The sequence below is a fragment of the Streptomyces sp. NPDC013157 genome, from assembly GCF_042899865.1.
Lineage (GTDB): Bacteria > Actinomycetota > Actinomycetes > Streptomycetales > Streptomycetaceae > Streptomyces.
The window spans coordinates 1-57,671 of record NZ_JBIBAK010000020.1 but is presented as its reverse complement, the minus strand read 5'-3'; the positions used below and the strand labels follow the sequence as shown (position 1 = coordinate 57,671).

The 57,671-nt window shown below is 73.2% G+C and carries 43 protein-coding genes and 1 riboswitch (1 of these 44 running past the window's edge); of the genes, 11 read left to right on the top strand and 32 right to left on the bottom strand.

Annotated elements, in window-relative coordinates:
• The 12 genes from ACFY6U_RS42775 to ACFY6U_RS42720 all read right to left on the bottom strand — a co-directional run.
• Positions 1-1,127 carry the 5' portion of an MFS transporter gene (locus tag ACFY6U_RS42775; protein ID WP_390047221.1) on the bottom strand. It extends 175 nt beyond the left edge of the window, so the window shows 1,127 of its 1,302 coding nt (coding positions 1-1,127); the start codon lies at positions 1,125-1,127; the stop codon falls past the left edge of the window.
• The gene (locus ACFY6U_RS42770; protein WP_390047219.1) at positions 1,124-2,194 is read right to left on the bottom strand and encodes a GntG family PLP-dependent aldolase; all 1,071 of its coding nucleotides are present in this window, start codon (positions 2,192-2,194) and stop codon (positions 1,124-1,126) included. Before ACFY6U_RS42770 ends, ACFY6U_RS42775 begins: the two co-directional genes overlap by 4 nt.
• A 13-nt stretch (positions 2,195-2,207) precedes the next feature.
• Positions 2,208-3,683: a lyase family protein gene (locus tag ACFY6U_RS42765; RefSeq protein ID WP_390047217.1), complete on the bottom strand. Its 1,476-nt coding sequence runs from the start codon at positions 3,681-3,683 to the stop codon at positions 2,208-2,210.
• Positions 3,680-4,918 carry an ATP-grasp domain-containing protein gene (locus ACFY6U_RS42760; protein ID WP_390047215.1) on the bottom strand — a complete coding sequence of 413 codons (1,239 nt, stop codon included), beginning with the start codon at positions 4,916-4,918 and terminating at the stop codon, positions 3,680-3,682. Before ACFY6U_RS42760 ends, ACFY6U_RS42765 begins: the two co-directional genes overlap by 4 nt.
• Positions 4,915-5,991 (bottom strand): pyridoxal-phosphate dependent enzyme, encoded by a 1,077-nt coding sequence (locus ACFY6U_RS42755; protein WP_390047213.1) that lies wholly within the window; start codon positions 5,989-5,991, stop codon positions 4,915-4,917. The genes ACFY6U_RS42760 and ACFY6U_RS42755 overlap by 4 nt, the downstream gene beginning before the upstream one ends.
• Positions 5,992-6,005: 14 nt before the next feature.
• Positions 6,006-6,920, bottom strand: a complete 915-nt coding sequence (locus ACFY6U_RS42750) for a GHMP kinase (RefSeq protein ID WP_390047211.1) — start codon at positions 6,918-6,920, stop codon at positions 6,006-6,008.
• A gap of 52 nt (positions 6,921-6,972) precedes the next feature.
• On the bottom strand, positions 6,973-11,403 hold the full coding sequence (locus ACFY6U_RS42745) for an amino acid adenylation domain-containing protein (RefSeq protein ID WP_390047210.1): 4,431 nt from the start codon (positions 11,401-11,403) through the stop codon (positions 6,973-6,975).
• Positions 11,400-14,651, bottom strand: a complete 3,252-nt coding sequence (locus ACFY6U_RS42740; RefSeq protein WP_390047208.1) for an amino acid adenylation domain-containing protein — start codon at positions 14,649-14,651, stop codon at positions 11,400-11,402. The genes ACFY6U_RS42745 and ACFY6U_RS42740 overlap by 4 nt, the downstream gene beginning before the upstream one ends.
• A 6-nt stretch (positions 14,652-14,657) precedes the next feature.
• The gene (locus tag ACFY6U_RS42735) at positions 14,658-16,235 is read right to left on the bottom strand and encodes an amino acid adenylation domain-containing protein (protein WP_390047206.1); all 1,578 of its coding nucleotides are present in this window, start codon (positions 16,233-16,235) and stop codon (positions 14,658-14,660) included.
• Complete coding sequence (locus tag ACFY6U_RS42730) at positions 16,229-28,333, bottom strand: amino acid adenylation domain-containing protein (protein WP_390047204.1); 12,105 nt, start codon at positions 28,331-28,333, stop codon at positions 16,229-16,231. Before ACFY6U_RS42730 ends, ACFY6U_RS42735 begins: the two co-directional genes overlap by 7 nt.
• 10 nt (positions 28,334-28,343) lie before the next feature.
• A complete protein-coding gene (locus ACFY6U_RS42725; RefSeq protein ID WP_350782525.1) occupies positions 28,344-28,529 on the bottom strand; it encodes an MbtH family NRPS accessory protein in 186 nt (61 codons plus the stop codon).
• Between the two features lie 150 nt (positions 28,530-28,679).
• On the bottom strand, positions 28,680-28,940 hold the full coding sequence (locus tag ACFY6U_RS42720) for an acyl carrier protein (RefSeq protein WP_350782523.1): 261 nt from the start codon (positions 28,938-28,940) through the stop codon (positions 28,680-28,682).
• A gap of 487 nt (positions 28,941-29,427) precedes the next feature.
• On the opposite strand from ACFY6U_RS42720, the gene panD reads away from it, so the two are divergent.
• Positions 29,428-29,847 (top strand): aspartate 1-decarboxylase, encoded by a 420-nt coding sequence (panD, locus tag ACFY6U_RS42715; protein ID WP_390047201.1) that lies wholly within the window; start codon positions 29,428-29,430, stop codon positions 29,845-29,847.
• A 178-nt stretch (positions 29,848-30,025) separates the two neighbouring features.
• On the opposite strand, the gene mug is transcribed toward panD, so the two are convergent.
• From mug to ACFY6U_RS42665, 10 genes are all read right to left on the bottom strand, one after another.
• On the bottom strand, positions 30,026-30,514 hold the full coding sequence (gene mug / locus ACFY6U_RS42710) for a G/U mismatch-specific DNA glycosylase (protein WP_390047199.1): 489 nt from the start codon (positions 30,512-30,514) through the stop codon (positions 30,026-30,028).
• Between the two features lie 65 nt (positions 30,515-30,579).
• Complete coding sequence (purB, locus tag ACFY6U_RS42705; protein ID WP_390047197.1) at positions 30,580-32,025, bottom strand: adenylosuccinate lyase; 1,446 nt, start codon at positions 32,023-32,025, stop codon at positions 30,580-30,582.
• Positions 32,026-32,098: 73 nt separating this feature from the next.
• Positions 32,099-32,443: a DUF4326 domain-containing protein gene (locus ACFY6U_RS42700; RefSeq protein WP_390047195.1), complete on the bottom strand. Its 345-nt coding sequence runs from the start codon at positions 32,441-32,443 to the stop codon at positions 32,099-32,101.
• Between the two features lie 10 nt (positions 32,444-32,453).
• Positions 32,454-33,236, bottom strand: coding sequence for an SGNH/GDSL hydrolase family protein (locus tag ACFY6U_RS42695; RefSeq protein WP_390047193.1), 783 nt, complete (start codon positions 33,234-33,236; stop codon positions 32,454-32,456).
• 79 nt (positions 33,237-33,315) lie between these two features.
• Positions 33,316-34,329, bottom strand: coding sequence for a hemolysin family protein (locus tag ACFY6U_RS42690; protein ID WP_390047191.1), 1,014 nt, complete (start codon positions 34,327-34,329; stop codon positions 33,316-33,318).
• A complete protein-coding gene (locus tag ACFY6U_RS42685; protein ID WP_390047189.1) occupies positions 34,326-35,660 on the bottom strand; it encodes a hemolysin family protein in 1,335 nt (444 codons plus the stop codon). Before ACFY6U_RS42685 ends, ACFY6U_RS42690 begins: the two co-directional genes overlap by 4 nt.
• Before the next feature lie 154 nt (positions 35,661-35,814).
• On the bottom strand, positions 35,815-36,249 hold the full coding sequence (locus ACFY6U_RS42680; protein WP_390047187.1) for a GNAT family N-acetyltransferase: 435 nt from the start codon (positions 36,247-36,249) through the stop codon (positions 35,815-35,817).
• A 44-nt stretch (positions 36,250-36,293) separates the two neighbouring features.
• On the bottom strand, positions 36,294-37,148 hold the full coding sequence (locus ACFY6U_RS42675; protein WP_390047477.1) for a TIGR03621 family F420-dependent LLM class oxidoreductase: 855 nt from the start codon (positions 37,146-37,148) through the stop codon (positions 36,294-36,296).
• A 56-nt stretch (positions 37,149-37,204) separates the two neighbouring features.
• A complete protein-coding gene (locus ACFY6U_RS42670) occupies positions 37,205-39,772 on the bottom strand; it encodes an ABC transporter permease (RefSeq protein WP_390047185.1) in 2,568 nt (855 codons plus the stop codon).
• Positions 39,773-39,776: 4 nt separating this feature from the next.
• Positions 39,777-40,565, bottom strand: a complete 789-nt coding sequence (locus ACFY6U_RS42665; RefSeq protein ID WP_390047183.1) for an ABC transporter ATP-binding protein — start codon at positions 40,563-40,565, stop codon at positions 39,777-39,779.
• Positions 40,566-40,718: 153 nt separating this feature from the next.
• Between ACFY6U_RS42665 and ACFY6U_RS42660 the strand changes: the two genes are divergently transcribed.
• Together ACFY6U_RS42660 and ACFY6U_RS42655 are read left to right on the top strand one after the other, a co-directional pair.
• Entirely contained in the window at positions 40,719-40,970 is a 252-nt protein-coding gene (locus ACFY6U_RS42660) for a toxin-antitoxin system HicB family antitoxin (RefSeq protein ID WP_390047181.1), read from the top strand.
• Between the two features lie 4 nt (positions 40,971-40,974).
• Entirely contained in the window at positions 40,975-41,349 is a 375-nt protein-coding gene (locus ACFY6U_RS42655) for a fic family toxin-antitoxin system, toxin component (protein WP_390047179.1), read from the top strand.
• A gap of 21 nt (positions 41,350-41,370) precedes the next feature.
• Here ACFY6U_RS42655 and ACFY6U_RS42650 read toward each other — a convergent pair whose 3' ends face one another.
• Positions 41,371-42,054, bottom strand: coding sequence for a class I SAM-dependent methyltransferase (locus ACFY6U_RS42650; RefSeq protein WP_390047177.1), 684 nt, complete (start codon positions 42,052-42,054; stop codon positions 41,371-41,373).
• Between the two features lie 102 nt (positions 42,055-42,156).
• Positions 42,157-42,843, bottom strand: coding sequence for an esterase/lipase family protein (locus tag ACFY6U_RS42645; RefSeq protein WP_390047175.1), 687 nt, complete (start codon positions 42,841-42,843; stop codon positions 42,157-42,159).
• Positions 42,844-42,959: 116 nt separating this feature from the next.
• On the opposite strand from ACFY6U_RS42645, the gene ACFY6U_RS42640 reads away from it, so the two are divergent.
• A complete protein-coding gene (locus ACFY6U_RS42640) occupies positions 42,960-45,137 on the top strand; it encodes a LuxR C-terminal-related transcriptional regulator (RefSeq protein ID WP_390047173.1) in 2,178 nt (725 codons plus the stop codon).
• A 147-nt stretch (positions 45,138-45,284) separates the two neighbouring features.
• Here the strand turns inward: ACFY6U_RS42640 and bioD are convergent, their stop codons facing one another.
• The 3 genes from bioD to bioB are packed head-to-tail and all read right to left on the bottom strand — an operon-like array spanning position 45,285 to position 48,491.
• Complete coding sequence (gene bioD / locus ACFY6U_RS42635; RefSeq protein ID WP_390047475.1) at positions 45,285-46,001, bottom strand: dethiobiotin synthase; 717 nt, start codon at positions 45,999-46,001, stop codon at positions 45,285-45,287.
• 2 nt (positions 46,002-46,003) lie between these two features.
• Positions 46,004-47,290: an adenosylmethionine--8-amino-7-oxononanoate transaminase gene (locus ACFY6U_RS42630; RefSeq protein WP_390047171.1), complete on the bottom strand. Its 1,287-nt coding sequence runs from the start codon at positions 47,288-47,290 to the stop codon at positions 46,004-46,006.
• On the bottom strand, positions 47,283-48,491 hold the full coding sequence (gene bioB, locus ACFY6U_RS42625; RefSeq protein WP_390047169.1) for a biotin synthase BioB: 1,209 nt from the start codon (positions 48,489-48,491) through the stop codon (positions 47,283-47,285). Before bioB ends, ACFY6U_RS42630 begins: the two co-directional genes overlap by 8 nt.
• A 147-nt stretch (positions 48,492-48,638) precedes the next feature.
• On the opposite strand from bioB, the gene ACFY6U_RS42620 reads away from it, so the two are divergent.
• Positions 48,639-49,766 carry an 8-amino-7-oxononanoate synthase gene (locus tag ACFY6U_RS42620; RefSeq protein ID WP_390047167.1) on the top strand — a complete coding sequence of 376 codons (1,128 nt, stop codon included), beginning with the start codon at positions 48,639-48,641 and terminating at the stop codon, positions 49,764-49,766.
• 111 nt (positions 49,767-49,877) lie between these two features.
• On the opposite strand, the gene ACFY6U_RS42615 is transcribed toward ACFY6U_RS42620, so the two are convergent.
• Together ACFY6U_RS42615 and ACFY6U_RS42610 are read right to left on the bottom strand one after the other, a co-directional pair.
• Positions 49,878-50,105 (bottom strand): DUF397 domain-containing protein, encoded by a 228-nt coding sequence (locus ACFY6U_RS42615; RefSeq protein ID WP_351502114.1) that lies wholly within the window; start codon positions 50,103-50,105, stop codon positions 49,878-49,880.
• 9 nt (positions 50,106-50,114) lie between these two features.
• Positions 50,115-50,975: a helix-turn-helix transcriptional regulator gene (locus tag ACFY6U_RS42610; RefSeq protein ID WP_351502116.1), complete on the bottom strand. Its 861-nt coding sequence runs from the start codon at positions 50,973-50,975 to the stop codon at positions 50,115-50,117.
• A 212-nt stretch (positions 50,976-51,187) separates the two neighbouring features.
• On the opposite strand from ACFY6U_RS42610, the gene ACFY6U_RS42605 reads away from it, so the two are divergent.
• On the top strand, positions 51,188-51,646 hold the full coding sequence (locus ACFY6U_RS42605; RefSeq protein ID WP_390047474.1) for an ATP-binding protein: 459 nt from the start codon (positions 51,188-51,190) through the stop codon (positions 51,644-51,646).
• 33 nt (positions 51,647-51,679) lie between these two features.
• On the opposite strand, the gene ACFY6U_RS42600 is transcribed toward ACFY6U_RS42605, so the two are convergent.
• The 3 genes from ACFY6U_RS42600 to ACFY6U_RS42590 form a co-directional block, all read right to left on the bottom strand.
• On the bottom strand, positions 51,680-52,153 hold the full coding sequence (locus tag ACFY6U_RS42600; protein ID WP_351502118.1) for a C40 family peptidase: 474 nt from the start codon (positions 52,151-52,153) through the stop codon (positions 51,680-51,682).
• A 3-nt stretch (positions 52,154-52,156) separates the two neighbouring features.
• Positions 52,157-52,341: riboswitch (cyclic di-AMP (ydaO/yuaA leader) on the bottom strand.
• A 361-nt stretch (positions 52,342-52,702) separates the two neighbouring features.
• The gene (locus ACFY6U_RS42595; RefSeq protein ID WP_390047164.1) at positions 52,703-53,011 is read right to left on the bottom strand and encodes a hypothetical protein; all 309 of its coding nucleotides are present in this window, start codon (positions 53,009-53,011) and stop codon (positions 52,703-52,705) included.
• Between the two features lie 7 nt (positions 53,012-53,018).
• On the bottom strand, positions 53,019-53,654 hold the full coding sequence (locus ACFY6U_RS42590; RefSeq protein WP_390047162.1) for an ATP-dependent Clp protease proteolytic subunit: 636 nt from the start codon (positions 53,652-53,654) through the stop codon (positions 53,019-53,021).
• A 138-nt stretch (positions 53,655-53,792) separates the two neighbouring features.
• On the opposite strand from ACFY6U_RS42590, the gene ACFY6U_RS42585 reads away from it, so the two are divergent.
• The 5 genes from ACFY6U_RS42585 to ACFY6U_RS42565 all read left to right on the top strand — a co-directional run bounded on the left by ACFY6U_RS42585 (position 53,793) and on the right by ACFY6U_RS42565 (position 57,570).
• Positions 53,793-54,080 carry a type II toxin-antitoxin system Phd/YefM family antitoxin gene (locus ACFY6U_RS42585; protein ID WP_390047160.1) on the top strand — a complete coding sequence of 96 codons (288 nt, stop codon included), beginning with the start codon at positions 53,793-53,795 and terminating at the stop codon, positions 54,078-54,080.
• A gap of 453 nt (positions 54,081-54,533) precedes the next feature.
• Positions 54,534-54,836: an urease subunit gamma gene (locus tag ACFY6U_RS42580; protein WP_037782101.1), complete on the top strand. Its 303-nt coding sequence runs from the start codon at positions 54,534-54,536 to the stop codon at positions 54,834-54,836.
• Positions 54,837-54,851: 15 nt separating this feature from the next.
• Positions 54,852-55,163: an urease subunit beta gene (locus tag ACFY6U_RS42575; protein WP_351502126.1), complete on the top strand. Its 312-nt coding sequence runs from the start codon at positions 54,852-54,854 to the stop codon at positions 55,161-55,163.
• A complete protein-coding gene (locus ACFY6U_RS42570) occupies positions 55,156-56,877 on the top strand; it encodes an urease subunit alpha (protein ID WP_390047157.1) in 1,722 nt (573 codons plus the stop codon). Before ACFY6U_RS42575 ends, ACFY6U_RS42570 begins: the two co-directional genes overlap by 8 nt.
• 15 nt (positions 56,878-56,892) lie before the next feature.
• Positions 56,893-57,570 carry an urease accessory protein UreF gene (locus tag ACFY6U_RS42565; RefSeq protein WP_390047473.1) on the top strand — a complete coding sequence of 226 codons (678 nt, stop codon included), beginning with the start codon at positions 56,893-56,895 and terminating at the stop codon, positions 57,568-57,570.
• Positions 57,571-57,671: the final 101 nt, after the last annotated feature.

The following is a 57,671-nucleotide window of genomic DNA, read 5'->3' as shown; positions in this document are numbered from 1 at the left end:
AGCGCGCCCACGGTCATCGCGCCGAAACCGACGAAGCGCACCGAGGCGTTCACCCGGGCCAGCATCGCCTCGGGACACACCACCTGCCGGTAGCTGACCTGGGCGACGTTGTACACGACGACGCCGTACCCGGTGACGAGGAACCCGGCCAGGGCCGGGACGAGCAGCACCCCGCGCCCCGCGAGCGGCACCGGCAGCAGGGCCGGGAAGGTGACCAGCGGTACCAGCCACACCGCGCGGGCCTGGCCGACGCGGCGCACGACGCGGTACGCCGAGAGCGCCCCGAGCACCCCGCCCAGGCCCAGCACGCTCAGGACGGCCCCGACGGCGGACCCGGAGAGCCCGAGCACCCCGGTCAGGAAGAGGACCTGCACGGCGCTGAGCACCCCGGCGAAGAAGTTCGCGGTCGCCGTGCAGGCGGTGATGGCAAGCAGCGTGCGGCTGCGGACCAGGAACCGCAGTCCGGCGCGTATCTCGGCGGGCAGCCGCCGGTCGGTGCCGTCGGCGGGGTGCGGCGGGTCCGGCTCACGGACCCGGCGCAGCAGCAGGGTCGACGTCAGATAGCCGAGGGCCGTGGCCAGCACCGGCAGGGCGGGCCCGGCGAGCTGGGCGAACGCGCCGCCCACGCCGGGCCCGGTGATCTGGGCGAGGGACTGGCTGGACTGGAGACGGGCGTTGCCCTGGAGGAGACGGTCGCGGCCGACCAGGGCGGGGAGGTGGGACTGGTAGGCGACGTCGAACAGGACGGCGAGGACACCGCACAGCAGGGCCACGGCGATCAACTGGCCGACCGTGAGCAGGCCGGCCCACCAGGCCACCGGGATCGTGCAGAGCAGCAGCGCCCGGCCGGTGTTCGCGCGCCGCATCAGCAGCCGCTGCCGGGCCCGGGCCACCCACACCCCCGCCGGGAGCCCGATCAGCAGGTAGCCGGTGGTCTCCGCGGCGCTGAGCAGGCCCATCTCCAGCGGGGTCGCCGCCAGAGTGGTGGCGGCCAGCAGCGGCAGCAGCGCGTTGCCGACGTACGTGCCGAACTGGCTGACCGTCTCCGCCGCCCAGAACAACCGGAACGCGTGGTGATCGCGGAGCGCGGCGGACGGGGGCGCGGGCGCGGTGACCTGCTCGCTCACCACCGGGCCCCGGGCGCGGTGGCCATGACGTCCGCGAGCACCGTCACGGCCCGGTCGACGTCGGCGGCGGTGACCCCGGAGTGGGTGACCGCGCGGATGCGGCCCCGCCCCAGTTCCGCGAGGTGCACGCCGTGGGCGCGCGCCCCCTCGATGAGGGAGTCGGTGGTGTGGGCGGTGCGGTCGGTGTCCACGGTGAAGAACACCATGTTGGTGCGCGGGGGTTCGGCGTCCAGGCGCAGTCCGGGGATCCCGGCGAGACCGTCGGCGAGCCGGCGTGCGTGCGCGTGGTCGTCGGCGAGCCGGTCGATCATCCCGGTCAGGGCGACGATCCCGCACGCCGCGATCATGCCGGCCTGACGCATCCCCCCGCCGAGCATCTTGCGGTACCGGCGGGCGTCGGCGATGGACTCCTCGTCCCCGACGAGCATCGACCCGATCGGGGCGGACAGCCCCTTGGACAGGCAGAACTGGACGGTGTCCGCCGGGGCGGCGATGTCGGCGGCCGGCACACCGAGGGCGAGGGCCGCGTTGAACACGCGGGCCCCGTCCAGGTGCAGGGCAACGCCGTGCGCGCGGGCCAGGGCGCCGGCCGCCGTGAGGTAGCCGGTGTCGAGGGGGATCCCGCCGAGACGGTTGTTCGGCGTCTCCAGGCAGAGCACCGCGGGCAGCGCGAACTGCGGGTCCTCCCGGTCGACGTCGAAGGCGTCCGCCACCGCGGCCAGCGGCAGGGTGCCGTCCGCGGCGGCGGGGACCGGTTCGTAGACGAGGCCGCCGAACACCGAGGCGCCGCCCGCCTCGTAGACGTAGATGTCGGACTCGGCGCCGACGACGGCCTTGCCGCCGCGCGGGCTGTGGGTGAGCAGCGCGGCGAGGTTCGCCATCGTGCCGCTGGGCATCAGCACACCGGCCGCCTTGCCCAGCAGCTTCGCCGACAGCTCCTCCAGTTCCCGTACGGTCGGGTCCTCGCCGTAGACGTCGTCGCCGAGGCGGGCCGCCCTGGCGGCGTCGAGCATCTGGGGGGTGGGCAGGGTGAAGGTGTCACTGCGCAGTTCAACGACGTGGCTCATGGGTCGGGCTCCCTCACGGTCGGCGGATCAGGGCGGACACGGCGTCGCCGAGGCGGCGTTCGGCGGTCGCCCAGTGGGCGCGGCGGGCCTCCGCGGCGGCGGCGAGCCGGTCGAGCTCGGCGTCGGAGTCGTCGAGGGCCGCGGTCACGGACGCCGGGGCGGGGCCGCCTCCGGCGCCGGCCGCGGCGGCGATCGACGCCGGGTCCAGGGCGTCGAGCAGGGCCCGGGGCCGGTCGCCGAGGTGCGCGGCGGCGGTGTCCTCGAAGGTGCGGCCGGTCGCGAGGGCCATGGTGCTGATCTCGCCCACCGTGTGGTGCGCCGTGCGGAACGGCACCCCCGCCACCACCAGGCGCTCGGCCAGCGCGGTGGCCGCCGTGTGCCCGTCCGTCGCGCGCCGCAGCATGAGGCCGGGGTCGGGCTCCGCGCCCTCGAACATGAGCCGCAGCAGCACCACGGCGTCGGTGGTGGCCTCCAGAGCCGGCCACAGATGACCGACCGCCTCGGTGCCGACGGCGATGGCGTTGGTGTAGCGCGCCGTCGACATCGCCGCGGTCGCAGCGGTGAGCGCGCCGAGCGCGGCGGCCGCCTTGCCCTGGACGTTCTCCAGCAGGAACGGGTTGCGTTTCTGCGGCATCATCGAGCTGCTGCCGACCAGGTCGTCGGGCAGCAGGAGCAGGGGGTTCTCGGCGCTGGTCCAGGACTGCAGGTCGTGCGCGGTCCGGGTCAGGAGCACACCGAGGACGGTGCAGGCGGCGAGCAGCCGCAGCACCAGGTCCCGCGAGGCCACCGCGTGCAGGGAGTTGGTCAGGGGCGCGGTGAACCCCAGCAGTTCGGTGGTGCGCGCCGGGTCGACGGGCAGGGTGGTCCCCCCGGTGGCGCCCGCGCCGAGGGGGTTCTCGCCCAGTTCGCGTCCGGCGTGCTCCAAGTGGTCCATGTCCCGTACGAGAGCGGCGGCCACCCCGGCGAGGTAGTGGCCGTAGGTGATGGGGACGGCGGGCTGGTGGTGGGTGTACGCGGGCATGACGGTGGTGCGGAAGCGGCGGCCCCGCTCCACGAGGACCCGGCCCAGCGTGTCGGTCTCGGTCAGCAGCCGGTCGTAGGGGCGCCGCAACTGGAGCCTGAGGACGGTGGCGTTGAGGTCGTTGCGGGACCGGCCGCTGTGCAGGACGCCGCCGGTCTCCTCGCCCAGGGTGTCCACGAGGTAGCCCTCGTAGGCGAGGTAGCGGCCCCGGGGCGCGGGCAGATGGCGCAGGGGGGCGAAGTCGGCGGCGCGGAGTTCCTCGATGCCGGAGAGCAGCCGGGCGGCGGTCGCGCGCTCGATGACCCCCCGCTCGGTGAGCATGACCACGTGGGCGCGGTCCACCTCGCTGGTGGGCCTCAGTTCGGCGGCCACCGGGTCCGGAGGGACCCGGAGGTGCCGGTCGAAGAGGATGTCCGCCGCCGCCGGTGTCACGGCGGAGGACAGACGTCCGGTGACGGAGACGGTCATGCGGTGTCCTCCGGGGCGGTTCGGGCGCGCAGGGAGGTGCGCAGCAGGGTCAGGGCCGCGTCGGCGGCCCGTGCGGCGGTCGGGGCGTCGGGGGCGGTGGCGACGGCGTGGCCGACCCGGTCGCGGTGGTCGTGCCGCGGTGCGAGCGGCACGTCCCTGGTCCCGGTGAGGACCGTGGCCGTGACGTGGGGCGGCGGATCGTCGAGGGCGGCGGGCGGCTCGCCGAGCACGGAGGGTTCGTCGACCACGAGGAAGCGGAGACTGGAGTGGTGCGCGGAGCGGGCCGCCAGGTCGGGGCGGTGGCCCAGGGCCGCCCCGACCTGGGCGCCGACCAGGTCGATGCCGAGGGCGGTCCGCACCAGCTCGGGGATCATGCCGCCCGCGAGCCGCGGGTTGACCTCGATGACCACGGGGCCCCGGGCGGCCAGGCGCAGTTCGACGTGGGCCGCGCCGTGCCCGAGGCCGAGCGCCTCGACCGCGGCCACGGCCGTGTCGGCCAGCGACCGTGCCGTGGCGTCCGGCACCGGAGCGGGGACGTCGTGCCCGGTCTCGACGAAGTAGGGGGCGGCGCCGAGGTGTTTGCCCACGACGGTGACGGGGGTGCGCCCGAACACCTCGACCGAGAACTCCGGGCCGTCCACGTACTCCTCGACGAGGAGACCGGGCACGGTCGGGATGCCGCGCTCGTTGTGGGTGCGGGCCAGCAGGAGGGCGGCGTGCTCGGCGGCCTCCGCGAGACTGCCGCACAGCCGCACCCCGGTGCTGCCGGACCCGTCGGCGGGCTTGAGGACCGCCGGCAGTCCGGTGTGCCGTACGGCGGAGAGGGCCGCGTCGGCGTCGGTCACCAGGGTCTGGGCGGCCACCGGCACGCCCCGCGCGGCGAGCGCGGCCCGCTGACGGCCCTTGTGCCGGCAGCGGATCACCGCCTGCGGGTCGGGTCCCGGCAGGCCGAGAGCGCGCGCGGCCTCGGCGGCGACGGGGACGAAGTAGTCGGAACTGGTGGTCACCCCGGCCGGGGGACCCGCGTCGAGCGAGGCGATCGCGTCGAGGACCGAGTCGGCGCTCGACGTGTCGGCCTCGACCACGGCGATCTCCTCGGCGCGGGCGTAGCCGTAGCGGGCCGGGTCCTCGGCGAGCAGCACCGGCCGGACCCCGAGATCCCGGGCGCGCCGGGCGAACAGGGGGCCGGTGCCGGAGGTGTTGGACTCCACCAGGACCAGGAAGGGATCGGTCACAGGTCCTCCACGGGTGCGGGGCCGGAGCGGCCGGCGCCGTCGCGTGTGGCGTCGTCGAGGGAGCGGCGGCGCCAGTGCATGCGCGCCCACCCTCCGACGGCGTCGTGCGGGTCGGTGACGGTGCGGGGAGCGGGGGCGGCCGGCGCGTCGAGCAGACCCCGCTCCGCCAGCCACTCGTCCTGGTAGACCGTCTCCTGGTACCGGTGCCCCTCGTCCGGCAGGAACGCGACCACCTGCGCGTCGGGGTTGCGTTCGGCGTACCAGCGGGCGACCAGGAAGGACGCGCCGCTGGTGGGGCCCATGTAGAGGGCGTGCAGGGCGTGCAGTTCACGGGTGGCCCGGAAGACCTCCGCGGGGCCCGCCCAGTGCACCTCGTCGTAGGCGTCGTGGCTGACGTTGGGCGGGACCAGGCTGTTGCCGAGGCCGCGCACCACCCGCGGTCCGTCGACCTGGCCGAAGATGGCGCTGGGCGAGGTGTCCACGCCGATCAGGCGCATCTGCGGCTGGAGCAGCCGCAGGAAGGCCGCGGTGCCTCCGGTCGACCCGCCGGAACCGACCGGTCCGACCAGGCAGTCCACGGCACCGACGGTCTCCGCGATCTGCTCGGCCACGGCGGCGTAGGCGTTGGGGTTGTCGGGGTTGTGGTACTGGCCGGGGACGTAGTGGTCGGGGTGCAGGGCCCGCAGTTCCTCCAGCCGGTCGAGGCGGGCCCGCTGGAAGCCGCCGTCGGGGCTGGGCTCGGCGCAGATCTCGACCTGGGCGCCCAGTTCGCCCAGCCTGCGGCGCAGCGCCGGCTCGATGGCGGGGTCGCCGACGATGACCAGGGGGTAGCCGCGCAGCCGGCACACCATCGCGAGCCCCAGGGCGAAGGTGCCCGAGGACGTCTCCAGGACCGTGGTGCCGGGGGCGAGTTCACCGCGCTGCTCGGCCCGGTCGATCATGAAGCGGGCCGGGAGCAGTTTCATCAGGGTGAACGCGGCCACGCAGAGGTTGGGGCCGATCCGTATGAGCCGCGGCAGGACGGTCGCCTCGACGACCGAGGCACTGGCCGCGGGCAGAGTGGATGATCGCATGCTCTCCGTTCTCATCATGTCGTCGTGAAGTGCCAGGTGTCGTCGATGCCCAGGGCGGCCAGGCGCTTGCGGGCGCCGTCGGTGCGGGCGGCGAGGTCGGGCAGGGCGGGGTCGAAGAGGAGCCCGGCCACGTCACCGCTGTGCGCGACCTGGAGCCCGGCCGCGCCCACCGCCTCGCTGACCCGCAGGAGGTCGGTGAGCCCGGGGACCGGAAGGTGGCGCTGGTTGATCCTGGCGCTGGCGGTGGCCACCCTGCCGAGCAGGGCGACGTCACCGGTGCGGATGGCGCGGCGGACCGTGCCCAGCAGGGGGCGGAACGCCTCGATCTCCCACACCGAGTAGCGCGCGGGCGGCAGGGTGAGGGTGTCGGTGCCCAGGCTGTCCGCGCTGGTGCCGAAGCCCAGCACGGCCAGCGGCATCAGCGGCCCGCCCATGTCCTCGATGACCTCGCCCTCGCGGTGCGCGAACAGGACGGTCCGGTGCGGGTACATGAGCGCGTCGGACGCGGTCTCGGCCGCGACGGCCAGGGCGGCGTACTGCGCGGGGCTGGGGCGGCGACCGGCGGCCTCGTAGACGGCGCCGATGGTCGCCACGACGTCCGCGGTGGACGAGCCGAAACCGCGGCTGGGCGGGATGTTGCTGGTCAGGCTGAGGGTTCCGCCGGCGGGCACGCCGCCCAGCGAGCGCAGGGTCAGCTCGGCGGCCCGGCGCGCCTTGGTCCGCCACGGGTCACGCATGACGATCCCGGTCGCGGTGTCGGACGGCTCGAAGACGGCGTGGGACTCGTAGAGGGGGCAGGGCAGGGTGATCAGGGCGCGGCGCAGGCGTCCGTCGGACTCGAAGACGCCCTGGAGGATCTCTCCGTGGTGGCCCACGCTGTGGTGGGCTCCGCGGACGCGGACCGCCGTCCCGGCCGGGCCTGTGGACATGTCGTGCAGCATGGCTTCCCTCAGGGTTGGTGGATGGGGGCGCCGGTGCGGGTCACGCGCGGCCGGTGGGCTGCGGCGCGAGAGGGCGGTCCGGCCGTACGGGCAGGGTGGGCACCGCCGTGAAGCGGGCGGGGATCTGGTAGTCGGGCAGGGACTCGGAGAGGAAATCGATCAGTTCGTCGCCGTCGGGGACGGCGGAGCCGGTGCGCGGCACGAGGTAGGCGTGGAGTTCGCCGTCGGCCGTGACGACGGCCGCCTCGGCGATCTGGCGGTGGGCGGTGAGGCGGGTGCGGGTCTCGTAGGGCGCGACGCGGAAGCCCGAGACGGTCGGCCAGGACCCGGCCGTACCCAGGATCTCGAAGCCGTCGTGGACGGTGTGCCGGGCCCGGTGGCCGGTGGGCACGAGCCCGGAGGCGTCGCCGTGGGCGAGGTGGAGTTCGCCGGGGACCCCGGCGGGCAGCGGCTCCCCGCGGGAGTCGAGCACGGCGGCCGTGACACCGGGCACCGGGTGACCGACCGGTACGACGACCGTGGCGGGTTCCGGGGCCGGGCCGAGCGGCCGGTACAGCGCCAGCGGCACCTCGGCGGTCCCGAACCCGGCCGCGAGGCGGACAGCGACGGGCTCCCGCAGCGCGGTGGGGTCCAGGTCGGGACCGAGGGCGAGGACCGCCTCGGCGCCCCGGGCCAGGGCGTCACGGTGGTGGGCGAACAGCGTGGTGACGGTGGTGTCGGGCAGGAGCAGCGCGGAGAACGGTTCCTGACGGCCGGCCAGGAGCCCGGCCAGCGCGGCGGGGGAGTGCGGCGCTGTCTCCGGGACGACGAGCGTGCCGCCGCGGGCCAGTGTGGTCCACACCTGGAGCAGGAAGAGCGCGCTGTCGGTCGCGGCGCTCTGGAGGACCTGCCCCGCACCGAAGCCGAGGCCGTCGAGGGCGCCGAGGGCGCCGGTGAGCGCACTGCGGGTGATCCCCGCCTCGCCGACCAGGGCCAGGACGTCGTCTCCGAACGGCCGGAAGCGCGTCTCCGGGCCGTCCGGCACGACCGCCGGGCCCGTCGCCGGCGTCCCGGTGAAGAGGGTCTCCGTGGCCGCCGGTTCGGCGCCGGGCGCCAGCACCCGCGCCGGGGCACCGGTACGGGCGGCGGCCAGCAGCGCGGCGACGAGGTCGGCGCCGGGGTCCAGCCGCAGCGCGACGGGATGCCCGGGGCCGGCCCCCTGCCGGGACAGCGCCTCCGCCAGACGGCCGGCGCGCAGGCCCAGTTCGCGGTAGGTCACGGAGCCGGAGGGCGTCCTGACGGCCGGTGCGTCCGGGTGCTCCGTGACGCACCGCTCCACCAGGTCCACGACCGTGGCCTCGGCGGACCCGGCCTCGGCGGTGCTCGCCGTGGCCGCCCCGGTCAGCGGGAACCGGGACACCGGCAGGTCGGGCTCGTCGAGCGCGGCGCGCAGCAGGTCGAGGTAGGCGCGGACCATGCTGCGCATCGTGTCCGCGTCGAAGAGGTCGGTGGCGTACTCCCAGATGATCGTCAGCGCGTCGTCCTCGCTGCTGGGGCGCTTGCCCACCCGCTGCTCGGCGCGCGGGATCGCGACGATGTTCAGGTCCGCCTTCGCCGACCCGTTGTGCTCCATGCGCACCTCGCCGCGCAGTCCGGCGAAGTCCAGGTCGGGGACGGCGGAGTCGTGGAAGCTGAACATCGCCGAGAACAGCGGGTTGCGCGAGAGGTCACGCGCCGGGGCGACGGCCTTGACGAGCTTCTGCAGCGGCACGTCCTGCCACGCGTACCCCTCCACCGCCGTGTCGTGGACCCGCGCGAGGAGCTGCCGGAACGTCGGGTCGTCCTCCAGACGGACCCTCAGCGGCACCGTGTTGACCATCATCCCGATCAGCCGCTCGGCCTCGGCGAGCCTGCGGTTGGCCACCCCGACGCCCAGCACGAAGTCGGTCTGGTCCGCGTACCGCGACAGCAGGGCGGCGAACGCGGTCAGCATCGTCGAGTAGAGGGTGACGCCGAACTTCCTGGCCCCTTCGCGCAGCCGCTTGTACTCGTCCGGTTCCAGGGTCACCCGTACGACGTCGCCGCGGAAGGTGAACTCCGGCGGGCGGGGCCGGTCGGTGGGCAGTTCGAGGGCGGGCGGGGCCCCGTCCAGAACCCGCGCCCAGTGACCGAGGTAGCGGTCCATGACGGGGCCGTCCAGCCAGGACCGCTGCCAGGCGGCGAGGTCGGCGAACTGGAACCGCGGCTCCGGCGGAGCCTCCGTGCCCTCGGCGAACACGGAGTACAGACGGGTCAGTTCACCGACGAAGACCGCGAACGACCAGCCGTCGTGCACCAGATGGTGCTCCACGTGGATCAGCCGGTACGCCTCGGGCGCGTCCTTGGTCACGACCCAGCGGGCCAGCGGAGGCTTCTCCATGTCGAACGGCTGGGCCTGCTCCCGCGCCGACAACTCCTGCCACGCGCGCTCCCGTTCCTCCTCGGACAGGCCGGAGAGGTCCACCAGCGGCACCTCGATGTCGATCGCGTCCATCTCGACCGGGCACTGCACGGGCACCCCGTCGACCTCGCGGAACGCGGTGCGCAGGATCTCGTGCCGGCGCACCAGCTCGGTGAGGGCGGCCCGCAGCGCGGTCATGTCCAGGACGCCGCGCAGGGTCAGCGTGGCCTGCATCCGGTACGCCTGGTTGCTGGGCGAGAGCTGTTCGAGGAACCAGACCCGCTCCTGCGGGAAGGACAGCGGGATGGGCCGGGAACGGTCCGCGTGCCGCATCGGCGGCGGTGCGGGCACGGTCGCCGCGTCGTCGAGGGGAGCGCCGCTGTCGACGAGCGCGGCGATCTCGCGGGGGGTGGCGAGACGGAAGAGGTGGGAGAGCGGGATGTCGGTGCCGAGGTCGGTGCGGATGCGGGCGGCGAGACGCCCGACGAGCAGGGAGTGGCCGCCCAGTTGGAAGAAGTCGTCGGTGGCGCCGGCCGGGGTGCCGCCGAGCAGTTCCGACATCAGGGCGGCGACCGCGGCCTCGGTGGGTGTGGCCGGCTCGTCGCCCTGACTGACCTCGGACTTGTACGGCGACGGCAGCGCCTCCCGGTCCACCTTGCCGCTCGGCGTCAGGGGCAGCGCGGGCAGCGCGACCATGGTGGAGGGCACCATGTGCGCGGGCAGGGTGCGCGCGCACCAGGCCCGCAGGTCAGCGGGGTGCGCCTCGTCGTCCGGGGTGGCCACGTAGCCGACCAGGACGGTGCCCCGCGCGACGACGACGGCGTCGGAGACCGCCGGGTGCGCGCGCAGCACCTCGGCGATCTCGCCCGGCTCGACGCGGAAGCCCCGGATCTTGACCTGGTGGTCGGCGCGCCCGGCGTAGAGGTAGCGGCCGTCGGGCAGACGGCGGGCGAGGTCGCCGGTACGGTAGGCGCGGCCGTCGGCGACGGGGACGTAGCGCTCCGCGGTCAGGGCGGGCCGGCCGAGGTAGCCGCGCGTCACCCCGGCGCCGGAGACGACGAGTTCACCGATCTCGCCGGGCGCCACCGGCAGCCCCGCCTTGTCGAGCAGGTCGATGCGCACACCCGGCAGCGGTCGCCCGATGTCGGGCGTCGCGGAACCGGTCACCTCGCCCGTGGTGGCCACGATGGAGATCTCGGTCGGCCCGTAGGCGTTGAAGACGCGCCGGCCCGGACTCCAGCGGGCCACGATCTCCGCGGGCAGCGCCTCACCGCCGCACACCAGGGTGCGCAGCGCGGGGAGTTCGGCGTCGGGGAGCGCGGCGACCACCGACGGCGGCAGCAGGGTGAAGGTCACTCCGAGGCGGTCCATCAGGTCCACCAGACCGGGGCCCGGCACCACGCTCTCGGCATCGGCCAGGACCAGCGTCGCGCCGCCGGTCAGGGCGACACCGGTCTCCAGGACGGACGCGTCGAAGCTGGAGGGCGCGAACTGCAGGACGCGGTCGCCCGTCCCCACCCCCCACTCGGTCCGCATCCCCGCGATCGTGGCGGCGACGCTGCCGTGCTCGACCAGGACGCCCTTGGGCTTTCCGGTGGAGCCGGAGGTGTAGATGACGTAGGCGAGATCGCCGGGGCCCGCGGCGTCCAGGGGGACCGGGGCGGGGGAGCCGGCGGCGTCCGGGTCCAGCACGCGGACGTCCCCCGGCAGCCGGCGCGCCGCGCTCTCGTCGGCGATCACCAGGGAGACACCGGAGTCGCGCAGCATGTACTCCAGGCGGTCCTGCGGGTAGGACGGGTCCAGCGGCACCCAGGCGGCTCCGGCCCGCATCACGGCGAGCAGGGCGGTGGGCAGCGCGGGGCCGCGGCTGACGCAGACCCCGACGAGCGATCCGGGTCCGCCGCCCCCGGCCACCAGCCGATGGGCCAGCAGGGCCGAGCGGCGCTCCAGTTCGCCGTAGGTCAGGGTGCCGTCCGCCCACAGCAGCGCCGGCTCGTCGGGGGTACGCAGGGCGTGCTCAAGGAACGCCTCGTACAGCAGAGGAGTCTTCATCGCGTCGTACCTCGTTCGTTGTCCGCGGGGCTGGTGGCCGGGGAGAGGTCTGCGAGGAGCCGGTGCGCCTCGTCGTCGGACAGCGCCTCGATCTCGGCCAGGATCATGTCGTGGATGTACTCCGCCGTTCCGGCGACGGTCGGCCGCTCGAAGATCACGCTCAGCGGGAGCGGGACGTCGAACACCTGCCGCATCCGGTTGACGGCCCGGGTGGCGATCAGCGAGTGGCCGCCGAAGGAGAAGAAGTCGTCGAGGACGCCGATCCGGGGCACGGACAGCACCTCGGCCCAGATGTCGGCGACGGTCCTCTCGGTCTCGTCGCGGGGCGCGACGTACTCGTCCGTCTCGTGGTCCGCGGGGTCGGGATCGGGCAGCAGCGAGGGGCTGAGCTTGCCGCTGGCCGAACGGGGCAGCGCGGGCAGCACGGTGAGCGTGGTGGGCACGGCGTATCCGGGCAGCCGCGTGGACAGGTGCTCGCGCAGCTCGCGCACGGAGGTCGCGCCGCCGTCGAGGACGGCGTAGGCGGCCAGGCGCAGGTCGCCGGAGGCGGCGCGGCGGGTCACCACCGCGGCGTCCGTCACCGAGGGGTGCTCGCGCAGCGCGGCCTCCACCTCGCCCAGCTCCACCCGGACACCGCGCACCTTCACCTGGCGGTCCATCCGCTCCAGATAGGTGAAGGAGCCGTCCGGGTGCATCCGGCCGCGGTCCCCGGTCCGGTACACCCGCTCGCCGGGCCGGTAGGGGTGCGGGACGAAGGCGCCGGCGGTCTTGGCGGGATCGCCCAGGTAGCCGCGGGCCAGACCGGTCCCGGCGATGCACAGCTCGCCGGGGACGCCGGGCGGCAGCGGGGCGAGACGGTGGTCGAGGACCATGACCTCGTTGTTGTCCATGGGCCGTCCGAGGCTGACCGCGCCGCTCCCGTGGGTGTCCCGGGGGCCGCAGACGTGGAAGGTGGAGTCGATGGACACCTCGGTGGCGCCCCAGGTGTTGTCCAGGCTGACCGCGTCCCCGAACGCGGCGCGGAAGCGTTCCACGAGGGCCGGACGCAGGGCCTCGCCGCTGGAGAGGACGCTGCGCAGGTCGCGGCGGAGCGCGGCGGTGTCGGCGGGGGTGAGTTCCTCCAGGAAGAGGTCCAGGACGCTGGGGACGAACTGCACGTGGACGGCGCGGTGGCGGACGGTCGCGTCGACCAGGGCGCGCGGGTCGCGATGCAGCCCGGGCGGCAGCAGCGCGACCGTGCCGCCGGTGATCAGCGGCCAGAGGATCTCGACGGCGGCGTCGTCGAACGGCAGGGTCGTCTTGTGCAGGACCGTCTCGCCGGGGCGCAGGCCGTGCCGGTGCTGCATCCACGCCATGCGGTTGACCCAGCCGCGGTGGGTGCAGGCCACGCCCTTGGGGCGGCCGGTCGAGCCGGAGGTGTAGTAGACCGCGCACAGGTGGTCGGGGTGGACGGTCACGGACGGGGGCGCCGCCGCCTCCCGGGGGTCGACGCGGAGCGGGACGGCGCCCGCGGCGGTGACCGGGTCGGCGTGCTCGCCGCCGATCAGGCAGACCGGCGCGCCGGCGTCGGTGAGCAGGGTGACGATCCGGGCGGCGGGCGTGGCCGTCTCGATCGGCAGATAGGCACCGCCCGCCTTGAGGATGCCGAGCAGACCGACGACCATCGCCACCGACCGGTCGATCAGCAGGCCCACCGGCACGTCCGGGCCGACCCCGTGGGCGGTCAGCCGGCGGGCGACGGCGTTCGCCGCCGCCTCCAGGGCCGCGTAGCTCGTCGTGGCGCCGTCGGCGTCGACCAGGGCGACCGCGTCGGGCCGGGCGGCGGCACTGAGGGCCACCAGCTCGTGCAGGGTCTGCGCGGGCGTGTCGACGGCCGGACGCAGCACCAGCGCGCGCAGGGCGTCCTGTTCGGGCCCGGAGAGCAGCGGGATGTCGTCCAGGAGCGTGTCGGGAGCCTCGGCGACGTGCCGCAACAGCCGCTCCAGCCAGGTGCCGAGCCGCTCCACGGTGGCGTCGTCGTACAGGTCGACATCCCAGTTCACCCCGCACCACAGCCCGGCGGCGCCCTGCTCGAAGCTGACGCACAGGTCGTACTTGGCGCCGTGGTACGGCATCGGGAGGTCGGTCACCGTCAGGCCCGGCATCCGGGGCGAACGGCGGCGGCCGGTGCGGAAGTTGACGAGGATCTGGAACAGCGGGGTGCGGGACGGGTCGCGTTCGGGGGCGCTCTCCTCCACCAGCCGGTCGAAGGGCACCTCCGCGTGCTCGAACGCGTCGAGCGCCACGTCCCGGAACTCCTCGACGAACCGGCGGAACGTCAGCCGCGGGCCCGGCCGGCCGCGCAGCGGCAGCATGTTGATGAGCAGGCCCACCAGCCGCTCGGTCGCCGGGTCGTCGCGCCGCGCGTAGGTGGTGCCGGTGGTGACGTCCTGCCGCCCGGTGCTGCGGTACAGGACGGCCTGGACGGCCGCGCTCAGCAGCATCGCGGGTGTGGCTCCCGCGGAGCGGGCCAGCGCGGTGAGCGGCTCGGCGACCTTCGGCGGCAGCACGAACGCGGTCCGTGTCGCCCCCCGGCCGGCCCGTACGGCGGGGCGCGGACGGTCGGCGGGCAGTTCGAACGCGGTGAGGTCGGCCAGCGTCTCGCGCCAGTGTTCGAGCCCGGGGTTCCCGGGCCGCCCGGCCTCGGCGGCGCGGGCGTCGAGGCCGGCCGCCACGACGCGGTACGGCTCCGCGGGCGGGGGGACGGGGGAGGGGGCGCCGGTGGTGAAGGCCGTGTAGTCGGCGGCCAGTTCGTCGTAGACGAGGGCGCACGACCAGTCGTCGGCGGCGACGTGGTGGAGCGTGAGGACGAGGGTGTGCTCGCGGGCGCCGTGCCGGATCAGCAGGGCGCGCACGGGGAGTTCGGTGGCCAGGTCCATCGGGGTCGCCGCCTCCGCGGCGAGGGCGGCCTCCAGCGCCCCGGCGTCGCCGGCCTCCGTCTCCCGCAGCCGGAACAGGCCGACGGGGCGGACCATGCCCACCGGTCCCGCCTCCGTGGCCAGCACGCCGGTGCGCAGCACCTCGTGACGGGCCACCAGGGCCTCGAGCGCACGGCGCAGGGCGTCACGGTCGAGCGGGCCGGCGAAGTGCAGACGGAGCGGGATGAGGTAGTCGGACGACGAACTGCTCAACTGGTCGACGAACCAGGTCCGTTCCTGGTCGCGGCTGAGCGGCACCTGGACCCCGGTGTGTCCGGGGGTGGCAGACATGGGCGATCAGATCCTCTCGGGCAGGGCGGCCGGTGCGGCGGGAACGGGGACGACGTCGAGCACGGCGAGGCTGCCGCGCCCCCAGGCGGGCTCGGGCAGCCGGCGCCGGTCCTCCTTGCCGTTGGCGTCCAGGGGCAGCGCGTCCAGCGCCACGTACTCGGAGGGCAGCATGTGGCGCGGCAGCCGCCCGGCGAGGAAACGGTGCACGTCGGCGGCGCGCAGCGGCCCCGTGTCACGCGGCACGACATAGGCGACGACACGTTTGTCGCCGGGCGGCGCGACGCGTGCGGTGACCAGGCAGGAGCGCACCTCGGGTGCCTCGCCGAGCGTCGCCTCGATCTCGCCGGGCTCGATGCGGAAGCCCCGGATCTTGACCTGGCTATCGGCTCGGCCGACGAACTCCACCGTGCCGTCGGGGCGTTTGCGGCCGAGGTCGCCGCTGCGGTACGCGCGCCGTCCCGTCCCGGGGTCGGTGACGTACCGCTCCGCGGTGAGCTCGGCGCGGTCGTGGTAGCCGCGGGAGACGGTCTCCCCGGCGATCCACAGCTCGCCGGTCGCGCCCGCCGGGAGGGGGCGTCCGCGCTCGTCCATGACGTGCAGGCTCGCGCCGGGGATCGGGGTGCCCAGCGGCAGCGGGGACTCCACCTGGTCCGGGTGGGTGAGCAGCCGGCGGCAGATGGCCACGGTGGTCTCGGTCGGCCCGTAGATGTGCGCCACCGTCAGCCCGGGGTTGGTCTCCAGCACCCGCCGCACCCGGGCCGGGGACACCACGTCACCGCCGGTGATCACGGTGCGCAGCGGCGCCAGCGCCTCGGGCACGTCGTCGGCGATCCGGTGGAAGAGGCCCGACGACAGCCACAGGTCGGTCACCTCCTCGCGGGCCAGCACCTCGCCCAGCTCCGCGGAGGTCAGCAGGCCGTCCGGGGGGAAGGCCAGGCAGGCGCCGCGCAGCAGCACCCCCCAGATCTCCAGGACCGACGCGTCGAAGGAGAACGAACTGCTCTGGAGCATGGTCCGGCCGGGCCCGAGCGCCGCGAAGTCCTGCCGCAGCGCGAAGGCGGTGACGTTGCGCTGCTCGACCAGCACCGCCTTGGGCAGGCCGGTCGATCCCGAGGTGTACATCGCGTACGCCAGGTCCGTGGGCGCGGACAGCTCCGCCGCACCGGGCGCGAAGGGGTCGTCGCCGTCGTCACCGATGTCGGCGGCCGGGTCGAGGATCACGCAGTCCGCGAGGGCGGGCGGCAGGCCGTCGTAGCCGCCGTCGCCGGAGGACACCAGGACGCGGATGCCGCTGTCCCGGCGCATGTGCGCCAGCCGCTCCTGCGGGTACGTCAGGTCCATCGGCAGATAGGCGCAGCCCGCGCGGAGCACCGCCAGGGCCGACACCACGAAGCCCGGTGACGGGGTGGCGGCCACCCCGACCAGCTCCCCGGGCCGCACCCCGAGCCGGAGCAGACCGCGGGCGATCCGGGTCGCGGCCCGGTCCAGCTCGCCGTAGGTCATCCGGGTGCCGGGCGCCCGCAGCGCCACGGCGTCCGGGTCGCGCACCGCCCACCGGCGGAACGCGGCGTCGATCGTCACCATCGTGCGTCCTCCAATCCGACCCCGAGGTCGTGCAGCAGTTCTCGAAGGAAGTCCTCACCGGCGTCGGAGTTGGCGGTGACGACGAGGCCCAGACCACGGTCCGGGTCGGCCCAGGTCAGCGAACGGAAGCCGGGGACGCCCCCGGTGTGTCCGAACCACCGGCGGCCGCCGTACGGCTTGCCCGCGGTGCCCAGGCCCCCCGGAGTGCCGGGGTGGGGGCGCAGCATCTCGGCCGCCGCCTCCGCACCCAGCAGGACCGCCGGGCCACCGGTGACCGCCCGCTGGATCTCGACGGCGACCCGGGCCAGGTCCCTGGGTGTGGACCACAGGCCGCCCGCGGCGGACTCCGGGTACAGGTGCCAGCCCTCCGGGTAGGGCGCGCCCGACGCCTGGTGGTTGCGGGCCAGCGTGGTGCCGGGCAGATCCGGCACGCGCGGCGCGAAGTCGCTGTCCCGCATGCCCAGCGGGTCCAGGACGAGCGCGCGCATCAGCGGCGCGAACTCCTGCCCCGTGACGTCCTGGAGCACCTGCTGCACCACGGTGAAGTTGCTGCTCGAGTACAGGTACGGCGACCCGGGCGGGCCCACGGGCCTGACCGGCGGGGTCAGCGAGGGCGGACCGCCGGCGAGGACCTGCGCCGGGCTGGGCATCGGCAGACCCGCGCGGTAGCCGTCGTAGGACTGCGCGCCGAGCCCCGCGGTGTGGGTGAGCAGATGGCGCAGGGTGACCCCGTCACCGGGCAGCCGCCAGGAGGTGAGCATCCGGTTGACGTCGGTGTCGAGATCGAGCCGCCCGTCCTGGACCAGGGCCATCACGCCCAGCGCGGTGACGTGCTTGCTGATCGAGCCGACCTGGAAGACGGTGCGCTCGTCGACCTCGACCGGGTCGTCGGCCCCGAGGACCCCGAAGCCCCAGGCCCCGCGCAGGTCACCGTCGTCGATCAGCGCGATCGCCACGCCCGGTACCCGGTGCCGCAGCATCGGCAGCCTCGGGGCCGGAGCCCCCGCGAACAGCCGCCGCACGAAAGGCTCCGCCGGCACACGTGTCTCCTCGGGCGGGGCGGCGGCCAGGTCGGTGAGGTGTCCCAGGTGCCGTTCGGCCAGTTCGCGTACGGTGCCGGCGTCGAAGTGGTCGGCCGCGTAACGCCATTCGAGGTGCAGCTCGCCGTCGAGGACCGCCGCTTCGATCTCCACGAGGTGGGAGCGCCGCTGCTCCGGGTCGACGTGCTCGCCGAGCGACCGGGGAAGGGGCCGCAGTGGCGCGTCCCCGGCGGGAGCGGTGTCCCGGCGGCCGTGGTAGTTGAACGAGAGCTGTGCCGCCGGTGCGGTGCTGTCGTCCCCGCGCAGGTACCGGGCGAGTCCATGGCCGATGCCGCGCCCGGCGGGCGTGCGGGTGTGCTCGGCGACCACGTCGATCCAGGCGTCCATGGCGCCGGACTCCGGCCGGGTGAGCAGCAGCGGCTGCACACTGGTGAACCAGCCCACCGTGCGGGAGAGGTCGACGTCGTCGAACAGCGGCTCACGGCCGTGCCGTTCCACGTCGATCGCGCAGGTGTCACCGCCGGTGGCCTCGGTGAGCGTGCGGGCCAGGGCCGCCAGCATCAGGTGCTCCGGCTCGGCGCCGCGCCGCGCGGCGGCCTGGCGCAGCAGGCCCGCCGTGGCTCCCGCCGCGAGGACGACGCTCGTGGAGCGGGCCCGGCCCTCGGTGTTGTCACCGGCCTCCCGGTCCGCGGGCAGCGGCGCGACGGACGGACGCGGCAGCGCCCAGTAGGCGGCCTCGGGGGCGAACTCCGCGCTGTGCGCGTGCTCGGCCAGCCGCCGCGCCCAGTGCTGGACGGAGGTCGTCTTGGCGGGCAGTTCACCCCCGGCGCACAGGGTGGCGAGGTCCTCGACCAGGATGTGCCAGGACACGGTGTCGACGGCCACGTGGTGGACCACCAGCAGGAGCTGCCCGGTGTGCCGCAGCAGCACGGCACGCAGCAACGGGCCCCTGGCCAGGTGGAGTCCGCCGTGCGCGGCCTCCACCGCGGCGTCGGCCTCGTGCGGGGTGTCCACGACCGTGAGCGGGTCGTCGTGGCCGCCCGCCGGCGCCAGCTCCTGGTGCCAGCGGTCCTCCCGGCGGCTCCAGCGCAGCCGGAGCGCGTCGTGGTGGTCGATCAGGGTCCGCAGCGCGGCCCGCAGGACGTCGGGGCCGATCTCGGGAGCGACGTGCAGGAGCCGGCTCTGGTTGAAGCGGTCGCGGGGCCCGACGGCGGCGTACTGGTGCTGGATCGGTCCGAAGGGGACCTCGCCGGTGACCGGGCCCTGCTCGGCGTGGACGCTGGTGGAGCGGCCCTGGGCCGCCGCCTCGTCCGAGGCCGCCGCGAGGGAGGCGACCGTCGGGTGCTCGAAGACCATCTTCGGGGTGATGGACAGGCCCGCCTCACGCGCCTTGGCGACGGTGTGGATCAGCAGGATGGAATCCCCGCCCAGCGCGCGGAAGTTGTCGTGCACCCCGACGCGCGGCACCCCGAGGACCCGGCACCAGATCCGGGCGACGGCCTCCTCGGTAGCGGTGCGCGGAGCCACCTGGGACTCCGGCGCCACCTCGCGGGCGGCGGGATCCGGATCGGGCAGGGCGGCCCGCTCCACCTTGCCGTTGGCGTTGAGCGGGACGGAGTCCACGGCGACGAGGAACCTCGGCACCATGACGTCGGGCAGCTCCGCGCGCAGGGCGGCGAGCGTACGGTCCGGGTCGTCGCCGCCGACGGTGTACCCGACGAGCGTTTTCGAACCGGCCACGGTCCGAACGTCGGCGACCGCGTCCCGGACCCCCGGCGCCCGGCGCAACGCGTCCTCGATCTCGCCGAGTTCGACGCGCACTCCGCCCAGCTTGACCTGGTGGTCGGCGCGGCCGGCGAACTCCAGGACGCCGTCGGCCCGTCGGCGTCCCAGGTCGCCGGTGCGGTAGAGCCGGGATCCGGGCGGCCCGAAGGGGTCCGGCACGAACCGTTCGGCGGTCAGCCGGAACCGGCCGTGGTAGCCGCGGGCCAGCCCGGGGCCGCCGATGAAGAGTTCGCCGGTGGCGCCGGTCGGCAGGGGTTCCATCGCCGCGTCGAGGACGTGCACGGTGTTGTTGTCGATGGGCAGTCCCAGGGCCACCGCGCCCGTGTCGGGGACGGCGTCCTCGGCGGTGCACACACGGCAGGTCGAGTCGATGGACACCTCGGTGGCACCCCAGGTGTTGTCGAGGCTCACCCGCTCCCCGAACACCTCCAGGAACCGGCGCACCAGGGCGGGGCGCAGCGCCTCACCACTGGTGAGGACGGACCGCAGCCGGGACATCGACCGGGCCCGCTCCGGGGTGAGGATGTCCAGGAACACCTCCAGCACACTGGGCACGAACTGCACGTGCACCACGTCGTGCCGGGCGACGGACTCGGCGATCGCGTGGGCGTCACGGTGCGCCCCCGGCGGCAGCAGCACGACCTGGCCCCCGGTGATCAGCGGCCACAGGATCTCCACCGCCGCGTCGTCGAAACCGAGGGTGGTCTTGTGCAGGACGCCCTCGCCGGGCCGCAGCCCGTGCCGGCGCTGCATCCACGTCATGCGGTTGACCCAGCCCGCGTGGTGCGAGGCCACCGCCTTGGGCGCGCCGGTCGATCCCGAGGTGTAGTACAGCGAGCAGAGGTCGGCGGGCAGCGCGTCCGGCCGGGGACCGGAACCGGGTTCCTCCGGCCAGGCCGTGGGGTCGTCCAGTGCCAGGACGAGGGCGGCCGTGTCCTCGGGCAGTGCCGGGAGCAGCCGGGTCTGGGTGAGCACCACCCGGGCCCCGGAGTCGGCGAGCAGGTAGGCCTGGCGCCGGGCGGGGTGGTCGGGGTCGACGGGCACGAACGCGGCACCCGCCTTCAGGATGCCGAGCAGGCCCACCACGTGCTCGAAGGAGCGTTCGGTGCACAGGGCGACCAGGTCGCCGGGACGGACACCCTCCCGGTACAGCCGTGCGGCCACCCGCTCGGCCCACGCCCCGAGTTCGGCGTAGGTCCAGGTGTCGGAGCCGAGCCTGACGGCGACGGCGTCCGGGGTGTCGGCGGTCTGCGCCGCGACCAGGGAGTGCAGGGTGCGGTCGTCCGGGAAGGGCACGACGGTGTCGTTCCAGGTGTGGACGATCCGCTCGCGCTCCTCCGCCGACAGCATCGGGACCTCGGCGACCAGCGTCGGTCCCCCGGCGGCGCCGGTGCCGTCCTGCTCGTCCCGGCCGGGTCGGTCTTCGGCCAGGCCGGTCAGCAGCTGCACGACCTGGGCGAGCAGCCGGTCGGCGGTGACCTGGTCGTAGTGGGACCTCTGGCAGCTCAGGCTGAGGGTCAGCCGGTCGGCGCGGGTGGCCTCCAGGACCAGGGGGTAGCCGGTGTCGCGGGCCTCGCCCTCGGCGACCGGGACGACGCCCTGCGGCAGACCGCCGGGGCCGGTGTCGGTGTAGACGAGCAGGCTGTCGAACAGCCGCCGTCCCGGCGCCACCTCGCTCGCCCGCTGCACGGCCGGCAGCGCGACATGGGCGCGCCCCGCGACCTCGGTGACCCGCTGCTGGACGTCGCGCAGCAGCTCGGTGAGGTGTGCACCGGGGTCCACGTCGACGCGCAGCGGCAGGGTGTTCATCAGCAGACCCACCATCCGCTCGACCCCCTCGACGTCGCCGAAGCGGCCGGAGACGGTCGTGCCGAAGACGACGTCCCGCTCCCCGCTCGTCCGGCTCAGCAGCAGGGACCACGCGGTGTGGACCAGGGTGCCGACGGTGACGTGGTGGTGGCGGGCGGCCCGCTCCAGCTCGTCGCAGAGCGCGGCCGGCAGGGTGCGCCGGGCGTGCCACAGCCCCGTGGCGGCCCCGGTGGGACGGCTGCCGGGCAGGGGAGTGGGCCGGGTGAAACCCGCCAGGCGGGACCGCCAGTGGGCGCTCTCGCGCTCGGCCTCCTCGGGGGAGTCGTGCTCGGCGAGCCGGCGCAGGTACTCCCGGTACGGCGGCGGGTCCGCGAGGACGGGCAGCCGGCCCGTCTCGTGACGGCTGCGGTAGACGGCGAACGCCTCGGAGAGCAGGGCGTGCAGGCTCCAGCCGTCGAAGACGACATGGTGGGTGGTCCACACGAACCGGTGCCGGTCCTCGGCGACCCGGACCAGCAGGAAGCGGGAGGGCGGAGCGGCGCCGAGGTCGAAGACGGTCCTCTCCTCCGCCGCGGTCAGCTCGGCGAGCCGCCCGGCACGCCGGTCCTCCGGGAGAGCGGTGAGGTCGGCGTACCGGAAGCGCGGCGGCGCGGCGCCGCGGACGACCTGGACCGGGCGGGGCAGGTGGGCCCAGTGGAAGGTGGACCGCAGGATCGCGTGGCGGTCGACCAGATGGGCCCAGGCGTCCTCGAAGGCGGCCTGGTCGAAGTCGCCCTCGATGTCGACGGCGAACACACGCACGTAGTCGCCGGTCTCCGCCAGCGTGTCGAGGAACAGCCCGGTCTGCAGGGGCGACAGGGGCAGCACGTCCTCGGTGCCCTCCCTGCCCACGGTCTGCAGGAGCCCGTCCAGGGTCTCGGCGTCGAGCCCGGTGAACGCGAACGGCCGGGTCTCCGCGGGCGGCGTCGAAGCCGGTGCCCCGCCGCCGAGGGCCGCGAGTTCCGCCACCGTGGGGTGGGCGAAGATCTGCCGGGTGGTGACGGTGAGTCCGGCCTCCCGGGCGAGTGCCGAGACCGTGACCGCCTTGAGGGAGTTGCCGCCCAGCGCGAAGAAGTCGTCGTCCACCCCGATGTCGCCGGTGCCCAGCACCCGGGCCCAGATGTCGGCGAGGGCCCGTTCGACGGGCCCGCGGGGCGCGGTCCGCGCGGACGGGGCCTCCGAGGCCGCCTCCGGGGCGGGAAGCGCGGCACGGTCGATCTTGCCCGCCGGGCTGAGCGGCATCCTCTCCAGGACGACGAGCCGGTCGGGCACCATCGCCCGGGACACCTCGCCCCGCAGGAACGTCCGCACCTCGGCGGGGTCGGGCGCGTCGCCGGCGACATGGCCGACGAGGAACTCCTCGCCCGCCGCGTCCCGGTGGACGGTGACGGCGGCCAGCCGCACGTCCGGGTGGCGGGTCAACGCCTCCTCGATCTCGCCCAGTTCGATGCGGTGGCCGCGGATCTTGACCTGGTGGTCGTCCCGGCCCAGGAAGCGGATACGGCCGTCCGCCCGCCGCGCGGCCAGGTCACCGGTGCGGTACAGCCGGGTGCCGGGGGCGCCGAACGGGTCGGGCACGAACTGCCGCGCGGTCAGCCCGGCGCGCCCCAGATATCCGCGGGCCACGCCCGCGCCCCCGAGGTAGAGCTCGCCCGGCACGCCGATCGGCACCGGGCGCATGGCCTCGTCGAGGACGTGGGCGGAGGTGTTGGGCAGGGGGAGCCCGATGGTCACCTCGTCCTGGGCGGGGTCGACGTCGTCCCAGGTGGACCAGACGGTGGCCTCGGTCGGGCCGTAGACGTTGACCAGCCGGGGCAGGCCCGTACGCAGCTCGCCGGCCAGGGCGTGCGGCAGCGCCTCGCCGCCGACGAGGCCGACCTCGACGCCGTCCGCCGCGCCGAACCCGGCGGCCAGCAGCAGCCGCCACCCGGACGGGGTGGCCTGCACATGGCTGACCCGGTGCGTGTGGATCAGGGCCCGCTGGGCGGCGGCGTCCCAGCGTCCCTCCTCCGGGACCACCACGACCCGGCCGCCCGTGGTGAGCGGCACGAACATCTCCACGGTGGAGATGTCGAAGGACAGGGCGGTCAGTCCCAGCCACGTCTGCGGGCCGGTGGGCTCCAGCACATGCGTCATGGCGGCCGTCAGGTGGGCCAGCGCCGCATGGGTGACCTCGACGCCCTTGGGACGGCCGGTGGAGCCGGAGGTGTACAGGACGTAGGCCACGTCGTCGCGGCCGGGACCGTCGCCGGTGCTCCCCGCCGCTTCCGCGGACGAGGGCTCCGGATGTGCCAGGTCGTCAGCGGTACCGACGCGGACGACGGTCACCCCGTCCGGGACGGACCGCGCGGGGGGTTCCTCGCTCGCGAGGAGGACCCGTACCCCGGAGTCCGACAGCACGAAGGCGGCCCGGGCGTCGGGGTACTCGGGGTCCAGCGGGACGTAGGCGCCGCCGGCCCGCCACACCGCGAGCACCGCGGCGATCATCGTCGCCGAGCGGTCCAGCCGCAGGCCCACCCGGTCACCCGGCCGTACCCCGGCGGCCCGCAGCCGCCGCGCCAGCCGCGTGGCCTCCTCGTCCAGGCGGGTGTACGTCCACTCCCGCGCGTCGTACACCACCGCCGCCGCGTGCGGCGTGCGCGTGCGCTGCTCCTCGATCATCGCGGGCACGGTCGTGGCGGTGGGGAACGCGTGCGCGGTGTCGTTCCAGCGGCGTACGACGGTGTCGTGGGCGGCGTCCGGAAGGATCGCCAACTCCCCGACCCGGGCGCCCGGTCGCTCCACGAAGGCGTCGAGCAGGCGGCCGAACGACGCCAGCAGACGCTCCGCGTCACCGGAGTCGACCCGGAGGTCGTCGTGGAGGAGCTGGAGGACGGCCCCCGCCGGGCCGGTACGGATGGTCAGCATCAGCGGATAGCCGCTGCTCTGGTGCACGGGACCCATGCGCAGTGACAGCCCGCCCAGATCGGCGCGCTCGGCCACCGCCAGGTTCTGCAGGACCAGGATGCTGTCGAACAGCTTCTTGTCGCCCGGCACGTCCGACCAGTCGTGGATGTCGGTCAGCGCGGTGTGCTCGACGTCGCGCAGCCCGGCCGACTGTCCGGCCAGGCGGCCCAGCCAGTCGTCGAGCCGGTCGTCGTCCTCCCAGCGCACGCGCACCGGAAGGGTGTTGGAGAGCAGCCCCACGATCTGCTCCACCTGCGGAAGGTCGACCGAACGCCCGGAGACGGTCAGCCCGAAGAGCACGTCACGGCTCCGGCTCCAGCGGCCCAGCAGCAGGGCCCAGGCACCCTGGAACACGGTCCCGAGGGTGCACCCCCGCGCACGGGCGAGCCGCGACAGTGCCTCCGTCAGCTCCGGGGTCAGGGCGAGTTCGACCGTGCGGGCCGCTCCGGCGGGGGTGTCCGGGGACGCCGGTCGCACCACCGGGAGCGAGGTGGGCTCGACGAAACCGGCCAGGGCGTCGCGCCAGTACCGCTCGACGGCACGCGGGTCCTGTTCCGCCAGCCACTCCACGTAGGCGCGATGGGACACCGGTGCGGGCAGCTCGCGCGCGGGGCGCCCCGCCGTGCGGCGCGCGGTGGCGGTCGCGAAGACCTCGTTGAGAAGCGGACCGACGCTCCAGCCGTCGGCCAGGATGTGATGGTTGTGCCACACGAGGTGGTGGTGGTCGGGTCGGGTGCGGATGAGATGGAACCGCTGGGGCGGAACCCGGAACAGGTCGAAACCCGCGTCGCGTTCCCCGGCGAGCAGCGCCTCCAGGCGCCCCGGGATCTCGTCCGCCGGGACCTGGGACCAGTCCAGGACGGTGAAGTCGGCCCGCACCTGGCGGTGCACGATCTGGAGCGGGCGCTCCAGGCCCTCCCAGCGGAAGGAGCAGCGCAGCGCGTCGTGCCGGTCCAGGACGTGCTGCCAGGCGGCGATCAGGCCGTCCTGGTCGAGGTCGCCCTCGATCTCCCAGCGGTACTGGGTGAAGTAGGAGTCCCCGCCGCCGTCGTGGAGGCTGTGGAACAGCATGCCCGCCTGGAGCGGGGTGCAGGGATAGATGTCCTGGACGTCCTCGGCGGAGAGCCCGGACAGGACCCGCTCCAGTCCCTCCCGGTCGAGACCGGCCAGCGGGAAGTCGTCCGGGTCCACGCCGCCGGCCGCCGCCCCGTCGTCCGACGCGACGGCGACGGCCGCCAGTTCGGACAGGGTCTGATGGGCGAAGACCTGGCGCGCGGTGAACACGTACCCGGCCTCCCGGGCCCGCGACACGAGGAACACGGCGGTCACCGAGTCGCCGCCCAGGGTGAAGAAGTTGTCCTGCGCCGCCACCGACGGGACGTCGAGCAGCCGGCTCCAGATGCCGGCCAGGACCCGCTCGGCCCCGGCGGCGGGCGGCCTGCGCTCCGCGGGAGCCTCGTTGCGCGGGGCGGGCAGACGACGGCGGTCGACCTTGCCGTTCGGCGACAGCGGCAGGCTCTCCAGCGGCACGAAGACGGCGGGCACCATCGCCACGGGCAGGGCGGCCGTGAGGTGGCGCTTCAGCGCGTCCTCCGTGACGTCCCCGACGACGTAACCGACGAGCCGGTCCCCGGCGGGACTGCGGTCCACCACGACCACGGCGTGCGCCACGTCCGGGTGCGCGGTCAACCGGGCCTCGATCTCGCCGAGTTCGATGCGGTGGCCGCGGATCTTGACCTGGTGGTCGTCGCGGCCGAAGAAGCGGATACGGCCGTCGGGGCGTCGCGCGCCCACGTCGCCCGAGCGGTACAGGCGCGCCCCGGGCGGCCCGAACGGGTCCGGCACGAAGGCCCCCGCCGTCAGCCGCGGCCGCGCGTGGTAGCCGCGCCCGACCCCGGGCCCGCCCACGTACAGCTCACCCGGGACGCCGACGGGCACCGGGCGCATTGCGGCGTCGAGGACATGGACGGCGACCTGGTCGACGCCGGTGCCGACGGTGATGTCCGCCGCCGGGTCGGTGACGTCGTCGTACGTGGCCCACACCGTGGACTCGGTGGGCCCGTAGCAGTTGAGGACACGTCCGGCCGCCAGGCGCAGCTCCGCGGCGAGCGCGGGCGGCAGCGACTCACCGCCGGTCATGGCGACCGCCAGCCGCGGCAGCCGCTGGGTCGAGGCGAGCAGGACCCGCCAGCCCGACGGGGTCGCCTGCACATGGGTGATCCCGTGCTCCCGGGCCGTGGCGACCGCGGCGTCACCGTCCTGCGCGGCCCCCTCCGGGGCCAGGACCACCCGGCCGCCGGTGGTGAGCGGCAGGAACATCTCGACCAGCGCGATGTCGAACCCGATGCCGGTCAGGCCGAGCCACACGTCGTCCGCGCCGGCATCGAGCCGACGCGCGGTGCCGCTCAGGAAGTTGACGAGGCCCCGGTGCTCGATCGCCACGGCCTTGGGGCGGCCGGTGGAGCCCGAGGTGTACATCAGATAGGCGAGGTCGTCGGCGCGCGGCGCGTCGTGGTCCCGCGGCGCGGGCACGGTGCCGGTGGCGAGGTCCTCGGAGCCGGGGCCGACGTGCAGCGAGGGAACCGCGCCGAACAGCGCGTCCCGCCCCGGTTCGGTGACCACGAGCGCGGCCCCCGCGTCCTCCACCATGGTCCGCAGGCGTTCCTCGGGGTGATCCAGAGGCAGGGGCAGGAAGGCGCAGCCGGCCTTCCACACCCCGAGCAGCGTGGCCACCAGCCGCTCGGAGCGGGGCAGATGGATCCCCACCAGCGCGCCGGGTCCCGGTACGGCCGCGCGGAGCCGTGCGGCGGTACGGTCCGACAGCTCGTCCAGTTCCCGGTAGGTGAGGCGGGTTGCGCCCGCGGTGACCGCGGTGGCGCCGGGCGTGGCGGCGGCGACGGCCGCGAAGAGGTCCAGCACGGTGCCGTCGGGCGTCGCGGCTCCGGAGCCCAGGGAGTCCTCGACCACACGGGCGAGCTCATCGTCGGAGAGCAGGTCCACCTGGCCGACGGTGGTGTCGGGCGCGGCCACCGCGCGGCTCACCACCTCGACCAGCGAGTCCAGCATCCGCTCCACCGTCGCCGGCTCGAACAGCGTGCTCTCACCCACCAGGTCGAGCCGGACCCCCTCGTCGAGGTTCGCCGCGACCAACGACAGGTCCACCTTCGCGGACGCCATGCCGATGCGCTCGCGCTCGACCGTGACACCGGGCAGGTCCCACACGTGCTCACGCGACTCGATGCACTGGTACATGACCTGCGACAGCGGATTGCGGGAGGCGTCCCGGGGATGCCCGGAGTCCGCGACCAACTGCTCGAAGGTGACGTCCTGGTGTTCCAGAGCCCCGAGAACCACCGCGTTCATGCGCCGCACCAGCGTGGCGAAACCGGGGTCGTCGCTGACGTCCACGGCCAGCGGCAGGGTGTTCGCCATCATGCCGATGAGCGGTTCGGTGTCACCGACGACCCGGCCCGAGACGGGCGTCAGCACCGAGAAGCGGTCCTGTCCACCGCTCCAGCGGTGCAGATAGCCCGCGAAGACCGACAGCAGGGCGGTGAAGAGGGTGACGTTGTGCCGCCGGGCGAAGTCCCGCAGCGCCGCACTGACCTCGGGGGACAGCAGCCGGCGGGCGCCGTGCCCCCAGAACGACGGGGTGGGGGGACGCACATGGTCGGTGGGCAGTTCCAGGACCGGCGGCACCCCGTCCAGCGCCGCACGCCAGTAGGCGAGCTGCCGCTCCAGCAGGTCACCGGAGAGCCGCTCCGACTGCCAGTGCGCGTAGTCCCGGTACGACACCGGAAGCTCCGGCAACACCTTCGCGAGGTCGGTGACCCCCCGCGCGGACGCCGCGTACAGGGCGCCGAACTCGCGGCCCAGCACACCGCACGACCATTCGTCGGCGACGCAGTGGTGCAGGTTCAGCACCAGGACGTGGGTGCTGTCGTCGCAGGTGACCAGGACGGCCCGGAAGACGGGGCCGCGCTCCAGGTCGAAGGGCCCCGCGATCTCCTCCTCGGCCACCCGCACGGCCGCCGCCGGCCGCGCGACCGGGGGAAGATGCGACAGGTCGACCGTGCGCAGCGCGGCCGGGGCGGGCGGCAGCGGGACCTGACGGGGCGGGCTGTCGTCCCGGAACACCATGCGCAGCGTCTCGTGCCGCTCCACCAGGGCGTCCAGCGCCCGGCGGACCGCGTCGCGGTCCAGCGCCCCGGTCAGGCGCAGGACGCGGTGGACGCTGAAGGTGGAGTTGTCGGACAACAGGCGGTCCGCGACCCACAGGTTGTGCTGGACGGGCGCCAACGGGGCGCCCTCGGTGCCAGGACGGCGCGGTACGGCGCTCGGGGCACCCACGGGCGCCGCAGCGGTTCGAGACCTCCCGAGCAGCCGCTGCTTGAGCAACTCACGCTTCTCGGCGGTCAGTTCCCTCTTCATCGCAGCCGGCTCTTCCACCCCGGCGGCTTCTCCGGTCCACGTCGTCATGGCAGTTCGGTCACCGCGCCTGGCGGAGGCTGAGCGGCCGCATGTCGGTCCAGACCCGCTCGACGTGGTCGAGGCAGTCCTCCTTGGTGCCGGAGGTGCCCTCGTCGAACCACCCGTCGGGCAGGTCCCGTCCCTCGGGCCAGATCGAATACTGCTCCTCGCCGTTCACCACCACGCGATACGTCTGAGCCACCATGTCCTCACCTCTCGAAAAGTCATTGCGGACGTGCGATCGGACGACCGGCACCGTCACGGGCCGGCCCGGAGCCCGCCGTACCGGATCGGCCGGGCGGGTCCGCGTTGCAGAACGGGCTGGTCGAGCCGGAGCGGCCGACCGCCCGGGGCGCTACGAAGCCAGGCGGCGCACCGCCACGAGGGCGAGCGCGTCGGCGTTCCGCTCCCGGAACAGGTCGCGGACCGTGATCCGCACACCCAGCCGCGAGCTGATGAGGGACACCGCACGGGCGGCCGTCAGCGAGTCACCGCCGATGTCCAGGAACCCGCTGCCGGTGTCGGGCACCTCCGTCGCGCCCAGCACCTCCTGGAAGACCACGGCGATCTTCCCGGCGATCTCCTGGGCCTCCTGTGTCGTGATTTCCACCGTCACCCTCTGCTCCCTTCAAGGCCGAATCATTCGGGATTCCGAGATTCTGCGATGCGGTGATTCCGTGATTCCGCGGTATTGCGACCGAGGCCATTTCCATGCCCTCGACGCTTCCTCACTGTGACCGCGATACGGATGCCGGCTCCAGCCCCGCCCCCGCTCATCAACCTGCACGGCATGAAAGTGAGTGGGCGACATACGGCACCCGAGGGGCCGGTGGGAGACGCCCTGACCTGCGGGAAAAGGGTATGAGGGTGCATGCCCGGCCAGGTGGAGATCTTCCCGGAGTTGTCACGGAAATCCGCCTCTACCGAAACTGAATTTCTGCTGGAATGCTCGTTCACCGCCGCCCAGGATCCTCTGGAACGGGCTCACGTCGGTCATGCACGGGCCGATTCCCACGGCCGGTATCGAATTTCTCGTGCGCTCGCCCGGCGAGCCGCGGGAAAGCCGCGACAGCAGAAGGCGCCCACCCCGAAAGGCGACAGCCATGTTCCGAACCATGCTCAAGTCGAAGATCCACCGGGCCACGATCACCCAGTGCGATCTGAACTACGTCGGATCCCTGACCCTCGACGCCGACCTCATGGACGCCGCCGACCTGCTCCCCGGCGAGCTGATCCACCTCGTGGACATCAACAACGGCAGCCGGTTCGAGACCTACGTGATCGAGGGCCCCCGGGGCAGCGGCATCATCGGCGTCAACGGCGCCGCGGCCCGCCTCGTCCAGAACGGCGACCTCGTGATCATCATCGCCTACGCGGCGGTACCGGCCGCCGACGCGGCGAAGGTCGAGCCCAGGGTCGTCTTCGTCAACGAGCGCAACGAGATCATCGACGAGGGCACGGCCCTCAGCACAGCCCCTGGCGGCCACGGTCTGCTCGACGGCAGTGAGACGCACGCGGTCTGACCGAAGGCGGACACGGGTGACGGATGGTGAACAGGTACGACACCTCTTCACCATCCGTCACCGCACACGCCACCGGCGTCGTCGGCTCGGCCAGGGCGGCTCGGCCGGCGCGCTCGCCGTCGGCGTGGCTACCGGTAAGCCGGCCGGCGCCCCGGTGAGTAACTTCGCGGCCTTGAGGCTAGTCCTCCGCCGCCACCCGCAGCCGCCCGAACTCCTCCGCCATCGTCGCCGCCGTCCAGTGCGCGTTCAGCCCGCTGGGGTTCGGCAGCACCCACACGCGCGTGTCCCCGATCGTCCGCTCCTGCGGACCGACTTGGGCCCCGCGGTCGGCGAAGGCGGCCCGGTAGGCCGTGACGCCCACCACCGCCAGCCACCTCGGCCGGACCCGCGTCACCTTGGCCGTCAGCAGGCGCCCGCCCTCGGCGTACTCCTCGGCCGTCAGCTCGTCGGCCCGCGCGGTCGCCCGCGCCACCACGTTCGTGATGCCCAGCCCGTACGACAGCAACTCGCCCTGTTCCGCGGGCTTCAGCAGCCTCGGGGTGAAGCCGGACAGGTGCAGGACCGGCCAGAAGCGGTTGCCGGGCCGGGCGAAGTGGTGACCGGTGGCCGCCGTCATCAGGCCGGGGTTGATCCCGCAGAACAGGACGTGGAGGCCGTCCGCGAGCACGTCGGGGACGAGACGGTCGCGGGCGGCCTCCAGTTCCGCCGCGGTGAAGCGGGGGGAAGGGCCGGTCAGAGGATCGCTCCGGGGGTGTATCCGGCGGCCTCGGGGTGCTGCTTGACGATCTCCTCGATCCGGCCGACGACGACACCGACCTGGGCGGCGGCCGCGCCCGTGAAGGACAGCTTGTCGGCCATCAGGGCGGCGAGCTGCCCACGGTCCAGCGGCAGCCGTTCGTCGGCGGCGAGCTTGTCGAGCAGGTCGTTGCGCTCGGCACCCTGCTCGCGCATCGCGAGCGCAGTGGCGACGGCGTTCTCCTTGATCGCCTCGTGGGCGACCTCACGGCCGACACCCGCGCGCACCGCGCCCATCAGCACCTTGGTGGTGGCCAGGAAGGGCAGGTAGCGGTCCAGTTCCCGGGCGATGACGGCCGGGAAGGCGCCGAACTCGTCGAGGACCGTCAGGAACGTCTCCAGCAGACCGTCGAGCGCGAAGAAGGCGTCCGGCAGGGCCACCCGGCGCACCACCGAGCAGGACACGTCGCCCTCGTTCCACTGGTCGCCCGCCAGCTCGCCGGTCATCGAGGCGTAACCGCGCAGGATCACCATGAGGCCGTTGACGCGCTCGCAGGACCGCGTGTTCATCTTGTGCGGCATCGCCGAGGAGCCGACCTGGCCGGGCTTGAAGCCCTCGGTCACCAGCTCGTGCCCGGCCATCAGCCGGATCGTCTTGGCGAGGGAGGACGGGGCGGCGGCCAGCTGGACGAGCGCGGTCACGACCTCGTAGTCCAGCGAGCGCGGGTACACCTGGCCGACCGAGGTGAACGCCTGCGAGAAGCCGAGGTGCCCCGCGATCCGGTCCTCCAGCTCGGCCAGCTTGGCCGCGTCGCCGCCCAGCAGGTCCAGCATGTCCTGGGCCGTGCCCACCGGGCCCTTGATGCCGCGCAGCGGGTAACGGCCGAGGAGCTCCTCGACGCGGCCGTACGCCACCAGCAGCTCGTCGGCGGCGGTCGCGAAACGCTTGCCGAGGGTGGTGGCCTGTGCGGCCACGTTGTGCGAGCGGCCGGCCATGACCAGCTCGGCGTACTCGCCGGCCAGCCTGCCCAGGCGGGCCAGGACGGCCGTCGTACGGTCCCGCATCAGCTCGAGCGAGAGCCGGATCTGGAGCTGCTCGACGTTCTCCGTCAGGTCCCGGGACGTCATGCCCTTGTGCACGTGCTCGTGCCCGGCGAGGGCGTTGAACTCCTCGATCCGCGCCTTCACGTCGTGCCGGGTGACCTTCTCGCGCTCGGCGATGGAGGCCAGGTCGACGGTGTCGAGAACCCGCTCGTAGTCGGCGATCGCGGCATCAGGCACCTCGATCCCGAGGTCCTTCTGGGCCCGCAGCACGGCGAGCCAGAGCTGCCGCTCCAGCTTCACCTTCTGCTCGGGCGACCAGAGCGTGGCGAGCTCGGCGGAGGCGTAGCGTCCGGCGAGGACGTTCGGAATGCGGGGCTTGGCGGGCGCGGCTGAAGTCACGTGTACGGATTCTACTGGCGATTCCTGCAGGCCAGCGTCGCGGGCTCGCTCGTGTGAACGTACGAGAGCCGCGTCACCGCTCCGGGACGCCGGCCAGCTCCGCCAGCACGTCCGCGTGGCACGGCTCCGGCGCGCACCAGCAGGCCAGGGTCTGCCCGCGCAGTCCGGCCACCAGCTCCAGCAGCTCGGGCCGCTCCAGCAGGTACACCCGGTACATCGCCATCACCTCGGCCCGGGTGCCGTCCCGCTTCATCCTCGGGGTGTCGTACGCGAAGGGGTTGTACAGGGGGTGCCGGGGCAGGTCCCAGCCGCCCATGGTCCAGCGGCGGCCCACGTAGACGACGTCCGCGGGGGCGCGTTCCAGCCGGGGGCCGAACTCGTGGATCCGGCCCCTGACATTGATCACCCGGGTGGGCACGGGAGCGGCCTCACGCCTCGTACGGCAGCAGTTCCGGCCGCTTCGGCGCGCGGCCGTCGCCCGAGGAGCGGCCGGTCAGCCGGCGGCCTATCCACGGCAGCAGGTGCTGCCTGGTGAAGCGGGCGTCCGCGACCCGGCGCGCGACCCAGCCGGGCGGCGCCGTGGCCGGGATCGGTGTGCGCCACTCGGTGTCCTCGGGGTCGTAGCCGAGGGTCTGCCAGACCGCCTCGGCGACTCTGCGGTGCCCCTCGGCCGTCAGGTGCAGCCGGTCCACGTCCCACATCCGGGGGTCGGCCAGCGAGGGCGCGCCGTACAGGTCGACGACCAGGGCACCGTGCCGCTCGGCCAGTGCGTCGACGACGCCGAACAGCTCCTCCATGCGCGGCCGGAACCGCTCCAGGACCGGGCCCTGGCGGCCGGGGCTGCGCATCAGCACCAGCTGGTCGCAGGCCGGCGCCAGCCGCTCCACCGCCTCGGTGAGCAGGTCCTGGACCCGGACCATGTCGCACTTGGGGCGCAGCGTGTCGTTGAGGCCGCCGACCAGGGTGATCACGTCGGGCCGCATCGCGACCGCCCTGTCCACCTGCTCCTCGACGATCTGCCCGATCAGCTTGCCGCGCACCGCGAGGTTGGCGTAGCGGAAGCCGGGGGTGCGGGCGGCCATCCGGGCGGCGAGGACGTCCGCCCAGCCCCGGTAGGAGCCGTCGGACCGCAGGTCCGACATGCCCTCGGTGAAGGAGTCGCCGATCGCGACCAGACTGGAGTGTGCGGGAAGCACCGGGTTCTTCTGCATGGCGACAGAAATGGTATCCCGGGGCGCATACCCGTCGGTCGGTCACTCCCTCCGACGAGGACTCCTGCTCCGGTGAGGCCTACGCGTGCTGCCCGAACAGCTCCCGCAGCACGTCCTCCATGGTCACCAGCCCGGCCATCCGTCCGTCGTCGCCGAGGACGCCCGCCAGGTGGGTGCGGGTGCCGCGCATCGCGGTGAGCACGTCGTCCAGCGGTGTGCTCTCCCGCACCCGCGCGATCGGCCGCATGTCCCGCAGCCGGAACGCCTCGTCGTGGGGCGAGGCGTCCAGCGCGTCCTTGACGTGCAGATAGCCGACGATCCGCCGCCCCTCGTCCACCACCGGGAACCGGGAGAAGCCCGACTCCGCCGACAGCCGCTCCAGCTCCTCCGGGGTGACGCCCACGCGCGCGTAGACGACGCGTTCCAGCGGCACCACCACGTCCCGCACCGGCCTGCGGCCCAGCTCCAGGGCGTCGTGCAGCCGCTCCTGCGCCCGGTCGTCGATCAGGCCCGCCTCGCTGGCGTCCTTGACGATCTCGGCGAGCTCGGTGTCCGTGAAGGTCGCCGAGACCTCGTCCCTGGTCTCCACCCGGAGCAGCTTGAGCAGGCCGTTCGCGAAGGCGTTGATCGTGAAGATCACCGGGCGCAACGCCCGGGACAGGGCGACCAGGGGAGGGCCGAGGAGCAGCGCGCTGCGCACCGGCTCGGCCAGCGCCACGTTCTTCGGCACCATCTCGCCCAGCAGCATGTGCAGGTAGGTCGCGAGGGACAGAGCGATCACGAAGGACACGACATGGCCCGCGCTCGTGGGCACGCCGACCGCGTGGAACACCGGCTCCAGGAGATGCGCGATCGCCGGCTCCGCGACCACGCCCAGCACCAGCGTGCACAGCGTGATGCCGAGCTGGGCGGCGGCCAGGAGTGCGGACACGTGCTCCAAGCCCCACAGCACGCTCCTGGCCCGCCGGTCGCCCGCCTCCGCGTGCGGCTCGATCTGGGAGCGGCGCACGGAGATCAGCGCGAACTCGGCGCCCACGAAGAAGGCGTTCACGACCAGCGTCGCGAAACCGATCAGCAGCTGTACGGCGGTCACCGCCGCCCCTCCTGCCCCGTCTCGTCGTCGAGCGGCGCGTGCAGCAGCACCCGGGCCGCCCGCCTCCCCGACGCGTCCACCACGTCGAGCCGCCACCCGGCGACCTCGACGCTGTCCCCGGTCTCCGGTATCCGGCCCAGCTCGGCCGCGACCAGCCCGGCCAGCGTCTCGTACGGCCCCTCGGGCACCCGGAGCCCCACGCGCGCGAGCTGGTCCATACGGGCCGCACCGTCCGCCGAGTAGAGCGCGCGGCCCGCCGTGTCGGCGCCTGCGGGGGCCAGATCGGGCGTCTCGTGCGGGTCGTGCTCGTCGCGAACCTCGCCGACGACCTCCTCGACGATGTCCTCCAGGGTGGCGACCCCGGCCGTACCGCCGTACTCGTCGATGACGACGGCCATGGTGCGCCGGCCGCCGAGGCGGTCCAGGAGACGGTCGACGGTGAGGGACTCGGGGACCAGCAGCGGCTCGCGCATCATCTGGGCGACCCGGACCCGGGCCCGCTCCTCGGCGGGCATGGCCAGGACGTCCTTGATGTGGGCGGTGCCGACCACCGAGTCCAGGCTGTCCCGGTAGACCGGGAAGCGGGACAGGCCGGTCGCCCGGGTCGCGTTCGCCACGTCCTCGCAGGTCGCCCGGACCTCCAGGGCGACGACCTGGACGCGCGGGGTCATCACGTTCTCGGCGGTGAGATCGGCGAGGTTGAGCGTGCGCACGAACAGCTCGGCGGTGTCCGGCTCCAGCGCGCCCTGCTTGGCGGAGTGCCGGGCCAGCGCGGCCAGCTCCTGGGGCCCGCGGGCGGAGGCCAGCTCCTCGGCGGGCTCGATGCCCAGACGCCGTACGAGGCGGTTCGCCGTGTTGTTCAGATGCGTGATGAACGGCCGGAAGGCCCCGCTGAACCAGCGCTGGGCGTTGCCCACCCGCTTGGCCACGGCCAGCGGCGAGGAGATCGCCCAGTTCTTGGGCACCAGCTCGCCGACGACCATCAGGAACACCGTGGACAGCGCGGTGCCGATCACCAGCGCGAGCGAGCTCGCCGCCGACGCCCCGATGCCGACCGCCTCCAGCGGGCCGGCCAGCAGCTTGGCGATCGAGGGTTCGGCGAGCATGCCGACCACCAGGTTGGTGACCGTGATGCCGAGCTGTGCCCCCGACAGCTGGAACGTCAGGTTCCGTACGGCCTTGAGGGCACCTGCCGCCCCGCGCTCGCCGCGCTGCACGGCACGCTCCAGCTCGCCGCGCTCGACCGTGGTCAGCGAGAACTCGGCCGCGACGAAGGCACCGCAGGCGAGCGACAGCAGGATCGCCACCAGCAGGAGGAGCACTTCGGTCATCGGGTCACCTCCGTCCCATGGTCGGACAGGGCGGTCGGGACCGCGCGGCATTGCCGACGGACAGGACTGGGAGGCTCGCCCATGGGGGGACGCTCACACACCTTTCATCGAGGAACGGCGACTCCCCCAATAGTAAAGGATCGGCAAAGTAGTCTCAGTGGTCGCCGTCCACGACCGGCTTCACCCATCGCCGCCACTGCTCCTGGGGCTCATACCCCGCGGCCCGCCAGGCATGGTGCGCGGTCTCGTTGCGCACCAGGACCATCGCGTCCGCACGCCGCCCGCCCAGCCGTGCGAAGCGTTCCTCGGCAGCGGTCAGCAGGGCCGAGCCGATGCCCCGGCGACGCCGCTGCGGATGCACGGCCAGCCGGTAGAGATGACAGCGCCAGCCGTCGAAGCCCGCGATCACCGTGCCGACGAGTGCACCGTCCAGTTCGGCGAGGAGCAGGGCCCCGGGGTCGGTGGCGAGGAGGCGGTCCACGCCGCCACGGTCGTCGCTGATGCTGGTGCCCTCGGCCGCCGTCTTCCAGAAGGCGAGCACGGGGTCCAGGTCGGCGGGCCCGGCGGCCCGTATGCGCAGGTCGGTCATGCGGCGATCCCATCACGACCGCCAATGCCCACCGGGCATTTCCACTATGCGGACAGCTCCGTGAGCACCGGGGCGAAGGCTTCCATGGACGGCTCCAGGACGGTCAGATACGAGAACCCGTACCGGTCGCGCAGCCCCCGCACCCGCCCGGCGACCTCCTCCAGCGTGCCGACGAGGATCGTGGGCAGGGCGAGGGCCTGCTCCAGGGTCAGCTCGGGGCGCCGCTCCAGCAGCGGACCGAGCGCGGCCGCCGGGTCGTCGGTGACCGCCACGATCTGGATGAGCAGGTTCCGTTCGGCGGCCTCGGCCCGGTTCGCCGCCAGCTCCTCGTAGCGGGCCACCCGTTCGTCGAGTTCCCCGGCCGTGACCGGATCCAGACGGCCCTCCGTGTTCCCCGGCACCAGGCGGGCCCCGGCGAAGGCCGCGACGTCCGCGTGCTCGGCCGTCAGGCGCAGCATCCGGTCGCCGTTGCCGCCGATCAGCAGCGGCACCCCGGCCCCGTCCGACTTCAGCAACTCCTCGACCGTGCGCCGCAGATGGTCCACCCGCTCACGCGGCGAGCCGAACGGCAGCCCGGCCCGGTCGTGCTCCGCCTGCACGTAGCCGGTGCCGAGCCCGAGTTCGAGACGGCCGTCGGTGAGGTCGGCGGTCGTCGCCACCTCACGGGCCAGCAGCACGGGGTTCCAGAAGCCCGCGTTGAGCACGAACGTGCCGAGCCGCGGCCGTACGGTCGCCTCGGCCGCCGCGACCAGCGCCGGGAAGGGGGCCGGCATGCCGAGGTGGTCGGGGACGAGGACGACGTCGTACCCGAGTTCCTCGGCACGCCTGCACTTGGCGCGCCATTCGCCGGCCGAGGCGGGCGTGAGCAGGTTGACCCCGAAGCGGAACGGGCGTGGCATCAGCATCAACTCTCCTCAGCAGTGGGCGACTTCAACCACGCTTGCGGTGACCTGAGTCATTCGTGCGCGATCGCCGCCAGCACGTTCATGCGCGATGCGCGCAACGCCGGCAGCAGCGCGGCCACGATGCCCACCACGGCCGAGCCGATCACGACCGCGACGATCGTGCCCCACGGGACGGCGAGGGCCTTCATGCCCTGGAGAGCCAGGACCTGCTGGGTGCACACACCCCACACCAGGCCGAGCGCGAGCCCCAGCACGGCGCCGAACACCGCGATCACCACCGATTCCAGCCGGATCATCCGGCGCAGCTGCCGCCGGGCCAGCCCGATCGCGCGCAGCAGCCCGATCTCCCGGGTGCGCTCCACGACCGACAGGGCCAGGGTGTTGACCACCCCGAGCACCGCGATCACGATCGCGAGCCCGAGCAGCGCGTACACGAGGTAGAGCAGCACGGCGATCTGGTCGTGCACCAGTTTCTTGTAGTCGGCCTGGTCGCGGACCTGCACCTGCGGGTACGGCGCCAGCGTCTTCTCCAGCCGCGAGCGCAACTGGTCGGCGCTGGTGCCCGGGGCACGGTTGACGTACAGCGACGAGTCCTGGCCGCCGGGGACGTACTTCTCCACGGTGGCGATGCCGAAGAACAGCCCGCCCTGCGTGCCGAAGCCGCTGCCGCTGTCCTGGTCGGTGAGCGCGCCCACCTTCATCTCGGCCCGCTTCCCGCCCTGGAACTCGACCGGGAGCACACTGCCGAGGCGCACCTTGTGGTCCTCGGCGAAGGTGACGTCCATGCCGAGGCTTCCCGCGGCCAGCGCGGCCGCGGTGTCGCCGCCCTTGTAGGCGACATGGGCGACCTCGTCGACCTGGGAGTCGTACCCGGCGGCCGTCGTGGTGACCCGCTTGCCGTCCGGCAGCCGCACCGCCACCGGCGCGAACCGCTGCCGTACGACGAGCCCCACGCCCTCCGTACCGCGTACCTTGTCGGTGATCTCCTGGGTGAACGGCAGGAAGTTGCTGTTCTGGACGACGAAGTCGGCGCCCAGCGTCTTGTCGATCTGCTGGTCGAAGGACTTGGACATGGAGGCGCTGGCCACCGACATCCCGCCGACCAGGGCGAGCCCCACCATCAGCGCGGCGGCGGTGGCGCCGGTACGGCGCGGGTTGCGCAGGGCGTTGCGCTGGCTCATCCGGCCGACCGAGCCGAAGAGGGCGGGGAAGGCCGCGCCCAGGACCCGGATCACCGGACGGACCAGCAGCGGGCCCGCGATGACCGTCGCGATCAGGGTCAGGACGACGCCGAGGCCCAGCAGCGAGGCGGCGGAGGCGGTCTTCGTGGCCGCCGCGCAGCCGGCCAGGGCCGCCGCCCCGCTCGCACCGACGACTGTGCCCACGATCGCCCGCACCTTCAACGGCTTGCCGATCCCGGCGATCTCGGCGTCCGCGAGTGCGGCCATCGGGGACACGGTGGCCGCGCGCCGCGCGGGCAGATACGCGGCGACGAAGGTGACGCCGACCCCCACGACGTACGCGGCGACCGGCGTGCCCCAGCCGATGACCATCTCGGTGGCCTTGAGGTTCATCCCGAACGCGCTCATCAGCTTGATCAGCCCGAACGCCAGCCCGACCCCGGCGCCCAGGCCGAGCGTCGAGCCGACCAGCCCGAGCAGCACCGCCTCGGTGAGCACGGACCGCCGCACCTGCCGCCGGTCGGCGCCCAGGGCGCGCAGCAGCCCCAGTTCACGGGTGCGCTGGGCGATCAGCATGGAGAAGGTGTTGACGATGAGGAAGACGCCCACCAGGGTGGCGATCCCGGCGAATCCCAGCATCACGTACTTGATGACGTCGAGGAAGCCGCCGAGGTCCGCGGCCGACGACTTCGCCTGCTCGTCGGCGGTCTTCAGGTCGTACGTCCCGGTCCCGATGGCCGCGCCGACACGGCTCTTGAGCTGGGCGTCCGTCACCCCCCGCGCCGCGTCCACCGAGATGCTGGTGGCCCGGCCGGTGGCGCCCAGCAGTTCCTTCGCGGCCACGGCCGGGTCGAGGAAGACCAGGGCGGCGCCCGGGTTGGTGGTGGTGAACGTGGCGATGCCGACGATCTCGACCTGGAAGGTGCCGGGCTGGGCCTGCACGGTCAGCGTGTCGCCGATGCGCACGTGCTTCTTGTCGGCGGTGTCCGCGTCGAGCAACGCCTGGCCGGCGCCCTGCGGGGCGTGGCCCGAGGTGAGCTTCACCGGGCTGCGGTGGGTGAGGTACCAGTCCGTGGCGATGGTCGGGGCTCCGGTGGTCGGGCCGACCGACTTGTTGTGGCTGTCGACCACCACGATGTTCTGCACGGAGACGTCCGCGTGGGTGCCCGCGACTCCGGCGACCTTCGCCACCTCGCCCGCCAGCGCGGCCGGCACGGTCTGGACGGCACCGGTCGGCAGCGACGACTTGAGGTCCTGCTTCGGCTCCACCGTCACGTCGGCGGAGGTGGAGGCGAACAGCCGGTCGAAGGTGCGGGTGACGGTGTCGGAGAAGATCAGGCTGCCCGCGACGAACGCCACGGACAGGACGATGGCCAGCGCGGACAGCATCAGCCGTCCCTTGTGCGCGAGGAAGCTGCGCAGGGTTGCCTTGAGCACCGGGTCAGTCCTCCTCGGGCCCCGAAGACCCGCGTCCCACGTCGAAACGCTTCATCCGTTCCAGTACGGCGTCCGCCGTCGGCCCCGCCATCCGGTCCACGATCCGGCCGTCCGCGAGGAAGAGGACCAGGTCGGAGTGGGCGGCCGCGCCCGGGTCGTGCGTCACCATGACGACCGTCTGGCCGAGCTGGTCGACCGCCTCCCGCAGGAAGCCCAGCACCTCGAGACCCGCCCGTGAGTCCAGGTTCCCGGTCGGCTCGTCGGCGAAGATCAGCTCCGGGCGGGAGGCCAGCGCCCGCGCGCAGGCCACGCGCTGCTGCTGGCCGCCGGAGAGCTGGGCGGGCCGGTGCTTGAGGCGGTCCCGCAGCCCGAGCGTGTCGATGACCTGGTCCAGCCACTTCCCGTCGGGCTTCTTGCCCGCGATGTCCATGGGCAGGGTGATGTTCTCGGCGGCGTTCAGGGTCGGGATCAGGTTGAACGACTGGAACATGAAACCGATCCGGTCCCGGCGCAGCCGCGTCAGCTCGCGCTCCCTGAGGCCCGTTATCTCGGTACCGCCGAGCCAGACCTGACCGGCCGACACGGTGTCCAGCCCCGCCAGACAGTGCATCAACGTGGACTTGCCGGAGCCCGACGGCCCCATGACCGCGGTGAAGCGGCCGCGCGCGATGTCCACGTCCACCGAGTCGAGTGCGAGCACCGCCGTCTCACCCGCGCCGTACGCCTTGGTCAGTCCGCGGGCCCGGGCCGCGACCCCGTCGGCAGCGGGCGCCTCCGCAGCTGCTGTGGACAAGACTGCCTCCCCGTTGCACACGACGGTCGTCCGACCTCTTCTTCCGGCCTCTTTGTCCGGGTCGAGCGTAGTGTGAGCCGTCCCACAGCCGATATCACTTTTCGATTCCGATGCGCGCTGGCATTGCTAGCGCATCCGCGCTAGCTTCGACATATGGCGAAGACCCAGCTGAACGTGCGAGTGGACGAGGGCACCGCCAAGGCGGCCCGGGAACGCGCTCTCGCGCGCGGTGTGAGCGTCAACCGCTACATAGAGGAGCTGGTCATGCAGGACACGGGTGAGGCCGGCCGTACGTTCGTCGAGGCCGCCGCCGATTTCATGAAGCAGTACGAGTCCGTCTTCGCCGAGGAGTTCGGCGAGACGCAGGCCACCGACACGTCTGACAAGACCGAAGGCCGTCACTGATCCCTTGAGCGACCTGACGATCGACCTCGCCTGGCTCCTCATGCTCGCCGAACAGAAGACGCCCGGTGATCCGCAGGTCACCGACTGGGGTGCGCTGATCGCGGCCGTCGCCAGGCACCGGGCCGAGATATTCGACGTCCCCGTCTACGACACCCCGCAGGCCCGCGCCGCCGCCCTGCTCCAGCTGCTGATCCACGTCCCGGCCCTGGAGCGCTCGAACGCGCTGTTCGCGTCCTCGGTCGCATACGCCTACCTGGTCGCCAGCGGCCTCAAGGTCGTCACCTCGCCCGAGCAGGTCCGCGACCTGGCCCGGCTGGTCAAGAACGGCGAGGCGAACGTCGCCGACATCGCCGAGGAGCTGCGCCGCTGGAGCCTGTGACCGGTCCGGCGGAGCCCGCGCTCAGGCTTCCGGGGGCTTGCGGGCGACGCCCAGCGCGCAGTACGAGGAGGGCAGCCGCGGACCGTGCTCCGGCAGGAACACCCGGCGGTAGGGGCCGAGTTCGAACCCGGCCGCGCGCAGCTCGGCGACCGGCTCCCGGGACAGATGGCAGCCACCGCTCAGCAGCGGCCACACCGTCCGGTCCAGGGCACGCTGGGTGAACCGCATCGCCGGGCCACCGCCCGCGCCGTGCTCGAAGAACCGCAGCTCACCGCCCGGCCGCAGTACCCGCCGTACCTCCGCGAGCGCCCGCTGCACATCCCGGACACTGCACAGCACCAGCGAGAACACCGCCGCGTCGAAGGCCTCGCTCTTCACCGGCAGCGCCTCCGCCACGCCCGGCACCACGTCCACCGGGACGTCGGCGCGCACGGCGGCCTCCGCCGCCAACTGCCGCAGGGTGCGCTCCGGTTCGATCGCCACCACCTCCGCGACCGAACCGGGGTACCGGGCGAAGTTGAGCCCGTTGCCCGCGCCGACCTCGATCACCCGCCCGGACAGTCCGGAGAGCAGCCGCTCCCGGATCGCCGCCATGCCGAGACCGGTCTCGGCGGTGACGCTGCAGCGGGCGTAGAAACGCGCGAACAGCGGATGGTGGACGGGATCCCGCACCGGTGTCCCGGCGCCGGCGGACATCAGCCGCATGACGACCTCCAGACCTTCGGGTCTCCAGACCTCCGGACGGAAGCAGGTCTACGGTGATTGTCCCCCGTTACGGCCCGTCGCACCCCCGCTGCCGCGGACGGCTCAGCCGATGAAGTCGCGCACCTGCTCGTAGACGCCGTAGTCGTCGTTCATGTCGGTGTGCGAGACGCAGCCGACGTCGACGTTGGTCGCCCCGCTCAGCTCCGCCGAGGTGTCCGGGTCGATCGCCGCGTCGCAGTCCGACCAGTACGCCGCGTACGAGACGCTGCCGGGCGTCTCGTCACCGGAGTTCAGGGCGGTCAGGAAGGAGCTGCCGGTCGTCATCTCCTTGCAGGAGGTGTACAGCCACCCGCACAGCGAGGCGACGCTGGTCCCGTGGTTCACCCCGGCGACCGACACGAAGTGGTCCACGTACGAGGTCCCGCCGAGGTTCTTGAGGTAGTAGCGGCTGTTGAGCGCACCCATGGAGTGCACCACCAGGTCGACCTTCGAGGCACCGGTCTTGGAGAGCACGGACTGGATGTACGTCGACAGCGTCGAGGCCGTGGTGACGTTCGACTTCGTCCAGTCGTACGAGATCGCGTACAGCTCGGAGGACGAGTAGCCGTCCGCCTCGAAGTCCGCGATCCAGTCGTTCCAGCTGCTGGAGTCGCTGCTCAGACCGTGCACGAACACGATCGGGACGTGGCTCGCCGCCTGCGCGGTGCCGGTGGTCAGGGGGAGGGACAGAAGGAGCGAACCGGCTATCGCCGACAGAGCGGTTGCGATGCGACGCTTGGCGCGTTGCATGATGCCTCCTGAAACGGGTGGGGTTGTTCAGGAGTGTCGGGACGGGTCTACGCGCGCCGCATCGGTGAAGTCGCCAGTCTTTACGAATCAACTAACTCGCCAGTAACGTCGTTGGTGTGGTGATACCGGTGAATCCCCCACACCTTGACCGCACTTCGCCACCGCAGCCGACCGACGCGGGGCCATGCCCGGCTTCGGGGCTTCCCGAGGGTGTCCGCGTCCGGGTGACACGAGTCGTATACGAGGACCAGCGCGCCGTGGCCGAACTCGTGCCGCGTCTCACCGAACGGCAGGCCGCCGGCACCGACCCGCTGCCGGTCGAACCGGCCGAACTGGCACCGGGGTTGCTCCACGCCCTGCGCCGGGAGATCCGCGCCCTGCCCGACGAGACCCGGCTGCTGTTGCTGCTCGCCGCCGCCGACCAGTACCCGGTCGCCACCCACGCCTTCCTGCGGGCGGTCACCGCCGGCCGCCTCGACACCCGCCCACTGGAGACCGCAGAGGCTGCCGGGGTCGCCCACGCCAGTGCCGGCGGGGTGTTCTTCCGCGATGCCTGGACCCGGATCGCGGCCTACGAGACCGGCTCACCGGCCGACCGGCGCGCAGCCCACCTGCTGCTCGCCCGGGTGCTCGGCGGCAAGGGCGAGACGACCCGCCGCTCCTGGCACCGGGGCGCCGCCGCCCTCGGCCCGAGCGCCCGGCTCGCGGCGGAACTGCGCACGGCCGCCGACCGGGCCCGCTCCGAAGGGCGCCCCGCCCTGGCCCGCGCCCTCGCCGAGCGCGCCGCCGACCTCTGCCCCGACCCGGTCGAGGAGGCCCGGCTGCTCGCCCTGGCCGCCGCCGACGCTTGGCGCTCCGGAGAGCCTGACCGGGCGAGACGGCTCGCCGCCCGTACGGACGACTCCGCCCTCAACGGCGTCCTCGCCCTCAGGGCCGGCAACGCCGCCGAGGCCTTCGACGCCCTGCTCACCGCCGCCGTCCGGCAGGAACGTTCCGCTGATGCCGTCGAACTCCTCGCCCTCGCCACCGAGGCCGCCGTCTACACCGGCGACCTCAGACGCTGCCGCGAGGCGCACGTCCTCGCCCAGTGGCTGGACCTCCCGCCGTCCGGCGTCCTCGCCGCGCTCGCCTGCGCCGTCGAAGGCCGCTACGCCGACGCCCGTGTCCTCCTCAAGGGCGCCGCGGGCCGCTGCGGGCCCGGCGGCGCCCCCGACCGGTTGATCCACTCCGGCATCGCCGCGCTGATGCTCGGCGACCACACCCGCACCGTCACCGCCACCCTCCGGGCCGCCGCCTCCGCCCGGGCGCGCGGCATCCCCGGGACGGTCGCCCAGGCCATGGAGTTCCGCGCCTACGCCGACTTCTGGTCCGGCCGCCCCCGCGCCGCCGAGGCCGCCGCCCAGGAGGCGCTGCGCCAGGCCCACGCCACCGGGCAGGACAACGGGGCCTGCCACCTCCAGGCCGCGCTCGCCATGTTCGCCGCCGTCACCGGCGACGAGGCGCTCTGCCGCGAGCGCGCGGCGGCCGCCCGCGCGCACGCCCTGACCCACGGACTGGGCCTGCCCGCAGCCCTCGCCCAATGGGCGCTCGCCTTTCTCGACCTGGCGGGCGGCCGCTTCCCTTCGGCGGCCGCCCGGCTGCGCGCCCTCGCCGGCTTCGGGCCCGGACACGGCCACCGGGCCATCCGGCACCTGGCCACCCCGCACTACGTCGAGGCCGCCGTCCGCACCGGTGACACCCGGGTCGCCCGCGTAGCGCACGCCGACTACCACCGCTGGGCCACCGCCGTCCGCAGCCCCGACGACCTCGCGCTCAGCGCCCGCTGCCGGGCCCTGCTGGCGCCCGGCGCCGAGGCGGTCCAGCACTACCGGGCCGCACTGGACCTGCACGCCCGGGGCACCCGCGACTTCGAACGCGCCCGCACCGAGCTGCTGTTCGGCGGTGCGCTGCGCCGGCTGCGGCAGCGCACCGAGGCCAGGGACCGGCTGCACAGCGCCCTGGAGGCCTTCGAGTCCTTCGGCGCTCCGCACTGCGCCGCCCAGGCCCGCGTCGAACTCCGCGCCCTGGGTACGGCGTTGACACCTGCCACCGGTGCGCCCGACCCGGCCGCCGTACTCACCGCCCAGCAGCTGATGGTCGCCCGGATGGCGGCCGAGGGCGCCACGAACCGCGAGATCGCGGACCGTCTCAACCTCAGCCCCCGCACCATCGACCACCATCTGCGGGGCGTCTTCGCCCGCTTGGGCATCCGATCCCGGATCGAACTGGTACGGCTGCTCGGCGAGCCGTCCTAGCCGTCGATCGGGTGCGGCTGTGTGGGGGCTGGTCACGCAGTTCTCCGCGCCCCTTCTGGGGCGCCGGTGGAGCGCCCCTTCAGGGGCGCGGGGAACTGCGCGACCAGCCACGATGGCGCCGCACCCGGCCGACGGCCTGCCGGGGCACTACGGCGCTTCCCGCCCCCGGAACGTCTCCGCGTCCCAGGTGCCGTCCAGCCGGGCCGACAGCCAATTCGGCGCCGCCGCACGGAAGTCGGCGGGTGCGAGGGCTCCGGCGCCGGCAGGCAGCGCGCCCAGCAGGGGTGCCCCGGCCACCTCCGGCAGGTCCGCGACGTTGCACCGCGAGGCCAGATCGGGGGAGTTCGGCCAGCTGCCGATCACCACACCCAGCAACTCCAGCTCACTCCGGCGTAGTTCACGGGCCGTCAGCTCCGTGGTGTTCAACGTGCCCAGCCCGGCCGACGCCACCACCAGCACCGGCGCGTTCAGCAGCCGGGCCGCGTCCGCCAGGGTGCCGCCCGCCGCGTCGAACCGGACGAGCAGGCCGCCCGCGCCCTCGACCAGCACCAGTTCGTGCTCGGTGGCCAGCTTGGCGGCGGCCTCGGCCACGTCCTGCGGCCGCACGGGGGGCACCCCCGCCCTGCGGGCCGCCGTGCCCGGCGCCAACGGCTCGGGGAACCTGGCCACTTCGGCCGCCGTCACGGCACCCGCGAGGCGCGCGACCTCGTCGGCGTCCCCGCGCTCGTCGGGTCGTACCCCCGTCTGCGCGGCCTTCAGGACCGCCACCGAGCGGCCGGCCGCGAGCGCGGCGGCGGCGACCGCGGCCGTGGTGACCGTCTTGCCGACCTCCGTGCCCGTCCCCGTGATCACCAGGATCGGCATGCTCATCCCTCCCGCGCGGCGGCGCACACCGCGCGCGCGATCCGTGCCACGTCCGCGTCGCCCGTGACGTACGGCGGCATCGTGTACACGAGGTCGCGGAACGGCCGCAGCCAGACGCCCTCGCGCACGGCGGCGGCCGTGGCGGCCTTCATGTCGACGTCGTGGTCGAGTTGGACGACCCCGACGGCTCCGAGGACCCGGACGTCCCGGACCCCGGGGAGCTCCCGGGCCGGTGCCAGGCCCTCCCGCAGCCCGGCCTCGATCCGCTTGACCTCCGCGAGCCAGTCCTGGCCGAGCAGCAGCCCCAGCGAGGCGCAGGCGACCGAGGCCGCGAGCGGGTTGCCCATGAACGTCGGCCCGTGCGCCAGCACCGGCACCTCGCCCCGCGAGATCCCCTCGGCCACCGCGGGCGTGCACAGCGTCGCCGCCATCGTCAGGTAACCGCCGGTCAGTGCCTTGCCGACGCACATCACGTCCGGGGTGACGGCCGCGTGGTCGGCGGCGAACAGCGCGCCGGTGCGCCCGAAGCCGGTCGCGATCTCGTCGAACACCAGCAGCACGTCGTGCGCGTCGCACGCCTCGCGCAGCACCCGCAGGTAGGCGGGGGAGTGGAACCGCATCCCGCCGGCGCCCTGCACCACCGGCTCCACGATCACCGCGGCCAGCTCGTGCGCGTGCCGCTCGATCGCGGACCGCAGGTGCTCGGCGTACGACTCGTCGTACTCCGCCGGCGGCGCGTCGGCGAACACCTGGCGGGGCAGCACCCCGGACCAGAGCTCGTGCATGCCGCCCTCGGGGTCGCAGACGGACATGGGCTGCCAGGTGTCGCCGTGGTAGCCGCCGCGCCAGGTCAGCAGGCGCTGCTTCGCGGGGCGGCCGAGGGAGCGCCAGTACTGCAGGCACATCTTCACCGCGACCTCGACCGACACCGACCCCGAGTCGGCGAGGAAGACGTGCTCCAGGCCGGCGGGCGAGATGTCGACCAGGAGCTTGGCCAGGCGGACGGCGGGCTCGTGGGTGAGCCCGCCGAACATCACATGGCTCATCCGGCCGAGCTGGTCGCGCGCCGCCTCGTTGAGCACCGGGTGGTTGTAGCCGTGGATCGCCGACCACCACGACGACATGCCGTCGACCAGCTCGCCCGAGCCGTCCGCGAGCCGCAGCCGGACCCCGTTCGCCGACTCCACGACGAGCGGTTCGGCCCGGCCGGGCATCGGACCGTACGGGTGCCAGACGTGCCGGCGGTCGAGCTCCAGCAGCTCGGGGACGCTCAGGCCGGGGTCAGGCATTGGGCGCGAGATCCGTTCCGGCCCCTCGGCGGCGGACGGCGACCAGGTCGGTGCGCGGTTCGTTGGCGGCGGGGACGGTCACAGCCTCGGCCGCATCCTCGTGGGAGCCGCAAACCGAGCCGCAACCGCCCTCCGGGTGGGACCCACACCCGGCACCCTCGGCCCCGTGCGATCCACAGCCACCGCCCCGGACCTCGGCCCGGTGCTGCGGCAGCGTCACCTCGTCCGAGCCCTCCACCACGAACCCGGCGTCCGCGATCATCTCCAGGTCGGCCTGGCCGGCCTGGCCCTCGGTGGTCAGGTAGTCGCCGAGGAAGATCGAGTTGGCCAGGTGCAGCGCCAGCGGCTGCATGGTGCGCAGATGGACCTCGCGGCCGCCCGCGATGCGCACCTCCACGTCGGGGCAGACGAACCGCACCATCGCCAGGATGCGCAGGCAGCGCTGCGGGGTGAGGTTCCACTCCTTGGCCAGCGGGGTGCCCTCGACCGGGATCAGGAAGTTGACCGGCACCGAGTCCGGGTCCAGCTCGCGCAGCGAGAAGACGACGTCGACCAGGTCCTCGTCACTCTCGCCCATACCGGCGATCAGACCGGAACAGGCCGACAGACCCGCCGCGTGCGCCTTGTTGACCGTGTCCACCCGGTCGGCGTACGTGTGCGTGGTCGTGATGTCCCCGTACGTCCCCTCGGACGTGTTGAGGTTGTGGTTGTAGGCGTCCGCGCCCGCCTCGCGCAGCCGCTCCGCCTGGCCGTCGGAGAGCAGACCGAGACAGGCGCACACCTCGACGCCCTCGTTCTGCTCCTTGATGGCCTTGATGGTGCCCGCGACCCGGTCGACGTCCCGGTCGGTCGGACCGCGCCCGCTCGCCACCAGACAGACCCGCTTGGCACCCCCGGCCAGACCCGCGGCGGCCGCCTTGGACGCCTCGTCGGGTTTCAGCCAGCTGTACTTCAGGATCCCGGTGGAGGAGCCCAGCCGCTGCGAGCAGTAGGAGCAGTCCTCCGGGCACAGGCCCGACTTGAGGTTGACCAGGTAGTTGAGTTTCACGCGCCGGCCGAACCAGTGGCGGCGCACCTTGCCGGCCGCGGCCACCACATCGAGCACGTCGTCGTCGGAGGTCGCCAGTACGGCGAGCGCTTCCTCGCGGGTCGGCAGCTCGCGCCGAAGCCCCTTGTCCACCAGCGTGTTCAGCAGGTCCATGAGAGCCGATCCTGTACTACGAGGCTGCTCCGGGCCAAGGAGAGTTTGCACAACCCTGTCAGTTCGACGTGTGGGTATTGCCACACAGTGGGCGCCTGATGATCCCGCTAGGGTCTGTCCACTGCCTACAAATTCACCGGAGGGGCCATGGCGTTCGGCTGGATCGACGAACAGGCGGAACAGCGCCGCCGCGCCGGACTCGTACGGACCCTGCGCCCCCGCCCCGCCGACTCGCCGCTGCTGGACCTCGCGAGCAACGACTACCTGGGCCTCGCCCACCACCCGGAGGTCGCCGAGGGCGCGGCCGCGGCGGCCCGGACCTGGGGCGGTGGCTCGACCGGCTCCCGGCTGGTGACCGGCACGACGGAGCTCCACACCGAGCTGGAGCAGGAGCTGGCCGGATTCTGCGGGTTCGAGGCCGCCCTGGTCTTCTCCTCCGGCTATGCCGCGAACCTCGCCGCCGTCACCACGCTCGGCCCGCACGGCTCCCTGATCGTCTCCGACGCCCTCAACCACGCCTCCCTGATCGACGGCTGTCGGCTGGCCCGGGGGGCCACCCAGGTCGTCGGGCACGCCGACCCGGACGGCGTGCGCAAGGCCCTCGGGACGCACGAGGGCCCCGCCGTGGTCGTCTCCGACACGGTGTTCTCCGTGGACGGGGACGCGGCACCGCTGGCCGCACTGGCCGAGGCGTGCCGGGAGCACGGTGCCGGGCTGCTCGTCGACGACGCCCACGGGCTCGGGGTCCTCGGGGACGGCGGGCGGGGCGCGCCGGACGCGGCCGGGCTCTCCGGAGCCGAGGACGTGGTGGTCACGGCGACCCTGTCGAAGTCGCTGGGCAGTCAGGGCGGGGTCGTGCTGGGCCCGGCCCGGGTGATCGACCACCTCGTCAACGCGGCCCGGACCTTCATCTTCGACACCGGCCTGGCCCCCGCCGCGGCGGGGGCGGCCCTGGCGGCCCTGCGGCTGCTGCGCCGCGAGCCCGGACGTGCGGCCCGGGCCCGCGAGGTGGCCGCGGAACTGCACGCACGGCTGACCGCCGCGGGTCTGGAAGCGGTACGTCCGGACGCCGCGGTGGTCTCCGTGCGGGCCCCGTCCCCGGAGCAGGCCGTGCAGTGGGCGGCCGACTGCCGGACGGCAGGCCTGGCCGTGGGCTGTTTCCGTCCGCCGTCGGTGCCGGACGGCATCTCACGGCTCAGGCTGACCGCCCGTGCGGACCTCTCCGGGGCCGAGATCGAACGCGCTGTACATGTGATCGGCAAGACGCGACCATGAGTCGGCGTGACACGGCCGGGCCTGGCTCGCGAGCGGATACGGAGTCGGGGATGGATGGGGTACGAGTCTGATCCGTTTCGTTCGTGTCTGATCAGACTCTTCTGGGGCTGATCAGCCGGCGAACGCCGAAGTGAAACCCGCCCAGCTCTCGGGGGAGAAGAGCAGCGCGGGTCCGGCCGGAACCTTGGAGTCGCGCACGGCGAGCAGTCCGGCCGAGGGGCCGGAGCGCGGCCGTGCCGTCTCCACGCAGTTGTTCGCTCCGGTGCTGTAGCTGCTGCGCAGCCACCGCAGTCCGTGCAGATCAGCACTTGAAGGTACGTTCCGAGGCAGTGCAGTCATGGTGCCTCCTTACGCGCCGTCAGCTATTGCGGCGATGTAATCCAACGAGTCCTCGGGGGAAAGGGCGTGGATCCGGAGCGTGTCGAAGGCCTCCGTGTAGGCCTGGAGGTCTTCTTTCCGCTCCAGGTAGAGGCTACTCGTCAACTGGTCGATAACAACCACGTCCAGATCAGAAGTGCTCGGAAATGAGAAGATTACGAAAGGTCCGGTGATGCCGATATGCGCCCCGGCCGCGAACGGCAGCACCTGGAGCCGTACCTGGGGCAACCGGGCTGCCTCCACCAGCCGGGTCAACTGCCGCGTCATCACGCCCGGGCCACCCACCTCGCGCCGTAGCACCGCTTCGTCCAGCACCGCGTTCAGCTCCAGCGGCGGATCGTTGTGCAGCACGTCCTGCCTGGCCAGACGCACCTCCACCAGGGTGTCCAGGGCCTCGTCGTCGGGCCCGTCCATGGCCGCCCGGGTCACCGCACGCGCGTACTCGGGGGTCTGCAGCAACCCCGGCACGACCAGGGTCTCCAGCGTGCGCATCGCGCCTGCCTGCGACTCCAGGCTGATGAAATCGCGGTAGGCGGGCGGCAGGACCCCCCGATAGGCGTGCCACCAGTGGTGCCGTCCCGCCGTGTCCTCCGACCCCGCCAACACCAGCAGCAACTCGCGCAGTTGCCCCTCGACCACGCCGTAGGCGTCCAGGAGTAACCGCACATCGGCCGGTTTCACACCGCTGGCGCCGGTCTCGATCCGGCTCACTTTCGACTGATGCCAGCCCACCAGACGGGCGGCCTCACCGCTCGTGAGGCCGGCGCCGGTGCGCAGAGTGCGCAGTTCGGCGCCCAGTTTGCGGCGGCGCACCGCGGGACCGTTCTGCATGGGCTACTCCTTACTCCTTCCGAGCCGCCCAAATACGGTCTGAGGTCGCAGAGTTCACCGCTTCGAGCGACAGATATATGCATATCTTGGTGGATCGCTCCCCGTGACCGGCCCGGTAATGGCAGTCTGGCGAAGAAGCACCAGTCCGGGACCGTACTCGAACCATCCGCTCCGTGTCGGACTCCGGTCCCGAGGAAAGGGACGACGTCGCCATGGCAGACCACCTGGAAGCATCCGTCACTCTGCCGAGCGATCCCGCCTCGGTCTACGCCGCCCGCTCCTATGTGCTGGACACGCTCGCGGAGTGGGGGCTGCCGCCGGAGACGGAGACCGCGGACACCGTCCGCCTCATCGTCTCCGAACTCGCCACCAACGCCGTGCAGCACACCTTCGGGCAGTCACCCACCTTCACGGTGGACCTCGTGCTCGACCGGGACGAGCAGCTGCGCATCGGCGTCACGGACAGTCATCCGCGCTTCCCCAAGAGACTCCCCGCCGCGGTCCAGCAGGACAACGGGCGGGGCATGGTCATCATCCGCTGGCTGACCGCCGAGTGCGGCGGCAAGCTCCGGGTACGCCCCACCGGGGAGGGCGGCAAGACCGTCTCCATCGAACTGCCCTGGACGGTCCCGGCCGGCACCGCCACCGCGGCCGGCCAGCAGGAGCCGTAGCCCTGAGCTCCTGCCGGCCCGCTCACGGTGGGGTCAGCTGACCCGGCCGTACCAGACGCTGCGCGTCCAGATCTTCTGGAGCTTCACCACGTCCCCGGTCTTCGGGGCGTGCCAGATCTTTCCCTTCCCGGCGTAGATGCCGACGTGGTACACGCTGGAACCCGAGTGGAAGAAGACCAGGTCCCCGGCCTTGCGGTTGCCGGCCGAGATGTGACGGGTCTTGTTGTACTGCTGGGCCGCCGTTCGCGGCAGGGTCTTGCCCGCCTTCTTGAACGAGTACAGCGTCAGCCCGGAGCAGTCGAACCTGTTCGGTCCGGTGGCACCCCACCTGTAGGGCGCGCCCTTCTTCGAGGCGGCGACCTGAAGTGCCTTCGTCGCCATCGTGGCGGCCGAGGCATCGGAAGCGACGCCCGGGATCACGATCGAGCCGCCCACGGCGGCGATGGTCAGTGCCGAGGCCGTACCGGCCCGGGCCATCAGCGACGGAACACGATTGAGCGCAGTCATGCGCAACCCTTCGTCAGCCGCCTGTGAAGGATGACCTGTCGGATTCGGGCTGGCGAAGTTGCCCGGCCGTGTTGCCACGGCTTCACCCCAAGGGCTGCTCGGCCCGGTCATGGCGCGACCTTGCCGGCGACCCGTCGTGCTTGGGTCCTCCACTCCTGCCGATGCACTTCTGTCGACGGGTCAATCCGGGCGGCGGCAGGACTCGGCGTCCGCCCGGACCGCCCCGCCGCTGTGGCGGGGGCTTGTCGTCAGACAGGGATCTTCACTCACTCGTGTCCGAAAATCCCAACGGAATCGGGGATTTGTGGGGTTACTCACCACCCACCCGTTCGGGTGGACAGTCCTGTGTTCGATTCTCCGTCAACTGCCCTGCGTAGCCCCGGACCTGCGCGGAAGCCGCTCGCGGGCACCCCCGCGCAGGCAACTTGAGCGGTCCTCGCGGTCAGGTAAAACCACGCCACACTCCGCCGGACGGCGGTAACCCCTTTGGATCGTTTCGACTCCGGCCCACTCGCCGTGTCGACGCGTGGGGCCGGAGTCCGGCGGGTGTCACCGTACGCAGTCGGGCGGGAGTACGACGCGAGCGGTCCGGCGCTCGCCGTCGAGCACCCGCAACGCCCGTGCCAGCGTGTCCCCGTGAAGCTCCGTCTCGCCCCGCTGATGCATCAGGGCCAGCGCGTCACGCAGCTCGGACGCCGCGCGCACCAGCGCCTGCGCGGCGCGCAGCCCGCGGTAGGTGTCCTCGTTCTGCGCCGGATTGATCCGGCCCAGCCAATCCACCACGTCCAGGTAACGGTCGATCAGCTCGCCCTCGGCGCGGGTCAGCGCGGGCAGCGGAGGAAGCTCCGGCGGCAGCATCGGCGGCTCACCCCGCGTCCGGCAGGCCGAGCGAGGGACGGCGGGTGGGCATCACCCGGTCCACCAGCCCGTACGCCAGCGCTTGCGGTGCGTCCAGGACCAGGTCCCGCTCCAGATCCCGGTGCACCTGTTCCGCCGTGCGCCCGGTGTGCCGGACGAGCATCCGTTCGAGCATCGCCCGGACCCGGTCCAACTCCTCGGCCTGGATGGCCAGATCACTCGGCTGGCCCTGTACCGGTTCCGGCAGCGACGGCTGCTGGAGGACGATGCGCGCGCCGGGCAGCACGGACCGCTTGCCCGGCGTGCCGGCCGCCAGCAGTACGGCGGCCGACGCCCCGGCCTGCCCGAGGCAGACCGTCTCGACCTCGCAGGTCACGTACTGGACCGTGTCGTAGATCGCGGCCATCGCGCTGTAGGACCCGCCCGGGGAGTTGATGTACAGCGAGATGTCCCGCTCCGGAGCCGCGTACTCCAGGTACATGAGCTGCGCCATCACGTCGTTGGCCGAGACCTCGTCGACGGGCGTGCCGAGGAAGACGATCCGCTCCTCCAGCAGCTTCGAGTACGGATCCATGGTGCGATGCCCCGCGGTCGTGCGTTCCGTGAACTCGGGCAGGACATAGCGGGCGGACGGTCGGGTCATGGCGTACCCCTCCTCGTGACTGAGGCGGCCCGGAGCCGGCTCTCTGTTGAAAATGTACAGGACGTACAGATCATCGAGTGAGGATTCCGCTGTGGCCGAACAAGATGTGATGTCCGGGGTGCCCCGTAAGCTGGGTTCATGGCCTACGAGATTCCGGTGACCCAAGCCAGGGCTGAGCTCGCCGAACTGATCAACAGGGTGGTGTACGGCGGTGAGCGCGTCGTCGTGACGCGCCACGGCAAGCCGCTGGTCGCCCTCGTCTCCGCCACCGACCTCGAACGCCTCGAAGAGCTTCCGGAACCCGCCGAGGAGCACGTGGACCACGTGGTCAGCTCCGTCTCCCCGGTCCGCGAGACCGCCGCCGTACGCCCGGAGCGGGGCCGCTTCGGCATCGCGGCGGAGCACAGGGGGGCCGCGGGCGCCTGAACGAGCGACGCCCCCGAAGGGGCGCTGGGGGAGGAACGGCGCGACCAGCCACGACGGGGCCGCGGACGAATGAGTGCGCATCGTGGCACTTTCAGCCGGGCGCCCGGCACGTGTGAGGACGCGTGTCGCGGAGCTGATCCAGCGGCCCCCGGGTCGCCGCCACGACCGTCGGCCCTCACCGGAGCGTTCGGGTGAGGGCCGTTCGGGTGTCGCGGGACGGCGGTCGGCCTTCGACGCGGTGAGATGCGCCCCTGCGCGCCCGCCGTGAGGCTCATGTGCCGGTCATGAAGTGATCAAGGTCCGGTTAACGTCGCCGAAACTCCGGCGAACTAGCCTGCCGATCCACGCCACCTGGGGTTTTCCTAGCCGGATTGGGTCCGTGAGCCCAATCCGTCGCGGTGGCCGCGGCAACCGGACCCCGCACGGTCCGGAGCGAGGACTGTGAGGTGGGACGTGCAACTGACCCCGCACGAGCAAGAGAGGCTGCTGATCCACGTGGCGGCCGACGTGGCCGAGAAGCGCCGGGCCCGCGGGCTCCGGCTGAACCACCCCGAGGCGGTCGCCCTCATCACGTCGCACATCCTCGAAGGCGCGCGGGACGGCCGTACCGTCGCCGAACTCATGGCCTCCGGGCGCAAGCTGCTCACCAGGGACGACGTCATGGAGGGCATCCCCGAGATGATCCACGACGTCCAGGTCGAGGCGACCTTCCCGGACGGCACCAAGCTCGTCACCGTCCACGACCCGATCGTCTGAGGAGGCAGGCTGCCGATGATTCCCGGAGAGGTGCTGTTCGCCGACGGTCCTGTCGTATTCAATGCGGGCCGTGAGGTCACCCGGATGACCGTCCTCAACGCCGCCGACCGGCCCGTCCAGGTCGGCTCCCACTACCACTTCGCCGAGGCCAATCCCGGTCTGGAGTTCGACCGGGACGCGGCGCGCGGCAAGCGGCTCAATGTCGCCGCCGGCACCGCCGTCCGCTTCGAGCCCGGCATCCCCGTCGACGTCGAACTCGTCCCGCTCACCGGCGCCCGGGTGGTCCCCGGGCTTCGCGGCGAGACCGGAGGTGCCCTCGATGCCTGAGATCTCCCGCGCCGCCTACGCCGACCTGTTCGGGCCGACCACCGGCGACCGGATCCGGCTCGCCGACACCGACCTGCTCGTCGAGATCGAGGAGGACCGCTCCGGCGGCCCCGGACTCGCCGGGGACGAGGCGGTCTTCGGCGGCGGCAAGGTCATCCGCGAGTCCATGGGCCAGTCGCGTGCCACGCGCGCAGACGGCACCCCCGACACGATCATCACCGGTGCCGTGATCATCGACCACTGGGGCATCGTCAAGGCCGACATCGGCATCCGCGACGGCCGGATCACCGGCATCGGCAAGGCCGGCAACCCCGACACCATGGACGGCGTCCACCCCGACCTGGTGATCGGCCCCGAGACCGAGGTCATCGCCGGGAACGGCCGCATCCTCACCGCGGGCGGCGTGGACGCCCACGTCCACTTCATCTGCCCGCAGATCGCCGACGAGGCGCTGGCGGCGGGCATCACGACGCTGGTGGGCGGTGGCACCGGCCCCGCCGAGGGCTCGAAGGCGACCACCGTCACCCCCGGGCCGTGGCACCTCGCCCGGATGCTGGAGGCGATGGAGCAGTACCCGCTCAACATCGGCTTCCTCGGCAAGGGCAACACCGTCTCGCACGAGGCGATGCTCTCCCAGATCCGGGGCGGGGCACTGGGACTGAAGCTGCACGAGGACTGGGGGTCGACCCCGGCCGTCATCGACGCGGCCCTGACCGTCGCCGACCGGACGGGCATCCAGGTGGCCATCCACACGGACACGCTCAACGAAGCGGGATTCGTGGCGGACACGCTCGCCGCGATCGGCGGCCGCGGGATCCACGCCTACCACACCGAGGGCGCGGGCGGCGGGCACGCCCCCGACATCATGACCGTCGTCTCCGAACCGCACGTGCTGCCCAGCTCGACCAACCCGACCCGCCCGTACACGGTGAACACCGCCGAGGAACACCTCGACATGCTGATGGTGTGCCACCACCTCAACCCGGCGGTGCCGGAGGACCTGGCCTTCGCCGAGTCGCGGATCCGGCCGTCGACGATCGGCGCGGAGGACATACTCCACGACCTCGGCGCGATCTCGATCATCTCGTCCGACGCGCAGGCCATGGGACGCGTGGGCGAGGTGATCCTGCGGACCTGGCAGACCGCGCACGTGATGAAGCGACGGCGGGGCGCGCTGCCGGGTGACGGACGGGCCGACAACCGCCGGGTACGGCGGTACGTCGCCAAGTACACGATCAACCCGGCCCTCGCCCAGGGGCTGGCCCGCGAGATCGGCTCGGTCGAGAGCGGGAAGCTCGCCGACCTCGTGCTCTGGGAGCCCGCGTTCTTCGGGGTCAAGCCACAGCTCGTCCTCAAGGGCGGGCAGATCGCCTACGCGCAGATGGGCGACGCCAACGCGTCGATCCCGACGCCCCAGCCGATCCTGCCGCGCCCGATGTACGGGGCGATCGGACGGGCGCCGGCCGCCAACTCCTTCAACTTCGTCGCCCCGTTGGCGATCGAGGACGGCTTGCCGGAGCGGATGCAGCTCGGGAAGCGGTTCGTCGCCATCGAGTCGACCCGTGGCGTGACCAAGGCGGACATGCGGGAGAACGACGCGCGTCCGCGGGTCCGGGTCGATCCCGACAGCTTCGCCGTGCACATCGACGGGGAGCTGGTCGAGGCGACACCGGCCGCCGAACTGCCCATGGCCCAACGTTACTTCCTCTTCTGAGAGCTGGTGGGTGCGGTGTCACGGGCGGCGTTGCTGGTACTGGCCGACGGCCGCTTTCCCGCCGGAGGGCATGCGCACTCCGGCGGAGCGGAGGCGGCCGTCAAGGCCGGGCGGATCACCGGGGCCGCGAGCCTGGAGGAGTACTGCCGGGGGCGGCTGCACACGGCCGGGCTGGTGGCCGGAGCGTTCGCCGCGGCCGCGGTACTCGGCGTGGACGTAGGGGAGTTGGACGCGGCGGCCGACGCGCGGACGCCGTCGGCCGCGCTGCGGGGCGCGGCGCGCAGGCTCGGGCGGCAGCTGCTGCGGGCCGCGCGGGTGGCCTGGCCGGCTGCTGAACTCGACGCCCTGGCACGGGAGTTCCCCAAGGGGGCTCATCAGCCGGTGGTGCTGGGGGTGGTGGCCAGGGCGGCGGGGCTTTCGGCGGAGGACGCGGCGTACTGCGCGGTGTACGAGTGCGTGAGTGGGCCGGTGACGGCGGTGGTGCGGTTGCTGAGTCTGGATCCGTTCGAGGCGACGGGGGTGCTGGCGCGGTTGGCGGGGGAGATGGAGCTGGTGGTCGACCGGGGGGTGGAGGCGGCGCGGAGGGTGGTCGCGGGGGCGGGGGTCGAGGGGTTGCCTGCGGCTTCGGCGCCGTTGATGGAGATCGGGGCGGAGTGGCATGCGGGGTGGGCGGTGCGGTTGTTCGCGTCGTAGGGGGGCCGCCCCCGCCGCCCCTACCCGTCCCGTCCTTCCAGGGGGTGGGCCCCCTTCGACCGCCCGTTTCGGGGGCTGCCGCCCCCGGACCCCCGCTTCGG

What these genes read in the sequence shown, in the direction of transcription:
- ACFY6U_RS42750 (WP_390047211.1), bottom strand. Translation starts at nt 6,920, where the DNA reads ATGTCCACAGGCCCGGCCGGGACGGCGGTCCGCGTCCGCGGAGCCCAC.
- ACFY6U_RS42600 (WP_351502118.1), bottom strand. Translation starts at nt 52,153, where the DNA reads ATGACTGCGCTCAATCGTGTTCCGTCGCTGATGGCCCGGGCCGGTACG.
- ACFY6U_RS42730 (WP_390047204.1), bottom strand. Translation starts at nt 28,333, where the DNA reads ATGACGACGTGGACCGGAGAAGCCGCCGGGGTGGAAGAGCCGGCTGCG.
- ACFY6U_RS42585 (WP_390047160.1), top strand. Translation starts at nt 53,793, where the DNA reads ATGGCCTACGAGATTCCGGTGACCCAAGCCAGGGCTGAGCTCGCCGAA.
- ACFY6U_RS42605 (WP_390047474.1), top strand. Translation starts at nt 51,188, where the DNA reads ATGGCAGACCACCTGGAAGCATCCGTCACTCTGCCGAGCGATCCCGCC.
- ACFY6U_RS42610 (WP_351502116.1), bottom strand. Translation starts at nt 50,975, where the DNA reads ATGCAGAACGGTCCCGCGGTGCGCCGCCGCAAACTGGGCGCCGAACTG.
- ACFY6U_RS42630 (WP_390047171.1), bottom strand. Translation starts at nt 47,290, where the DNA reads ATGCCTGACCCCGGCCTGAGCGTCCCCGAGCTGCTGGAGCTCGACCGC.
- ACFY6U_RS42615 (WP_351502114.1), bottom strand. Translation starts at nt 50,105, where the DNA reads ATGACTGCACTGCCTCGGAACGTACCTTCAAGTGCTGATCTGCACGGA.
- ACFY6U_RS42755 (WP_390047213.1), bottom strand. Translation starts at nt 5,991, where the DNA reads ATGCGATCATCCACTCTGCCCGCGGCCAGTGCCTCGGTCGTCGAGGCG.
- ACFY6U_RS42575 (WP_351502126.1), top strand. Translation starts at nt 54,852, where the DNA reads ATGATTCCCGGAGAGGTGCTGTTCGCCGACGGTCCTGTCGTATTCAAT.
- ACFY6U_RS42680 (WP_390047187.1), bottom strand. Translation starts at nt 36,249, where the DNA reads ATGACCGACCTGCGCATACGGGCCGCCGGGCCCGCCGACCTGGACCCC.
- ACFY6U_RS42675 (WP_390047477.1), bottom strand. Translation starts at nt 37,148, where the DNA reads ATGCCACGCCCGTTCCGCTTCGGGGTCAACCTGCTCACGCCCGCCTCG.
- ACFY6U_RS42765 (WP_390047217.1), bottom strand. Translation starts at nt 3,683, where the DNA reads ATGACCGTCTCCGTCACCGGACGTCTGTCCTCCGCCGTGACACCGGCG.
- ACFY6U_RS42620 (WP_390047167.1), top strand. Translation starts at nt 48,639, where the DNA reads ATGGCGTTCGGCTGGATCGACGAACAGGCGGAACAGCGCCGCCGCGCC.
- bioB (WP_390047169.1), bottom strand. Translation starts at nt 48,491, where the DNA reads ATGGACCTGCTGAACACGCTGGTGGACAAGGGGCTTCGGCGCGAGCTG.
- panD (WP_390047201.1), top strand. Translation starts at nt 29,428, where the DNA reads ATGTTCCGAACCATGCTCAAGTCGAAGATCCACCGGGCCACGATCACC.
- ACFY6U_RS42645 (WP_390047175.1), bottom strand. Translation starts at nt 42,843, where the DNA reads ATGCAACGCGCCAAGCGTCGCATCGCAACCGCTCTGTCGGCGATAGCC.
- ACFY6U_RS42685 (WP_390047189.1), bottom strand. Translation starts at nt 35,660, where the DNA reads ATGACCGAAGTGCTCCTCCTGCTGGTGGCGATCCTGCTGTCGCTCGCC.
- bioD (WP_390047475.1), bottom strand. Translation starts at nt 46,001, where the DNA reads ATGCCGATCCTGGTGATCACGGGGACGGGCACGGAGGTCGGCAAGACG.
- ACFY6U_RS42590 (WP_390047162.1), bottom strand. Translation starts at nt 53,654, where the DNA reads ATGACCCGACCGTCCGCCCGCTATGTCCTGCCCGAGTTCACGGAACGC.
- ACFY6U_RS42740 (WP_390047208.1), bottom strand. Translation starts at nt 14,651, where the DNA reads ATGTCTGCCACCCCCGGACACACCGGGGTCCAGGTGCCGCTCAGCCGC.
- ACFY6U_RS42735 (WP_390047206.1), bottom strand. Translation starts at nt 16,235, where the DNA reads ATGGTGACGATCGACGCCGCGTTCCGCCGGTGGGCGGTGCGCGACCCG.
- ACFY6U_RS42725 (WP_350782525.1), bottom strand. Translation starts at nt 28,529, where the DNA reads ATGGTGGCTCAGACGTATCGCGTGGTGGTGAACGGCGAGGAGCAGTAT.
- ACFY6U_RS42745 (WP_390047210.1), bottom strand. Translation starts at nt 11,403, where the DNA reads ATGAAGACTCCTCTGCTGTACGAGGCGTTCCTTGAGCACGCCCTGCGT.
- ACFY6U_RS42595 (WP_390047164.1), bottom strand. Translation starts at nt 53,011, where the DNA reads ATGCTGCCGCCGGAGCTTCCTCCGCTGCCCGCGCTGACCCGCGCCGAG.
- ACFY6U_RS42770 (WP_390047219.1), bottom strand. Translation starts at nt 2,194, where the DNA reads ATGAGCCACGTCGTTGAACTGCGCAGTGACACCTTCACCCTGCCCACC.
- ACFY6U_RS42660 (WP_390047181.1), top strand. Translation starts at nt 40,719, where the DNA reads ATGGCGAAGACCCAGCTGAACGTGCGAGTGGACGAGGGCACCGCCAAG.
- ACFY6U_RS42695 (WP_390047193.1), bottom strand. Translation starts at nt 33,236, where the DNA reads ATGCAGAAGAACCCGGTGCTTCCCGCACACTCCAGTCTGGTCGCGATC.
- ACFY6U_RS42570 (WP_390047157.1), top strand. Translation starts at nt 55,156, where the DNA reads ATGCCTGAGATCTCCCGCGCCGCCTACGCCGACCTGTTCGGGCCGACC.
- ACFY6U_RS42650 (WP_390047177.1), bottom strand. Translation starts at nt 42,054, where the DNA reads ATGCGGCTGATGTCCGCCGGCGCCGGGACACCGGTGCGGGATCCCGTC.